Here is a 57,671-nt window from a genome sequence, read left to right on the forward strand (position 1 = left end):
TTTGATTGGTGTCGGCGATGGGGCTGCCAACCTTTAAAGCGAGGGCGTACTTATATTTGTGCCGCTGCCTCTCAGTGCGGCTGCCGGGGGCTTCCCGATCGATATTCGGCACTTAAGCCGTTGAATTCATTTTTTTGCCAGCTCCTGGTTCAGCATCCAGAGTTCCCGGCGTTCTTCGCTGCTTAAGCCGTGTGTGCGCTCGCGAGCTATCAACTCTTCCTGGCGCAGCTCAAGCATCGAATCAAACATATGGTTGAGTGAGTCGGTGAACGTTTTTTCTGCAATGTCCTTATCTGCTATATCGTCCCACATCGACAGTTTTTCAAGGGTAGCAGCCTCTTTTGTGCCGCGATAATGTTCTAAAAGTTGTCCGGTGGTCAGACCTGGCTGAGACAAACAAGTGTTGACCAATTCTGAAAATAAGCCAAGCCCGGGCAATTTTTCGTGGTTCAAACCCGCCAGCGATGGCACTTGCGGAGCAAGTTCGGGGTTTTGAACCAGTAACCCTATCAGTATACGCATGGTTGTGCGTTTTAGCTGAGGCGCGGGACGAACCGCACCGTTTTCAGACTGTTTAGGCATTAAACGTTCAAGCTGACTGTCATCCAGAATGCCGAGCTTGTTGCCTAGCTCCTGACGCAGATAGATGCGCAGCGTTTCGCCGGGCACCTGACTGATTAACGGCAGCGCCAGCGTGCTGAGCTGCGCGCGCCCGTCAGGGGTACTCAAATCGACCTGCGGCATCAGGCTGTTAAACAAAAACGTGGAGAGCGGCTGAGCCTGCTCCATCCGCGCTTCAAACGCCGCTTTGCCCTCTTTACGCACCAGCGTATCCGGGTCTTCACCGTCGGGCAGGAACATAAAGCGTAACTGACGCCCGTCGGTCATATAAGGCAGTGCGGTTTCCAGCGCACGCCAGGCGGCGTCGCGCCCTGCACGGTCACCGTCGTAACAGCAGATGACATTGTTAGTCACCCTGTACAGCAGCTGAATGTGATCGGCTGTGGTCGAGGTGCCCAGAGATGCAACCGCATAGTTGATGTCATACTGCGCCAGCGCGACGACATCCATATAGCCTTCGACGACCAGAAGGCGCGGAGGTTCCGCGTTATCATTCAGCGCCTCATAAAGACCGTAAAGCTGGCGGCCTTTATGAAAAATATCGGTCTCCGGGGAGTTGAGGTACTTCGGCAGGGCATCACCCAGCACGCGACCACCAAAACCAATCACCCGGCCACGCTTGTCGCGGATCGGGAACATCACCCGTTCGCGGAAGCGGTCGTAGCTTCGTCCCTGGTCATTGGTGACCAGCATGCCGGCATCGATAAGAGACTTACGATCTTCGCTATTGCCGCCAAAACGCTTTAACACGTTGTCCCAGCCGGGCGGGGCGTAACCAATAGCGAAACGCGCAATCACATCGTCACTCAGTCCGCGCGCTGTCAGGTACTGACGCGCAGGCTCAGCAGCAGCGTGCTTAAGAGACTGTTGATAAAACGAGTTCAGACCATCCATCAGTTGGTACAGCGTCTGCCGTTGATGGCGCTCGATCTGGCTTGGTCCACTGCCTGCTTCATACGGCACTTCAAGGTTGTGCATCGCCGCCAGTTCTTCGACGGTTTCAACGAACTCGAGCTTGTCGTAGTTCATTAAAAAATCGACAGCATTACCGTGAGCACCACAGCCGAAGCAATGGTAAAACTGCTTTTCACCGTTTACGGTGAAGGAGGGGGTTTTTTCGTTATGGAAAGGACAGCACGCATGATAGTTCTTGCCCTGCTTTTTCAGCTTTACCCGCGCGTCGATGAGATCGACGATGTCGGTTCTGGCTAGCAGGTCATTGATGAATACGCGTGGGATTCGTCCGGCCATATGCCCCAAAAATTTTAGTAACTCATAAACGAAAACAAGCCGCGCATTCCTTCCGGAAGCACGGCCTTACGACTACAACTCTGTCTGTCATTGAGGGCTGAGGCCCTCAATTGATTAGTACAGACGAGTACGGCGTGCGTTTTCGCGAGCCAGTTTCTTCGCGTGACGTTTCACAGCAGAAGCTTTAGCGCGCTTACGTTCGGTCGTTGGTTTTTCATAGAACTCACGACGACGAACTTCAGCCAGAACACCTGCTTTCTCGCATGAACGTTTGAAGCGACGCAGTGCAACGTCGAACGGCTCGTTTTCACGTACTTTAATTACCGGCATGTAACTCTCACCTTTGATAAATTCGGTTTGCCGCTGGCATCAACGCCAGCTTATTTCAAAATGGTGCGGAATTTTACTGCAAATGCTGCTGCTTTGTAAAGCACCGACGCGTTTTTGAAAGGGACTTTAATAAGGGTGAGGAGTATACACGAGGCTTCTTCCTGGGGCGAACAAAGTTTTACATCAATCCGCATTGGCCCTACACTGCGCGGTATTGAAACGAGGTAAAACAAGTCATGCGTGTACTGGGTATTGAAACATCCTGCGATGAGACCGGCATCGCCATTTACGACGACGAAAAAGGGCTTCTTGCCAACCAACTGTATAGTCAGGTGAAATTACACGCTGACTACGGCGGCGTCGTGCCTGAACTGGCTTCTCGTGACCACGTGCGTAAAACGGTTCCCCTGATTCAGGCGGCGCTGAAAGAAGCCGGGTTGAGCTCTACTGATATTGATGCTGTAGCGTATACCGCAGGCCCAGGCCTGGTGGGTGCGCTGCTGGTCGGCGCAACGGTGGGCCGTTCGCTGGCATTCGCGTGGGATGTGCCGGCCATTCCGGTTCACCATATGGAAGGGCATCTTCTGGCGCCGATGCTGGAAGATAATCCGCCTGCGTTTCCTTTTGTGGCGCTGCTGGTTTCAGGTGGCCATACCCAGCTGATTAGCGTAACGGGGATTGGCAAGTATGAGCTGCTCGGCGAGTCCATTGACGACGCAGCCGGTGAGGCCTTCGACAAAACGGCCAAACTGCTGGGTCTGGATTATCCTGGCGGTCCGATGCTCTCGAAAATGGCATCGCAGGGCACGGAAGGGCGTTTCGTCTTCCCGCGTCCGATGACTGACCGTCCAGGGCTGGATTTCAGCTTTTCCGGTCTGAAAACCTTCGCGGCCAATACCATTCGCAATAACGACGATAGCGAGCAGACCCGTGCTGATATCGCCCGTGCGTTCGAAGATGCGGTGGTCGATACCCTGATGATCAAATGCAAACGCGCCCTGGAAAAGACCGGCTTTAAGCGTCTGGTGATGGCCGGGGGCGTCAGCGCCAACCGCACGCTGCGTGCAAAACTCGCGCAGATGATGCAAAAGCGTGGTGGGGAAGTATTTTATGCCCGTCCGGAATTCTGTACCGATAACGGGGCGATGATCGCCTACGCGGGTATGGTACGTCTGAACGCTGGCGCGACCGCCGATCTGAGCGTCTCTGTACGTCCACGCTGGCCGCTGGCGGAGTTGCCGGAGGCGTAATGTCTGACCCTCTCCCGCCAGGGAGAGGGGATTTATACGGTTACACCCGCAACATCCCTTTCTCTTCCAGAAATGTCACGATCGTCGCCAGTCCGTCGCCCGCCTTCAGATTGGTGAAGGTCCACGGGCGCTCGCCGCGCATGCGGTTGGTGTCACGCTCCATCACCTCCAGTGAGGCCCCCACATAGGGTGCCAGGTCGGTTTTGTTGATCACCAGAAAATCGGATTTGGTTATCCCTGGGCCGCCCTTACGCGGGATCTTCTCCCCTTCAGCGACGTCAATCACATAGATCGTCAGGTCAGCCAGCTCCGGGCTGAAGGTGGCGCTCAGGTTGTCACCGCCGCTTTCAACGAAGATCAGGTCCAGATTGCCGAACTTTTCGCTTAACGCTTCCACTGCCGCCAGGTTCATTGAGGCATCTTCGCGGATTGCGGTATGCGGGCAGCCGCCCGTCTCCACGCCCACGATGCGCTCTGGCTCAAGGGCACCCGCTTCGGTGAGAATGCGCTGGTCCTCTTTGGTGTAGATATCGTTGGTCACCACTGCCAGGTGATAGGTGTCGCGCATTGCTTTGCAGAGTGCTTCCAGTAACGCGGTTTTGCCCGACCCCACCGGGCCGCCCACGCCCACGCGCAGGGGATGTTTGTAATCAGCCATGTTGTCTCCTCAGGAACGGAATAATCGTGAATATTGTGTTTCGTGGCGCGCAGAGGCGATGGCCGACAGCGGCGTTGCCGCACCCAGCGCGTCGTCGCCACGCAAAAATGCCGGTTCAAGCCCGGCAGCAAAGTGGTCGCTCAGGTCGATAATCAGCTGCTGCGCCGCCTGTTGCCCGAACGGCACCAGCTTGACGCCCGCCATGACCGCGCTCTCAATCCAGCTGTAGCCCAGGCTCAGGGCCAGCTCATGGGCGCTAATGCCCCAGCGTACTCCGAGCCACGCCATGCCGCTGAGCTGGCTTTGCATAAACAGCGTCCGCCACTCTGCCGGACAGTCTGGCTCCCAGCTTTTGAGCAGGCGCGTAAAGGCCGCCCCGCGGTTGCGTTCCTCTTCACGCAGTTCACGCGTTTCCCGGCAGGCGAGAAGGTAAGCCGTCCAGCGTGTTGCCGTCGCCAAATCGTTTTGCTCGCACGCCTGATAAAGTCGGGAAAACAGCGGCAGATCGACACAGAAAAAGCTCTGCTCCATCTGCAGGATCTGCCAGTTTTTGAACGCCTCAGCATCGGGGACCCAGCCTGCTTCTACGGCCCACTCCAGCCCCTGCGACCAGGTGAATGACCCGACCGGAAGGCTGCTGCTGGAGAGCTGCATCAGGCGCAGCCGCTGGCGGACGTGCTCCATCAGCCCATCAGCGCCAGCAGCGCAGAGACAATCAGCCCGCCACCAAAGGTTTTACGTAACCCGTCGTGACGGCGCAACAGCAACCCGGCGGCGAAGCTGGCGCACAGCACCGTGGCACTGGCAAACATAAAGCCGCTGGTGAAGAGCCAGAAGTTGTGGCCAGACATCTCTACCCCGTGCGCCCAGCCGTGGAACATTGCCAGCGCCGGCACGGCCAACAGCAGGCGATTTTCGGTTTTAAACATCATCGCGCCGCAGACCGCCAGCGAGGCGATAATCAGCATTTCCATGCCGCTAAAGCCGCCAAGCAGGCTGCCTGCAACGGCACCGGCCAGCATCATGCTGAGAGTGGCAAGGGGCAGCAGCAGCTTGCGCCCGCTCAGGGCCGAAAGTACGCCCGCACCGGTTAGCATCAGCAGATGATCAAGACCCGTCAGCGGATGGAAAAAACCGGCCTGAAAGCTGTCTGTGCCGTGTCCGGGATGCGCCAGGGCAGGAAGAGAAAAGGCCAGCAGTAGCAGAGGTAAAAACGTACGCATGATGAATCCTTAATGTGAATGAGCGTGAGAGTGACTATGGCTATGACTATGGCTGTGGGCATCGCTGGTATACGCCCCTGCTTCCGGTTCAAACGGGAGGGTGGCAAATGTCACCTCGAGCCCGAACTGGCGCAGCATGTCATCGAGCACATGATCGTGGTGATAGCGCAGCTCGCCGGGCATGATCTGCAGCGGCACGTGGCGGTTGCCGAGGTGGTAGCAGGCGCGGGCGAGCAGGAACGGATCGTCGCAGCGCACCACGGAGACCGATTCCGGCGCGGCGATCACCTCGATCACCTCGCTGCCGTCGTCAGTGGTCAGCAGATCTCCCCCGCGCAGCAGCAGGCCGCGCGGCAGCATCAGCCCGGCTTCGCGACCGTCATTCAGCGTCACGCGGGCACGGCTTTTTACCCGGACATCAATCGGCAGCGTGACGCTGGCGGTTATCGGATGGGCATGGTCAAGGCGTTGGGTCAGGTAGATCATCGTCACTCCTTAAAACAGGAAATAGCGTTGGGCCATCGGCAGAACGTCTGCCGGCTCGCTGGTAATGAGCTCGCCATCAACGCGAACCTCGTAAGTTTGTGCATCAACGGTGATGTTGGGCTGCAGGCTGTTGTGGATCATGTCGGCCTTTTTCACCGTGCGGCAGCCTTTTACGACGGCTATGCCGCTCTGCAGGCTGAGCTGGTGCGAAATGCCCTTCGCATCGGCAGCCTGGGAGACAAACGTCAGCCGTGTCGCATGGCGTGCGGCACCCAGCGAGCCAAACATCGGACGGTAATGGACCGGTTGCGGCGTTGGGATAGAGGCGTTGATATCCCCCATCGGCGCGCAGGCGATCATCCCGCCTTTCACAATGGTGGCGGGTTTGACGCCAAAGAACGCGGGGGGCCAGACCACTAAATCCGCCAGTTTCCCGGCCTCAATCGAGCCCACTTCATGGGCAATCCCGTGGGTTAGCGCCGGGTTAATGGTGTATTTGGCGATATAGCGTTTCACGCGGTAGTTATCGTTGTTCCCGGTCTCTTCCGGCAGTGCGCCGCGCTGAACCTTCATACGGTGCGCCACCTGCCAGGTACGAATAATCACTTCGCCGACGCGACCCATTGCCTGGGAATCGGACGAGGTCAGCGAGAAGGCTCCGATATCGTGAAGGACATCTTCCGCAGCGATGGTCTCCCGGCGAATGCGTGATTCAGCAAAGGCCACGTCCTCGGCGATATCCGGGTCGAGGTGGTGACACACCATCAGCATGTCGAGATGCTCGTCGATGGTATTCACCGTGTAGGGCAGCGTCGGGTTAGTAGAGGAGGGCAGAATATTCGGGTGCGCGCAGGCGGTAATAATATCCGGTGCATGTCCGCCGCCTGCCCCTTCCGTATGGAAGGTGTGAATGGTCCGTCCGCCGATAGCCGCCAGCGTGTCCTCAACAAACCCGGATTCGTTCAGCGTGTCGCTGTGCAGCGCCACCTGAATATCCATCTCCTCCGCCACCGCCAGTGAGCAGTTGATGGCGGCAGGCGTCGCGCCCCAGTCTTCGTGGATCTTCAGCCCGATGGCACCCGCTGCGATCTGCTCGCGCAGGGCATCAGGGTTGGAACCGTTACCTTTGCCAAGCAGGCCGATATTCACCGGGAGTGTATCGGCCGCCTGCAACATCCGCGCGATATACCAGGGCCCTGGCGTACAGGTCGTGGCGTTGGTGCCTGCCGCTGGGCCCGTGCCCCCACCAATCATGGTGGTGACGCCAGAGACCAGCGCCTCTTCCGCCTGCTGCGGGCAGATCCAGTGGATGTGCGTGTCGATCCCGCCGGCGGTGACAATTTTCCCTTCGGCGGCGATCACTTCTGTCGCTGCGCCAATCGGGATCGTGACCCCGGGCTGTATATCCGGGTTGCCGGCTTTACCCACGGCAAAGATCCGTCCGTTTTTTACGCCAATATCGGCTTTAACGATCCCCCAGTGATCGATAATCAGCGCGTTGGTCAGCACCAGATCCACGCAGCCGTCGGATGTCATCTGCCCCTGGCCCATACCGTCGCGGATCACCTTTCCGCCGCCGAATTTGACCTCTTCGCCGTAGACGGTGAGATCGTTTTCCACTTCTATCCACAGCTCGCTGTCGGCCAGACGCACTTTATCGCCAGTGGTGGGGCCGAACATATCGGCGTAGGCCTGGCGTGAAATTTCAGCCATTTTTCACCTCTCCCATCACCTCGCCGCGAAAGCCGAAAATACGCTGCGCGCCGCTGACCTGAACCAGCGTCACCTCGCGCTTCTGTCCGGGTTCGAAACGCACGGCGGTGCCTGCCGGAATATTCAGCCGATAGCCTTTGGTGGCTTCCCGGTCGAATTTCAGCGCCGGGTTAATCTCATAAAAGTGGTAGTGCGATCCCACCTGGATCGGCCTGTCGCCATGGTTTTCGACGATCACGTTTTGCGTGTCTCGCCCAACGTTGATCGCAATGTTTCCGTATTGGATCTGGTATTCGCCTGGGATCATCACGCGCTCCTTATACGATCGGGTTATGGACGGTGACGAGCTTTGATCCGTCTGGGAACGTCGCTTCCACCTGAATGTCGGGGATCATCTCCGGTACGCCTTCCATCACCTGGTCGCGCGTCAGGACGTGACGGCCCGCTTCCATCAGTGAGGCGACGGTTTCGCCATCGCGGGCGCCTTCCATAATAAACGCGCTGATCAGCGCGACTGATTCCGGGTAATTCAGTTTTACCCCGCGCGCAAGGCGGCGTTCGGCAACCAGCGCAGCGGTAAACAGCAACAGCTTGTCTTTTTCTCTGGGGGTCAGTTCCATAACGTTTCTCTTATGTCTGCCAGATACGCGGCGAACAGGCGGTTTTGGGGGTTAAAAGCGGGCGAAGCGACTGCCAGATATCGCGCATCACCCGCTGGCAAATCAGGTTGTCGTGGGAGAGAAAACGCACCGACAGCAGATCGTCTGTGAGCGTTGCCCCGGCAAAATGGCTCAGCGGCGTCAGCAGTTCGCGCACCGTTTCGAGGTGCGCTTCCCTGGCCGGAAAGAACAGCAGCGTGCCGACCCACGGGAGACCTGCAACGGGCGTGAGATCGCCATTGCTGAGGTGCTGACGTTCAATCAGCCGTGGCTCATCGTCGACCCAGATCTCAAGGCGGCTTTCCAGCGTGCCGTGGCTGAAGGTTTCGCCGATCACCGGGCGACCCAGACAGTACAGCTCCCACGCCAGCAGCGTACTGGAGGCCTTCAGATGAAAAACGGAACGCAGGGCGGCATTCGCACCGGGAAAGATAATGGTGTCCTGCGGCAGCCACTCCAGCGTAGCCTCATCACCGAGCCAGAAGTGCTGATTGAGACAGGCCTGCGGGCCGCTGCTGCGATAGAACTTGCTCGCGCCGGGCATGGTGATCAGCGCATGGCTTTTCGCGTCCAGATGCACCGAAATATCCAGCGTATCGCCGCCGACTATCCCGCCTGGCGGGTGCAGTAAATACAGGTGACAGGTGTCGCCTTCGGGATAAAAAGGTCGCTGTACGGTGAGGGGCCCGATGTGATGAGCAGCGTGCAGGAGGGTTTTCTCAGGGGTGTAACAAAACTGCAGGGCAAGCGATGCCTGCCAGCCTTTGTAAGAATTATCAGTGACCTGAGCTGCTAACATGCTGCATCCATCTGCTCATCATCGGGAGACGTTTCAGTATGCCCTGGCAGAAATGAAGGCTGTCATATGAGTCGCTTATGGATAAAAAAACCGGCTCAAGGAGCCGGTTGAGAAGGTTATCGATAATCCTCTGCATCCACATCATAGCCGGACGGCTCCCAGCGGATCGCCAGCAGCGAAGCCAGCCCGATAAACGGTGCCAGGGCGATCACCCAGAACACGGCGGTATCAAGAGAGGCCACCAGCAGAGGGAACAGAAACAGCGAGAGCGTAGAACTGCTGCGCATCAGCGTCTGGTTAAGGCCCACGCCCACGCCGCGCAGAGAGGTGGGATAGCTCAGGGACGCAAACGTCATGGTATGGGCACCGGGCCCAAATCCCTGACCGAACAGGAACAGCGCCAGCATCGCGACGGCGATAACGCCTTCCGATACGCCTTCCGGACGACCAGTCAGCGCCAGCCCCAGCAGAGCAATAAGCTGACAGGCGTAGCCCGCCAGCGACATCCGCCACGCGCCGAAACGCGGAACATAGCGCACTGCCAGCAATCCGCCGACGAAGGCAAACAGCAGGTTTAGCACCAGCGAGATCAGAATAGTGGTCAGCATCGACTGCACAAAGAAGCTGGAGATAATGACCGGCAGACCAAATGCGACGGCGTTATAGGCGAAAGACGACACCACCGAGAGCAGGGTAGCGAGCGTGGTACGTCGCAGATAGACGCCACGGAACAGGTTCAGATAATTTGCCCACTTCGCCTTGTTGACCACCGGTGCCGGTTGGTTAAGCGCATCCTGCGGCACGTGGGCGTTGATGTTATACGATTGCCGCAAGATAGCGGCCGCCTCTTTCAGGTTGCCCTGATTCGCCGCCCAGACCGGGGACTCGCTCATGTAGCGGCTACGAATGGCGATAATCATCAGCGCAGGCACCGCGCCAAACCCCAGGATTAAGCGCCACAGCCAGTCGCTGTGACTTTCTGGCAGTACGGCGTAGAAGAATAACACCAACAGGTAAGAGATGCTGATTGCGGCATACCAGGTTGGGCACCACATTGCCACGCTGGAGGCCTTGTTTCCGGGGCCTTTGAGCCTGGCGAACTCGCTAAGAAACGCCATCGCCACCGGCAGATCGATCCCCACGCCGAGGCCCATCACAAAGCGTGCGCCCGCCAGCGCATATTCGTTGGGTGCCAGTGCACAGGCGATGGCCGCTACCACGAAGAACAGCATGTCGGCCATAAAGACGCGGTAGCGTCCGATCTTGTCCGTGAGATAGCCACCCAGTAGCGCCCCGACAATCGCACCAAAGGTAATGGCCGAGGCCACCATGCCGGTACCGGCAGGGGTGAGATTAAATTCGCGGGTGATGTCTTTGATGCCGAACGCCAGCGCACCAAGGTCGTACGCATCGAGGAAAATACCGCCCAGCGCGATACCGACTACGATGCGGGCGTTGGCCCGACCCTGAGAAACGTCGTTGACCAGACGTGAAACGTCAGAGGCGTTACGTACCCACTTGATGTCGCCATCAGGCGAATGTCCTGCCGTTGAAAGGGGAGTTGTGTCTGTAATGTCTGCCATTTTCTTTTTGTGTGGTTGTGTTGTGTCATTAACAGTTACCACAGGCAGAGGGTGACCAAAATCACATTTGGTTATAAGGCATAACTAACCCCTTACGGGGCGTCTTTTTTCTTTCTCCTGAGCTTCGACCAGATTTTGGTCTCCTGGCGACGCCACAGGCGCTGAATATTATCGTGATGACGCAGCAGGATGAGGCAGGAGAGCATCGACACCGGGAAGGTAAACTGCGGTTTGAACCACCAGACATAGAATGGCGCGATCAGCGCGCTGACGATGGCGCCCAGTGATGAGTAACCGCTCAGAAGAATGGTCAGTAGCCAGGTGCCGGCCATCACGCCGGTTAAGTCCCAGCCGATTGGGGCAATAGCACCAAAGGCGGTGGCCACGCCTTTACCGCCTTTAAAACCAAAGAATACAGGCCATATATGGCCGACACAGGCGGCGATAGCAATGAGCCCCAGCCAGAACGGCGTTACGCCCAGCGCATACGCTCCCCAGACGGGTAACATTCCTTTCAGAACATCAAAAATCAATACCGCTACGGCTGCTCCCTTGCCGCCAATTCGTAGTACATTGGTCGCCCCCGGATTCCCGGAACCACTTTCGCGCGGGTCAGGTAACCCGGCAATGCGGCAGACCAGAATGGCGCTGGAGATTGAGCCGCAAAGGTAGGCGAGGAGGATCATTCCAGGCGCGATTGCACTCATAACGCTGTTCCGTTTTGAAAATGTATCTGTATTCTCAGCATCTGTGGATAATACGCATAATTCGCCGGAAGTGGTATCCGGTTTAGCCAAAAAGCAGGCAGGTCGTGATGGATATTGTATTTATAGAGCAACTTTCGGTAATCACCACTATTGGTGTTTACGACTGGGAACAGACCATTGAACAGAAACTCGTGTTCGATATCGAAATGGGCTGGGATAACCTCAAGTCAGCAAAAAGCGACGACGTGAATGACTGTCTGAGCTACGCCGATATCAGTGAAACGGTCGTGGGCCACGTCGAAGGGCAACGTTTTGCGCTGGTGGAGCGTGTGGCAGAAGAGGTGGCTGAGCTGCTGCTGAGCAAGTTCAACGCACCGTGGGTACGCATCAAGTTGAGCAAACCGGGCGCCGTGGCGCGTGCCGCTAACGTCGGCGTGATCATTGAGCGTGGCACAAATCTGAAAGGGAAGATTTAACGTCATAATAGCTAAACCATTTTAGGTTATACCGGTCTTAAAGCTGTATCTTTCACGGTTGTCCGCGTGGGACACCGTTTTTTTTATATCTTTTTAGGGGTTTATAGATGAGCGATATGCACTCGCTGCTGGTGGCGGCAATACTGGGTGTGGTCGAAGGATTGACGGAGTTTTTGCCGGTTTCCAGTACGGGCCATATGATTATCGTTGGCCATCTGCTGGGCTTTGAAGGCGATACCGCAAAGACGTTTGAAGTTGTCATTCAGTTGGGGTCTATTCTGGCGGTCGTTGTAATGTTCTGGCGTCGTCTGTTCGGGCTTATCGGTATCCACTTTGGCCGTCTTCCTCAGCGTGAGGGTGAAAGCAAAGGTCGCCTGACGCTTATCCATATTCTGCTTGGCATGGTTCCGGCAGTGGTTCTGGGCCTGGTTTTCCACGACACCATTAAATCGCTGTTTAACCCAATTAACGTCATGTATGCGCTGGTTGTCGGCGGTTTCCTGCTGATCGCGGCAGAACTGCTGAAGCCGAAAACGCCACGCGCGGAAGGTCTGGATGACATGACCTACCGTCAGGCGTTTATCATCGGTTGTTTCCAGTGTCTGGCGCTGTGGCCGGGCTTTTCACGCTCAGGCGCGACCATCTCTGGCGGGATGCTGATGGGCGTTAGCCGTTATGCTGCGTCGGAGTTCTCGTTCCTGCTGGCGGTGCCGATGATGATGGGCGCGACCGCACTCGACGTCTATAAAAGCATTGGCTTCCTCACCACGGGTGACATTCCGATGTTCGCCGTGGGCTTTGTCACTGCCTTTATCGTGGCGCTGATCGCCATCAAAACCTTCCTGCAGTTGATTAAGCGTATCTCGTTTATTCCGTTCGCGATCTATCGCTTTATCGTGGCGGCTGCGGTTTACGTGGTCTTCTTCTGACCGACGGCCCTCAGTCTTTAGGCTGAGGGCAATGCTTTTCCTTCCAGTCCGTCACCGCCTGAATTCGACGTTTCGTCAGCTCTTCCCGGATTTCCGGTCCCTTGAAGCCCGCCTCGACAACCGCTTTAGTCGGTACCGCTTTTGCCACGTCCCACGCTGCGCGTAACAGCCGCCCCTGCGGATAATCGCAGGCTTCAAAACCGGTGCGGCCACGTACGTCGGCTTCGCTGGTCAACGCGATCTGCTCGACGCGCTGGGGTTTGCGCCATGCGTCGATGTTATCAAACAGCTTAACGATGGTGGCCGGTTTGAGGATCGGGAAGGTGTGGATCAGGTCGTGAAATTCCGCCACCAGTCTGGCGAGATCGCGGATCTCGTTGGGTACCCGCAGGCGCTGGCAAAGCCCTTCGACCAGCTTCACCCCGGCAGGACCGTGGCCATGGTGGCGCGGCCACATGGCTTTTGGCGTTAATCCTTTGCCGAGATCGTGGCACAGCGTTGAAAAACGCACATCCACCTCGGGGCTGAGCATGGCAGCCATACTCAGGGTCATCAGGGTATGCACGCCGGTATCGATTTCCGGGTGCCATTTCGCCGGGGCGGGCACGCCGAACAGCGCGTCAATTTCCGGGAACAGCACTTTCAGGGCGCCACAGTCACGCAGCACCTGGAAAAAGACCTGCGGGTTGCGGGTAGTAAGGGCGTTTTCCGTCTCTTTCCAGACGCGCTCTGGCGTGAGGTGGGCCAGTTCGCCCGCCTCGGTCATGGCGGTCATCAGTGCCAGGGTCTCATCGGCAATGCGGAAGCTCAGATGCGCGTAACGCGCCGCAAAGCGCGCCACGCGCAGTACGCGGAGCGGATCTTCAGAAAACGCCGGGGAGACGTGACGCAGCAGTCGATTACGCAGATCGTCCTGACCGCCATACGCGTCAATGATCTGGCCGTCTTCGTCCTGCGCCAGCGCGTTGATGGTGAGATCGCGACGCAGGAGATCTTGCTCCAGCGTGACGTCCGGTGCGGCATAGCAGGAGAAGCCGGTATAACCCGAACCGGATTTCCGTTCGGTACGCGCCAGGGCGTACTCCTCACGGCTTTGCGGATGCAGAAACACGGGAAAATCGCGGCCTACCTGCTGGTAGCCCGCGTTAAGCATCTCTTCAGGTGTGGCTCCCACCACCACCCAGTCTTTATCTTTGACCGGCAGACCTAACAACGCATCACGTACCGCACCACCGACCAGATAACTCTTCACGCCCTGTACTCCCGTTTTCTCTTTTCGCAAGATAATACGTAAGTCTGGCAGAGAAGACGAATTAGTTCATCCAGCGGTCTTTACGCTTACGGCTTGGGATCAGGTGAGGAAGCACCAGACCCAGCACCAGGCCAACGCCCAGCACACCGCCACCGTACATAAACCACTGCATGATGATGGTACGTTGTTTGTCATCAAGTTGCAGATTGGCGGCGTTCACCTTCTTCTGCGCGACAATCAGCTCGTTTTTCAGTTTCTGATTCTCATCTTTCAGACCGTTAATCACGCTGTCGCTCTGGGCCACTTTCTGCTGCATTTCCGCGGTACGCTGGTTCCAGGTACCGTCGATATTGTTCAGCTTGTCGGTCAGCGTTTTCACCTGATTTTCCAGATCCGGCACGCGGGTGCGCAGGCTTGGCACCGCGCTCAGCTCTTTCAGTGGGATCCAGGACGTGCGGCCGGTACTGTCGCGAACCTGACCATAATTGGTCTCCGCGTTGGTCTGTAACAGCGTCACTTCCTCGCCGGCATTGACCGTACCCACGAGGCGATAATTATCTCCAGGGCCACTGCGTACCCAGGTGTTCAGTTCGTCAGAAACGTAACGCTTCTCTTCAGCGTGCACGGCGGTTGCGGCGCTAAAAGCGAGGAAAGTAAGTCCAATCAGGCGTAATTTAAGCATCATTAGTCGTTATTTTCATAAATAGTGGAACGATAGTAGTGGCAACAGTGTCTCTACGCAAAGCATTCGTCAGCAATCAGAATCATCTGTGTCACGACCCTAAACATTTACGCCCGTCAAATTGCTCATTGCGTGGCAATTTGGCGCAAAATACTATGTACTGACAAACAAATGGCGAGGAAGTTCGCCCTCATTGACGCGTCTGTGACGCCTGCAAAAGTACAAGGCTATGGCTCAAGAAATCGAATTAAAATTTATCGTCGAAAAAGACAGCGTTGACGCACTCCGTCAGCATCTGCAGACCCTTTCCGGCGAACACCATGAACCGGTACAACTGCTTAATATCTATTACGAAACGCCAGACAACTGGCTGCGCCGCCATGATATGGGGTTGCGCATCCGTGGCGCGAACGGGCGCTACGAGATGACGATGAAAATCGCTGGCCGCGTGGTCGGCGGTTTGCATCAGCGCCCGGAATACAATATCGACATCAATCAGCCAGAACTTGAGCTGGATCGTTTCCCGGCAGAAGTCTGGCCGGACGGCGTGCTGCCAGAAACCTTATCCGCCGAGGTGAAACCGCTGTTTAGTACCGATTTCTGGCGTGAAAAATGGCTGGTAACGGAAGGGAAAAGCCGCATTGAAATCGCCCTCGATCAGGGTGAGGTAAAAGCGGGTGAGCTTCAGGAGCCGATTTGCGAGCTGGAGCTTGAACTGCTGGAAGGTGAAGTCCAGGACGTACTGAAGCTGGCGCGTAAGCTGGTAAGCCAGCCGGGCCTGCGTCAGGGCAGCCTGAGCAAAGCGGCGCGGGGGTATCATCTGGCCGCCGGGAATGCGCCGCGCCTGCTGAAAGAGACGACTATTTTGCACGTGCCACCGAAAGCCAGCGTTGAGCAGGGCATGGAGGCGGCACTGGAGCTGGCGCTCTCACAGTGGCTTTATCATGAAGAGCTGTGGGTGCGTAATGTGAAAAACGCAAAAGCGCACGTGTTAGCGGCGATGAGCCTTGTGCGTCATACCCTGGCGCTGTTCGGCGGCATCGTACCTCGCAAAGCGAGCGCTCACTTACGTGACCTGCTGACCCAGACCGAAGCGCTGCTGCTCTCTGACGTATCCGCGCAAACGGCACTCTACAGCCCGCAAAACGCCGCCGCCAGGCTGGCGCTGACCGAGTTTCTGGTGACGCGCAGCTGGCGTGCCTTCCTGGATGCAAAAGCGCAGGCCAAAATTGAAGATAACTTCAAACGTTTCGCGGATATCCATCTTTCACGCCACGCGGCGGAGCTTAAAACCACCTTTGCGTATCCGCTGGGAGACCAGTATGGCGATCAGCTGATCCGCCTGTCGCGCAATATCGACAGCATGCTGCTGCTGTCGGGTGCCTATGACGGCCCTAAAGCGCAGGCCTGGCTGGAGAACTGGCAGGGGCTGAAACATGCTATCGAAACCCGTCAGCACATTGAGATTGAGCATTTCCGTAATGAAGCCATTTCGCAGGAGCCGTTCTGGCTGCACAGCGGAAAACGTTAACTCTGGCAAGGAACCCTATAATGCCGCTTTCTTCGCAGTTACAGCAGCAGTGGCAGACCGTTTGCGAACGTCTGCCTGAGTCATTACCGGCGTCATCGTTAAGCGAGCAGGCCAGGAGCGTGCTCACCTTCAGTGATTTTGTGCAGGAAAGTATCACCGCTTACCCGGACTGGCTGGAGGCGCTTGAGAGCACCCCGCCGCAGGCAGACGAGTGGCGGCATTATGCGGGCTGGTTGCAAACCGCACTTGAAGAGGTCGCGGATGAGGCGACACTGATGCGCGTCCTGCGCCAGTTCCGCCGCCGGGTGATGGTGCGTATTGCCTGGGCTCAGGCGCTGGAAATGGTCAGCGAAGAAAGTACCCTGCAGCAGCTGAGCGAGCTGGCACAGACGCTGATTGTTGCCGCACGGGACTGGCTCTATGCCGCCTGTTGTAAAGAGTGGGGCACGCCGTGCAATGAGGATGGGGTTCCTCAGCCACTCTTGATTCTGGGCATGGGCAAGCTCGGGGGCTGCGAACTGAATTTCTCCTCGGATATCGACCTGATTTTTGCCTGGCCGGAGAACGGCTCCACACGCGGGGGCCGCCGTGAACTGGACAATGCGCAGTTCTTTACCCGTCTCGGGCAACGTCTGATTAAAGCGCTGGATCAACCTACCCAGGATGGTTTTGTCTATCGCGTGGATATGCGCCTGCGCCCGTTTGGCGACAGCGGTCCGCTGGTGCTGAGCTTTGCGGCACTGGAAGATTATTACCAAGAGCAGGGGCGCGACTGGGAGCGTTACGCGATGGTCAAAGCGCGGATCATGGGAGACAGCGACGATGCCTACGCCAACGAGCTGCGCGCCATGCTGCGCCCGTTCGTGTTCCGTCGCTATATCGACTTCAGCGTTATTCAGTCGCTGCGCAACATGAAAGGAATGATCGCCCGTGAAGTGCGTCGCCGGGGTCTGAAGGACAACATCAAGCTCGGCGCGGGCGGCATTCGCGAAATCGAATTTATCGTTCAGGTCTTCCAGCTGATCCGCGGCGGACGTGAGCCTTCACTGCAATCCCGTTCGCTGCTGCCGACGCTGTCAGCCATAGAGCAACTGCATCTGCTGCCGGAAGGCGACGCGCAGATCCTGCGTGAGGCCTATCTGTTCCTGCGCCGCCTGGAAAACCTGCTGCAAAGCATCAATGACGAGCAGACCCAGACTTTACCAGGCGATGACCTGAACCGGGCGCGGCTGGCCTGGGGGATGCACGTCGACGACTGGTCAACGTTGACCGGGCAACTGGATGCGCATATGGCCGGCGTGCGCCGTGTCTTTAACGCGCTGATTGGTGACGATGAAAGTGAATCGCAGGACGATACGCTCTCTGAACACTGGCGCGAATTGTGGCAGGACGCGCTGCAGGAAGATGACACCACGCCGGTGCTGGCGCACCTGAGCGACGACGATCGCCATCGTGTGGTGGCGTTAATTGCTGATTTCCGTCTCGAACTGAATAAACGGGCCATTGGTCCGCGCGGTCGTCAGGTGCTGGATCATCTGATGCCGCACCTGCTGAGCAACGTCTGCTCGCGTGCGGATGCGCCGGTCCCGCTGTCGCGCATGATGCCGCTGCTGAGCGGGATCATCACCCGTACGACCTATCTTGAGTTGCTGAGCGAGTTCCCGGGCGCGCTCAAGCATCTGATTACGCTTTGCGCCGCTTCGCCGATGGTGGCCAACAAGCTGGCGCGGTATCCGCTGCTGCTGGATGAGCTGCTCGATCCCAATACGCTCTACCAGCCGACGGCAACGGACGCCTACCGTGACGAGCTGCGTCAGTATCTGCTGCGCGTACCGGAAGAGGACGAAGAGCAACAGCTGGAGGCGCTGCGTCAGTTTAAGCAGGCGCAAATGCTGCGCGTGGCGGCGGCAGATATCGCCGGAACGCTGCCAGTGATGAAAGTGAGCGATCACTTAACCTGGCTTGCAGAAGCGATCATTGATGCGGTGGTGCATCAGGCATGGATTCAGATGGTGGCGCGCTACGGCCAGCCGAAACACCTTGCTGACCGCGAAGGCCGCGGTTTTGCCGTTGTGGGTTACGGTAAGCTCGGCGGATGGGAACTGGGGTACAGCTCGGATCTCGATTTAATCTTCCTGCATGACTGCCCGGCAGACGTCATGACCGACGGCGAGCGTGAAATCGACGGGCGTCAGTTCTACCTGCGTCTGGCCCAGCGCATTATGCATCTGTTCAGCACCCGCACGTCATCCGGCATTTTATATGAAGTGGATGCGCGTCTGCGTCCTTCCGGCGCGGCCGGCATGCTGGTGACCTCAACGGAGTCCTTCGCTGAGTACCAGAAGAATGAAGCCTGGACGTGGGAACATCAGGCGCTGGTGCGTGCCCGCGTGGTGTACGGCGATCCGTCGCTGAAAACGCAGTTTGATGCCATTCGTCGGGAGATTATGACAACCCCGCGTGACGGCAGCACGCTGCAGACCGAGGTGCGTGAGATGCGCGAGAAAATGCGCGCGCACCTGGGCAATAAGCATCGCGATCGCTTTGATATTAAAGCGGATGAGGGCGGCATTACCGATATTGAATTTATTACGCAATATCTGGTGCTACGCCATGCGCACGCTAAACCGAAGCTGACCCGCTGGTCTGATAATGTGCGTATTCTGGAACTGCTGGCGCAAAACGACATTATGGATGAGCAGGAGGCGCAGGCCTTAACGCGCGCCTATACCACGCTGCGCGACGAGCTGCACCACCTGGCCTTACAGGAGCAGCCTGGCCACGTTGCGCTGGACTGTTTCGCCACTGAACGCGCGCAGGTCACCGCCAGCTGGCAGAAGTGGCTGGTGGAACCGTGCGTAACAAAACAAGTGTGATATTATCGCGCGCAAATTGTGAATCTTTCTGGAGTCAGGAATGAAAGTAACACTGCCAGAGTTTGAACGTGCTGGAGTTATGGTTGTCGGGGATGTCATGCTGGATCGCTACTGGTACGGGCCGACCAGCCGCATCTCTCCGGAAGCACCGGTACCGGTAGTTAAGGTCGACACCATTGAAGAGCGTCCTGGCGGCGCGGCAAACGTGGCGATGAACATTGCCTCTCTGGGCGCGCAGTCGCGTCTGGTTGGCTTAACCGGCATTGACGATGCGGCGCGTGCGCTGAGCAAGTCGCTGGCGGACGTGAATGTGAAGTGCGACTTCGTTTCGGTTCCGACACACCCGACGATCACCAAACTGCGCGTTCTGTCGCGTAACCAGCAGCTGATCCGCCTCGACTTCGAGGAAGGCTTTGAGGGCGTTGATCCTGAGCCGCTGCACGAGCGCATTAACCAGGCGCTGAGCACTATCGGCGCGCTGGTGCTGTCCGACTACGCCAAAGGTGCGCTGGCAAGCGTACAGCAGATGATTCAGCTCGCGCGTAAAGCCAATGTGCCCGTGCTGATCGACCCGAAAGGTACTGACTTTGAGCGCTATCGCGGCGCAACGCTGCTGACGCCAAACCTCTCTGAGTTTGAAGCGGTGGCGGGCAAATGTAAGACGGAAGAAGAGCTCGTTGAGCGCGGCATGAAGATCATTGCTGACTTCGAACTCTCCGCGCTGCTGGTGACCCGCTCCGAGCAGGGGATGACGCTGCTGCAGCCTGGCAAAGCGCCGCTGCATATGCCGACCCAGGCGCAGGAAGTGTATGACGTGACCGGTGCCGGCGACACGGTCATTGGCGTTCTGGCGGCGACGCTGGCGGCAGGGAACTCTCTGGAAGAAGCGTGCTACTTCGCTAATGCGGCAGCAGGCGTGGTCGTCGGCAAGCTGGGGACTTCCACCGTTTCGCCGATCGAACTGGAAAACGCGGTGCGCGGTCGTGCCGATACCGGTTTTGGCGTGATGAGCGAAGATGAGCTGAAAGTGGCCGTTGCCGCCGCCCGTAAACGCGGTGAAAAAGTGGTGATGACCAACGGCGTGTTCGACATCCTGCATGCCGGTCATGTCTCTTATCTGGCCAATGCGCGTAAGCTGGGCGACCGTCTGATTGTGGCGGTGAACAGCGATGCGTCGACGAAACGTCTTAAAGGAGAAACGCGTCCGGTGAACCCGCTGGAGCAGCGCATGATCGTGCTGGGTGCGCTGGAAGCGGTGGACTGGGTGGTGTCGTTTGAAGAAGATACCCCGCAGCGCCTGATTGCCGGTATTTTGCCGGATCTGCTGGTGAAAGGCGGCGATTACAAACCGGATCAAATCGCAGGCAGCGAAGAGGTCTGGGCCAATGGCGGTGAAGTGATGGTGCTCAACTTTGAGGATGGGTGCTCAACCACCAACATCATCAAGAAGATCCAGAAAGACAGCAAATAAAGTCAGCCAATAAAAAGCGGGCCATCTGGCCCGTTTTTTTTCACCCTCTCTTTGCAGGAGAGGGTATCTTCGCAAACAGCCCGTTATACGCGGCTATTATTCTGCTTCATCAACCGGTGGAATGGCCGGTGCCGGTTTTACTTCCGCTGGCGTATTGCGGTTTTCCAGCTCGTTCAGACGCTGCTCCAGCAGGGCCAGCTTCTCGCGGGTACGCAGCAGAACCTGCGTCTGCACGTCAAACTCTTCGCGGCTGACTAAATCAAGGCGAACCAACTGCGCCTGCAGCGTCTGGCGGATTTTCTTCTCTACGTCATCCCCAAACTCACGAATGCCTTTTGGCATAGACTCATGAACCTGACGCGCAATTTGCTCAATTTTCTTCGGGTCAATCATTGTGGCTTCCCTTGATAAGACGGTGTTAATGAACATTGTAGCGCGTCATGCCCCAGGATAAAGGAGATTTTATGTCTGCGCATTGCCCGGGGTAATCAATCGCGTTATAGTTATCTCGCTTATTCTCAGGGCGGGGCGAAATTCCCCACCGGCGGTAAATCAGCGTAACGCTGAAAGCCCGCGAGCGCTTTGGGTCACCACTCAAAGGACAGCAGATCCGGTGTAATTCCGGGGCCGACGGTTAGAGTCCGGATGGGAGAGAGTAACGATCAAGTCGGGCCTGGCCCGCTCACGTTATCTTTTTGCCGCTTATACGGCGCTCCTAAGACTGCCCTGATTCTGGTAACCATAATGTTAATGAGGTTTTTTTACCATGAATCAGACGCTACTTTCCTCTTTTGGCACTTCTATTGAACGTGTTGAACATGCACTGGATGCACTGCGCGAAGGCCGCGGCGTGATGGTGCTTGACGATGAAAACCGTGAAAATGAAGGCGACATGATTTTCGCCGCCGAAAACATGACCGTTGAGCAGATGGCGCTGACCATCCGTCACGGTAGCGGCATCGTGTGCCTGTGTATCAACGAAGACCGTCGTAAGCAGCTCGACCTGCCCATGATGGTTGAAAACAACACCAGCGCCTTTGGAACCGGTTTTACCGTGACCATCGAAGCGGCACATGGCGTGACCACCGGCGTGTCGGCGGCTGACCGTCTGACCACCGTACGTGCCGCGATTGCCGATGATGCGAAGCCATCAGACCTGCATCGTCCAGGCCACGTCTTCCCGTTGCGTGCGCAGGCTGGCGGTGTATTGACCCGTGGCGGTCACACCGAAGCGACCATTGACCTCGTGACCCTGGCAGGCTTTAAACCTGCGGGCGTACTGTGTGAACTCACCAACGACGATGGCACCATGGCACGTGCGCCGGAGTGCATCACCTTTGCCCGTCTGCATAATATGCCCGTGGTGACGATTGAAGATCTGGTGGAGTATCGCCAGGCGCACGCGCGCAAAGCCAGCTGAAAGGGCTGATGTGAAAAAGCCGGGGAAACCCGGCTTTTTTGTTGTGAGACGTTAATGCGCGATTGTCTTAGCCGATCCCAGCTGTTTGCAGCAGCACCAGGCTCAAGCCCATCACCGACATGCCGCACAGCACGCCATAGCTCGGGTTATTATTCGGATCGATCTCTTTCGCCAGCGGCATCAGCTCATCCACGGAGAGCGCCACCATTATCCCGGCCACGGCGGCCATGATAGCGGCCATCACCACAGGCGAGACCAGACTGCCCAGAATCAACCACGCCAGCACGCCGCCGAGAATTTCGGCCATCCCCGAGATCCCCGCCCAGAAGACCGCGGTCCGTTTCGAGCCCGTGGCGGCATAAACCGGCCCGGCCACTGCCAGTCCTTCAGGAATATTGTGCAAAGCTACCGCCAGGGCGATACCAAAGCCCATCTCCAGATTGCTGCTGGCGGTGACATAGGTTGCCACGCCTTCCGGGAAGTTGTGCAGGCTTATGCCGAGCGTTAACAGAATGGCCGTGCGCTTAATATTGCGCGGCATCGGGGTCACGCTTTTTTGCATTAAATCCTGCGGATGCGCGTGCGGCAGCATGCGGTCGAGGGCAAAGTAGCCAAGCAGGCCGAATACAAACATGCCATACCCCAGCACCGGAGACATGCCTTCGGTGCCCAGTGCGGCAGGGAGCATCTCCATCAGAGAGATGAGCAGCATGATCCCGGCAGCAAAGCCCAATGAGAAGGCCAGCACGCGGTTAGACGGCTTTTGACCAAGCACACCGAGAATGGCACCGATGAACGTTGCGGCGCCCGCCAGTATAGTCAGGATCAAGGGGACTGACATGCATTGCTCCTTATGATAATGATTATCATTAATATTAATGGTTCATTTCGGTCAAAGCGAGAGGCGAAACCCTGCTTTACACATTCCTTACATTCAAATTTCCTGATGATGATCTTCACGCTTATCAGCGTTCATCCGGGCGAGATTGCGCGTAATGTAGAACCATTAAATTGACACCTTCTGTAAGGATATCACCATGACTTCTTCCCGTATGCCAGCACTGTTTTTAGGCCACGGTAGCCCAATGAACGTTCTGGAAGACAACGTCTATACCCGAGTATGGCGTCATCTGGGCGAGACGCTACCGCGTCCGAAAGCGATTGTGGTGGTGTCTGCGCACTGGTTTACCCGGGGCACGGGCGTGACCGCAATGGAAACGCCAAAAACCATTCATGATTTCGGCGGCTTCCCGCAGGCGTTGTACGACACGCACTATCCGGCACCCGGCTCGCCAGCGCTGGCCCGACAGCTGGTGGACTTACTCGCGCCTGTGCCTGTGGCGCTGGATAACGAAGCCTGGGGCTTTGACCATGGCTCGTGGGGCGTACTGATAAAGATGTATCCCGAGGCGGACATCCCAATGGTGCAGTTGAGTATCGACAGCACTAAACCGGCGGCCTGGCACCTGGAGATGGGGCGAAAACTGGCGACCTTACGCGACGAGGGTATCATGCTGATCGCAAGCGGCAACGTGGTACACAACCTGCGTACAGCGCGCTGGCACGGTGAGAACACGCCATACCCGTGGGCGACATCTTTTAACGATTACGTGAAAGCGAATCTGACCTGGCAAGGGCCGGTTGAGGAGCATCCGCTGGTGAACTATCTGGATCACGAAGGCGGTTCACTCTCTAACCCGACGCCGGAACACTTTCTGCCGTTGCTGTATGTACTGGGCGCGTGGGATGGTCAGGAGCCGATCAGCATACCGGTCGATGGCATTGAGATGGGAAGCTTAAGTATGTTGTCGGTGCAGATTGGATAACGTATGCATGCCTTTCCCAAAGAGAAAGGGCCGGGGTGAGGGCTTCCGCTCGCACCCCGGCACACCCGATCACTCGACGAAAATGTGCGGATAGAACCGTGACAGATCCTGCGTGATCAGCGCGCGATCTTCGCGGATGCCAATCCCGGCTGGCTGATCGTTGATGAGCCAGCTGCCAATCAGGGTATAGCTGTCACCAAACTTCGGCAGTTGATAAAACGCCTGGACGATCATTCCTTCCTCGCCGTAAGGCCCTTCAACGGCTTCCAGCGTTTTGCCATTTTCAATAATCGACACGTTCGCCCCTTCGCGGGAGAAGATCGGTTTAACGACGTATTTCTCCATCGGCGGGTGATCGTCTTCCGCAAAGTAAGCCGGCAGCAGGTTCGGATGGTTCGGGAACATCTCCCAGAGCATCGGCAGCAGGGCTTTGTTGGAGATAATGCTCTTCCACGCCGGCTCCAGCCAGCGCACGCCGGCGTCTTCCAGCTTGGTGGAGAACATTTCACGCAGCATGTATTCCCACGGGTAGAGCTTGAACAGGTTGCTTATCACCTGATCCTGCAGGTCAGTAAACTGACCTTTCTCACCCAGGCCGATATCTTCGATATAGAGAAACTCGGTCGCCACTTCAGCTTCAGCCGCGCAGTCCTGCAGATATTGCACCGTGCCACGGTCTTCTTCCGTGTCACGGCAGCAGGCAAGGTGCAGCAGATTAAAACCATGCTGTTCGCGCAGTTCGGCGAAACGCTCAATCAGCTTTTCCTGCAGGCTGTTGAACTGGTCGCTGCCTTGCGGCAGGTTGCCGGCATTGGCCTGGTCTTCCAGCCAGATCCACTGGAAGAACGCCGCTTCGTACAGCGAGGTTGGCGTATCAGCATTGTTTTCCAGAAGCTTAGGATCGCCCACGCCGTCCCACGCCAGATCCAGACGTGAGTAAAGCGAAGGCTGGTGGGTTTTCCACGACTGGCGGACGAAACTCCAGGTGTGCTTCGGAATGCGGAACTTCGCCATCAGCGCGTCGCTGTCGATGACTTTATCCACCACCTTCAGGCACATCTGGTGCAGCTCGGCGGTCACCTCTTCCAGTTTCTCCACCTGGGCAAGCGTGAGCTTGTAGTAAGCGTCTTCACACCAGTATGGCTCGCCGTACATGGTGTGGAAGTTAAAACCGTATTCGGTCGCTTTTTCGCGCCAGTCCGGGCGCTCGGTGATACTGACTCGTTCCATGATCAGCCGCCCATTGAGCGAGTGGACGTGCCTGACGCGCTACGCTGCATGCTGGTCTGTTTCGCCACAGACTCACCGAACCCGCCACGGGTAATGGTGCTGGTGGTCGCGGGCTTCGGAGCCATCGCCGTTTTCGGTACGGTTACGGAGCGGCCAGGGGTGGCTGCGCCATAGCCTTTGCCGCTGGCATCGGTATATTGACCATAAGCCGGGCTGGCCGGGTTTTTCGAGCTAAACAGCGGCTGCTGCTGGTAACCCGCACCACCACTCATCAGGCGGCCCATCATGTAACCTGCCATCAGCGGCATCCAGAAACTGCCGCTGGACTGGGCCTGTGCCTGGTTTTCAGGGGCGGTGCCTGCCTGAGCCGGCGCCTGCTGGCACTGACCTTCACCGAACTCTGCCACGCAGTCTTCACGTGAAGCATATTTCGGCGCAGTACGTTCCGCCTCTTTCAGGGCGTTGGTATATGCCGTTTTACACTCTGCGGCATTGCCGGTTGCAGCAGAACAGTCGTCCGCGTTTTGATAAAGCGAAACTGTTTCATCGCTTTTCTCACAGCCTGCCAGCATAAAGACAGCCGTGACGGCCAGCGCAACAGGGGTGAGATGACGCGCGTTCCAGCTTTTGCGGAACGAAGCGTGATTGATAGATTTTGTCCGTTTCATCGTTGTCTTCCTGGACCCAGTGGTAATAACGCTCAGGATAGAGGATGAGTGGTTGAAAATGAAGCGATGATGGCCGGAATGAGGGGGATCTTTACGTTGGCTTACGTTCAGGTGTGATTTGCGTACGCCCTCTCCCGAAAGGAGAGGGGTATGGCGAGGGCATCAGGCCGCAGTGGGCCCGATGACATGCTTAATTGCGGAACGGATTGTTACCGCTGCTGGCGGGGGCAGTCGTACGTGCGGCAGCTGGCTGCGCGGCAGGTGCGGCACCGTTACCGTTGAAGTTATCAACGGCGGCAACCTGCTCAGGGTTCTCTGGTGCAACATTTTCCGGAGAAGTAGAGACAGGTTTACCCAGGGTGCTGTTCAGCATCTGCAGATCCTGCTCGTTCAACGTACCCAGCGCCTGTTTGATGTTCAGCTGGTTAATCAGGTACTGATAACGTGCGCTGGAGAGCTGCTGTTTCGCGTTGTACAGCGTGGTCGTTGCGTCCAGGACGTCAACGATGGTACGCGTACCCACGGAGTAACCCGCTTCCATGGCATCAAGAGAGCTCTGCGCAGACACAACGGCCTGTTTATAGGCGTTGATGCTGCTGATAGAGGCATTCACGTTGTTGAAGGACGAACGAACGGTCTGTACCACGTTGCGGTGGGCACTTTCCAGCTGTTCGCTCGCGCCAACAAAGTTGTACTGCGCCTGTTTCACCTGAGAGGTCACCTGGCCGCCCTGGTACAGTGGCAGCGAGAAGTTCAGACCCACTTTGTTCTGACCCATATTGCTGTCGTCGTACTGGGAGGTATTCGTTTTAGAACCACTGTAAGTGGTATCAGACACGCCGGTAGACGCGCTCAGGCTCAGGGTCGGCAGGTGGCCGTCCTGTGCCTGACGGATTTGCTCGCGGGCCAAATCCTGGCTCAGACGCGCCTGCAGTAACGTCAGGTTGCGGTTTTCCGCTTCTTTCAGCAGGGCGTTAACGGCCTGCGGTTTATCCGTTTTGAAGCTGTCGACGTTCAGAGACGCCAGCTCAGGGTAGTAATTCCCGGTAACCTGACGCAGGGATTCCAGCGCGTTATCGAGGTTGTTACGTGCGGTCACTTCGTTGGCCAGGACGCTATCGTATTGTGAACGGGCGTTCTGAACGTCAGTGATTGCCACCAGACCCACGTTGAAACGCTGGGTGGTTTGATCTAACTGGCGGTAAATCGCTTGTTTCTGCGCTTCGGTGTAGGAGAGCGAGTCAATTGCGCTCAGCACGTTGAAGTATGCGGTGGCGGTGTTCAGGATCAGCGTCTGCTGATCGGTCTGATACGTCACATCCTGGATGCCCGCGCTCTTTTCCTGCAGGGTCAGGGCGCGCCATTTGGACATATCAAACAGCGTCTGTGTTAATTGCAGTGAGGCGCTGGTAGCATTGGAGTTAACGCCATTGGCGTCGCGGAAGCCGTTGCTGTAGGTATAATCTGCACCTAAACCTAACTGTGGCAGCAATGGGCTACGCGCTTCGTTAATCTTTTCAAACGCAGCATCACGATCGGCCGCTGATTTACGTAAATCAGGGTTGCCCAGACGTGCCTGCTGGTAGACCTGTAACAGGTTTTCCGCCTGGCTCATTGCACTGAAGCCCGTCAGGCTCAGGCCGATAAGGATGGGGAGCAATTTCTTCATTTGCATTCCTTGTTGTGAAGCAGTATTAGCGCTGATCTAATTAAAAAATAATTGCCGATTCTAACAGAATCTTCCATACCAAAAGGTTGGCGTTACGTGCCATCTGGCGGTAATTTGCACCAATCTACCATATAGCCTTACAAACGGCAGCCAAACAGCCTTGAAATTCATAATTTCATCACCATTGCTACCAGGACTCGACTCATGCAAAAACCAGAAAACTTGCCCGTGACATTCGCGAAAAACGATGTAGAAATTATTGCACGAGAAACGCTTTATAGCGGTTTTTTTTCAATGGAACTTTACCGTTTCAGGCATCGCCTGTTTAACGGCGAAATGAGCGGTGAAATCAGACGCGAAATTTTTGAGCGCGGGCATGCGGCAGTCTTGCTACCCTTTGACCCAGTGCGTGATGAAGTCGTGCTGGTGGAGCAGATCCGCATTGCCGCGTATGACGTCAGCGCCAGCCCCTGGCTGCTGGAGATGGTGGCCGGCATGATTGAAGAGGGCGAATCGGTCGAAGACGTTGCCCGCCGCGAGGCGCTGGAAGAGGCGGGGCTGGTGGTTGGCCGGACAAAACCGGTGCTGAGTTATCTGGCAAGCCCAGGCGGCACCAGCGAGCGCTTGTCCATTATGGTGGGCGAAGTGGACGCCACGACGGCGGAAGGGATCCACGGTCTGGCAGATGAAAACGAAGATATTCGGGTTCATGTGGTGAGTCGGGAGCAGGCTTATCAGTGGGTAGAAGAGGGGAAAATCGACAACGCAGCGTCTGTCATCGCTCTGCAATGGCTGCAACTGCATTATCAGACTTTACGAAACGAGTGGAAAAAATGAAGCGTTATACACCTGACTTCCCAGAAATGATGCGCCTGTGCGAAACCAATTTCGCACAATTGCGCCGCCTGCTGCCGAAAAACGACGCACCCGGCGAAACGGTGAGCTATCAGGTGAGCAACGCGCAGTATCGATTAACGATAACAGAATCAACGCGCTACACTACGCTTGTCGAAATTGAACAAACGGCGCCCAGCATTAGCTACTGGAGCCTGCCGTCGATGACGGTGCGCCTTTACCATGACGCGATGGTCGCTGAAGTGTGTTCAAGCCAGCAGATCTTTCGCTTCAAAGCGCGGTATGATTATCCGAATAAAAAGTTGCATCAACGCGACGAAAAGCATCAAATTAACCAGTTTTTAGCCGACTGGCTAAGATATTGTTTAGCACATGGAGCAATGGCGATTCCGGTTTGTTAGCGTCATAAACCTACCTAAGGACACCATTTGGAAAGCCTGTTGAACCTGACTGTTGCTGGTGGGGCACCAGTCAGGATATTACAAATCACCGATACCCACCTTTTTGCCGAAAAGCATGAAACTCTGCTTGGGGTGAATACCTGGGAGAGCTATCAGGCGGTACTTAGCGCCATTCACGCTGAAAATCGCCCATGCGATCTGATTGTCGCGACGGGCGACCTGGCGCAGGACCAATCCTCCGCGGCCTACCAGCATTTCGCTGAAGGCATCGCGAGTTTTAGCGTGCCTTGCGTCTGGCTACCGGGAAATCACGATTTCCAGCCTGCCATGTACAGCTCGCTGCAGGATGCGGGGATCTCTCCGGCAAAATGTGTTTTTGTGGGTGACCACTGGCAGATCCTGCTGCTGGACAGCCAGGTCTTTGGCGTCCCACACGGTGAGTTAAGCGACTTTCAACTCGACTGGCTTGAGACCAAATTGTCTGCCGAACCTGAACGTCATACGCTGCTGTTGCTGCATCATCATCCTTTGCCGGCGGGCTGTAGCTGGCTTGATCAACACAGCCTGCGCAACTCTGCCGCGCTGGACAGAGTGCTGGCGAAATTCCCGCGGGTGCAGAATCTCCTGTGCGGACACATTCATCAGGAACAGGATCTCGACTGGAATGGCCGCCGACTGCTGGCCACGCCCTCGACCTGCGTTCAGTTCAAGCCGCATTGCGCAAACTTTACCCTGGACACCATCGCACCGGGCTGGCGCTGGCTCGAACTGCATCCCGATGGCCTGCTCACCACGGAAGTCTGCCGTTTAACCGGCGCAAAATTCCGCCCGGACACCGCTTCAGAAGGCTATTGATGTCTACGCTCCTCTATCTGCACGGATTCAACAGTTCGCCGCGCTCTGCGAAAGCGACGCAGTTTCGCCAGTGGCTGAACGAACATCACCCGCACGTTGAGATGATCGTCCCTCAACTGCCGCCCTACCCGGCGGAAGCCGCAGAAATGCTGGAATCGGTAGTGATGGAACACGGCGGCGAATCGTTCGGCGTGGTCGGTTCTTCGCTGGGCGGATATTACGCCACCTGGCTCTCGCAATGTTTTATGCTGCCTGCGGTGGTGGTTAACCCGGCGGTTCGGCCATTTGAGCTGCTGCGGGACTTTCTCGGGCAAAACGAGAACCCCTACACCGGCCAACAATATGTGCTAGAGTCACGCCATATTTACGATCTCAAAGTTATGCAGGTAGACCCGCTTGAAGCGCCCGATCTTATCTGGTTGCTGCAACAGACGGGTGATGAAGTGCTGGATTACCGCCAGGCAGTGGCGTATTACGCATCCTGCCGCCAGACTATAGAAGAAGGCGGAAACCATGCTTTCACGGGCTTTGAGAATCATTTCACCCAGATTGTCGATTTTCTTGGACTGCACAGCCACTGACAATCAATGCGAACTGCTAGTTTAAATCATGACGCAAACCTATAACGCTGATGCCATTGAGGTACTCACCGGGCTTGAGCCGGTTCGCCGCCGCCCTGGGATGTACACCGATACGACACGCCCAAACCATCTGGGCCAGGAAGTTATTGATAACAGTGTGGATGAAGCGTTGGCTGGCCATGCCAAACGCGTTGACGTCATCCTCCATGCCGATCAGTCGCTGGAAGTCATCGACGACGGACGCGGCATGCCGGTGGATATCCACCCGGAAGAGGGGGTGCCAGCCGTTGAGCTGATCCTCTGTCGTCTTCATGCGGGCGGTAAGTTCTCCAACAAAAACTACCAGTTCTCGGGTGGTTTGCACGGCGTGGGGATCTCCGTGGTTAACGCCCTGTCCAGACGCGTGGAAGTCAATGTCCGCCGCGACGGTCAGGTGTATAACATCGCCTTTGAAAACGGCGAGAAGGTGCAGGATCTGCAGGTCGTCGGCACGTGCGGCAAGCGCAATACCGGGACCAGCGTCCACTTCTGGCCTGACGAAAGCTTCTTTGACAGTCCTCGTTTCTCTGTTTCACGCCTGACGCACCTGCTGAAAGCCAAAGCGGTACTGTGCCCTGGCGTGGAAATTACCTTTAAAGATAACGTCAACAACACCGAACAGACCTGGCGCTATGAAGACGGTCTAAACGACTATCTGTGCGAAGCCGTTAACGGCCTGCCAACCCTGCCGGAAAAACCGTTTGTCGGTAATTTCACCGGTGATACGGAAGCGGTGGACTGGGCGCTGTTGTGGCTGCCGGAAGGCGGCGAGCTGCTGACCGAAAGCTACGTCAACCTGATCCCGACCATGCTTGGCGGTACGCACGTCAACGGTCTGCGTCAGGGGCTGCTGGATGCAATGCGCGAGTTCTGCGAATACCGCAACATTCTGCCCCGCGGCGTGAAGCTGTCGGCGGAAGATATCTGGGATCGCTGCGCCTACGTCCTGTCGGTGAAGATGCAGGATCCGCAGTTCGCCGGTCAGACCAAAGAACGTTTGTCCTCACGTCAGTGTGCGGCGTTCGTCTCCGGCGTGGTCAAAGATGCTTTCACCCTGTGGCTGAACCAGAACGTGCAGGCCGCCGAGATGCTGGCAGAAATGGCCATTTCCAGCGCCCAGCGACGCCTGCGTGCTGCCAAGAAGGTGGTACGTAAAAAACTGACCAGTGGCCCGGCGCTTCCGGGCAAGCTGGCGGACTGTACTGCGCAGGATCTGAACCGCACCGAACTGTTCCTCGTGGAAGGGGACTCGGCAGGAGGCTCTGCCAAGCAGGCGCGCGATCGTGAATATCAGGCGATCATGCCGCTCAAGGGTAAGATCCTGAACACCTGGGAAGTGTCGTCGGATGAAGTGCTGGCCTCGCAGGAAGTGCATGATATCTCCGTTGCGATCGGCATCGATCCGGACAGCGACGATCTGAGCCAGCTGCGCTACGGTAAGATCTGTATCCTCGCGGATGCGGACTCCGATGGTCTGCACATCGCTACGCTGCTGTGCGCGCTGTTTGTGAAGCACTTCAGGACGCTGGTGAAAAACGGTCACGTCCACGTGGCGCTGCCGCCGCTCTACCGTATCGACCTCGGCAAAGAAGTTTACTACGCGCTGACGGAAGAGGAAAAAGCGGGCGTACTGGAACAGCTCAAACGTAAGAAGGGTAAACCGAACGTGCAGCGCTTTAAAGGGCTGGGCGAGATGAACCCGATGCAGTTGCGCGAAACCACGCTGGATCCAAACACCCGCCGCCTGGTGCAATTGACCATCAGCGACGAAGACGAACAGCAAACCAACGCCATGATGGATATGCTGCTTGCCAAGAAGCGTTCGGAAGACCGACGCAACTGGCTGCAGGAAAAAGGCGATATGGCGGATATTGAGGCCTGATGCCCTCTCTTTACTCCTCTCCCACCGGGAGAGGGGTTGGAACGAAGGCCCGGTAGGCGCTAGCGCCACCGGGCTTTTTTACATCAAAATTCCATCTTCACCGTAAACTGCACTTCACGCGGATCGCCTGGCTGGTTGCCGAGGTTATTGGTCGCAATCGACGAGGTGTAGTAGGTCTTATCAAACAGGTTCTTCACGTTGACCTGAAGCGTCACCGGATACTGTAGCTTCATTTTATAGGCCGCAAAGGCATCAGCAACAACGTACCCTGGCAAATAATAATCCGCACCGTTGGTCGCGGAGCGACGGCTCACGCCGTGTCCACCGCCGCCAATTGTCAGGGTATTCCCGCCGATGACATTGTGAATATCGTACGTCAGGAACAGCGAACCGGTATGGCGCGGCACGTTTGGCAGCGGTTTGCCGGCGTAATCCGGGTCTTCCAGCACTTTCGCATCGGTGTAGCCATAGCTGGCAATAATATTGGTGTTCTCGGTCAGAGAGCCTGCCAGATCCACTTCCACGCCCTGTGAGCGCACGCGGCCAGCGGTTTTAGCAATGTTTTCACCCGCCACGCTTTCGGTGTACAGCACGTTGCGCTTGTGGATATCAAACAGCGCGATGTTGGCGGTAATACCGTTGAACAGGTCAAATTTAGCGCCGACTTCGTAGGCATTGGACGTTTCTGGTGGCAGGTCGCCAATGTAGCTCGCGATGGACGATTGCGGCATAAACGTCTGGGCGTAGTTAGCAAACAGCGAGACGGATGGCGTGAGCTTATAGACCAGCCCCAGCTTCGGCGTCCACTGCTCGTCGCGGCTGTCGGTATTGACGTTGAATGGTCTGCCCTTGCCCGCGTACTGGGTGTAATACTGATAACGCAGCCCGGCGACGGCAATCCATTTATCCGTCAGGTACAGGGCGTCCTGAGCGTAAGCGGAGTAACTCTCCTGTTTGAGCGTCTGATCGCTGTCCGCGGTGGAAACGGTCGTACACTTGCTCAGATTGCCGTAAGACGGATGGTAAATATTGAACTCTTTAACATTCTTACAGCGAATCATATCCGTGCGCAGCAGGTCGTAATTCTCATACGACACGCCGGTCAGGATCTCATTGTAAAAGCCCGCGATATCCACGTTCCCCTGCAGGTCTGCACGGGTGGAATGCATGTGCTGCGTTGAGCCTTGCGTCGCATCCACACGACGGGTCAGGTTGCCGGTTTTCGCGTCATAGGCCATCACCCGCGCCTGGTTATCGCTGTATTTATCCTGGCTGTAGCTGTAATCGAACTTCGCCGTCCACTGGCTGTTAAGGCGGTATTCCGCGTTGAGCTGCGCCAGATCGGACTGGCCATCGGTAATGTTGAACGGCTCGTCAAAGCGGGTTTTACGGTCAACATTCACCGGCTGTTTGGTCGTGAGATCGAAGATCGTGCCGCGATCGAACGGCGTCTTATAATCACGATGTGAATAGAGCACGGTCACGGTGGCGTCATCACCAAACCAGGTCAGCGAGGGCGCGATAAAGGTGCTGCGCGCCTTGCCGAAACTTCGCCAGTAATCTTCGTCCTGGTACTCGCCCGTCAGGCGGTAAGCCAGCCGCGTTCCTTCAATGGGACCTGTGACATCGAGCTGGCCGGTACCGCCGCCAAAACTTGAGGAGGTGCCCGAGATCGAACCGCCAAACTGTTTTTCCGGACGTCGGGTGACCACATTGATAAGCCCTCCCGGATCGAGGATGCCGTACAGCGTTGAGGCCGGTCCCTTGAGGACTTCCACACGCTCGGTGGCCGCGTTAAAGCTGCGCGGCAGCACGGTGCGCAGGCCGTTGGTCATGATTGAGCCGTCGCGGTTCGCGCCAAATCCACGGCGTACAAATGCATCCTGCGTGCCGCCCAGCGTGTTGGTCTGCACCACGTTACTGACGTTATAGAGGGCTTCATCCAGCGTGGTAGCGTGCTGATCTTCCAGCACTTTATCACTGACAGTATTTACCACCTGCGGGATATCCAGCATCGGCATGTTGGTCAGCGTGGCGGTGGAGGTGTTCAGCGGCTGATAGCCGTTGGTGGCATCGGCCACGGCATTAGGATCGGCGGTGACGGTAAGCGTTTCGCCGTCCTGAGCCGCGGTGTTGTCTGCTGCCTGCACCAGCGGCGCCATAAACAGCAGTGAAAAGAGCGCGCGCCCTTTTACCCCAGAGAGTGAAGGAGTGAACGTAGCCATTACATCTGTTTTCCCGAAATATCCCGCGAATGAAGCGTCACGGAAGAATGTGTGAGTCATTGCCCTTTACGGTCTGCTCGTTAGCCATCGCTGGCATCGAACATGTAATTGAGAATCATTCAATCATGCGCTGATGTAGTAGTAAATGGAAAAAAGCAAAAATCGACTACAGCGGTACTTCCCCTCTGATGCTTAGCGAGGTAAGTAATTAACCTGTTGAAAATAAATTACTTAATGCGTTTAGCGGTTTTCCCGTTCCTGCACGATAACCCTGGGGTTTTAAGGGTGTTTCTTCTCTTGACTACTACATGGCGCAGCGGCAAACTCTCAAAAGAGAATGAGTTTTATTTTTATTTGTTAGTTTTTTATTAAGTTGGCGTTCACGTGGCTCACAACACGAATAAGTCAGGGCTGGTTCTTGAAAACCTCTCTGCTGGCTATCAGAAAAAAATCATCGTCGATGAGATCTCGCTTGCGATCCCCCCACAGAAAATAACCGTTCTGGTGGGCGCGAACGGCTGTGGAAAATCCACGCTACTGAGCACGATCGCACGTTTGCTGCAACCGCTCGGGGGAGCTGCACTGCTGGATGGCAAAGCCATTCATCAACAGCCAACCAAAGCGGTCGCCCGTCAGCTGGGCATTCTGCCGCAGTCACCGCTGTTGCCGGAAGGGTTAACCGTGTTTGAACTTGTTTCGCGCGGGCGTTTCCCCTGGCAAAATTTTATGCGCCAGTGGAGTGACGAAGACGAGCAGGCCGTGGAAGAGGCACTGCGCCTGACCGGTACGGCGGAGTTTGCCCATTTGTCGGTGGAAAGCCTTTCCGGCGGCCAGCGTCAGCGCTGCTGGATTGCGATGGCGCTGGCGCAGCAAACGCCCTATATCCTGCTCGACGAGCCGACAACGTTTCTTGACCTCCGCTATCAGGTGGAAATCCTTGAACTGCTGCATACGCTGACCCGCCAGCACGGGCGCACCGTCGTGGTGGTGCTGCACGATCTTAACTTTGCGGTGAACTACGGTGATTCCCTGGTCTTTTTACGCCAGGGGAAAGTCGAGGGCGTGCTTCACGAGGGCGATACCTGTACGCCGGAACTGATCAAAGCGGTGTTTGAGGTTGACGTACATATGTCAGTTAATCCGCTCACCGGCAAACCGTTCTTCATGCCGTTTCGCCAGGTCGCAGAAAAATCATGATGCGAACGTCACTGGCTTTTCTGCTCTTTGCGCTACTGCTGGTGATGGGCGCAATTGCACACCTGGGCACGGGCGCGCGTGTTATTTCCCCCCTGACGGTCGTGCAGGCTTTTGTCGATTTCGACCCGCGCAATTTCGACCATAACATCATTATCAGGCTGCGCCTGTTACGCCTTCTTGCGGCCATGCTGACCGGCGCTGCACTTGGCGTGGCAGGCGTCTTGCTGCAGTCCGTTATTCGTAACCCGCTGGGCGAGCCGCATATTCTGGGGCTGAATGCCGGCGCCGCGCTGGCTGTCGTGCTGACAAGTGCACTCGGGTTCACCCTGCCGTTTGGCCGCCCGCTGATTGCCGCCGCCGGCGCCGCCGCACTGTTTCTGCTGGTACTGATGCTCTCCTCTTCGGGACGCACCGGGTTGACGCCGATGAAAGTCACCTTGTGCGGGGTGGCGATGTCGGCGTTCGCCTCCTCAATTACCGCCACGGTCCTGATCCTTGATGAGCAGACGCTTCTCGCCTTACGCACCTGGCTGGCGGGGGATTTGGCCGGGATAACAGAAGGGACGCTTCGCAGCGCTTCGTGGGCCGCTGGCGCGGGTTTCGCTCTTGCGCTCTGGCTGTCGCCGTCACTCAATATGCTGGCACTGGGAGACCGGATGGCCCAGGGGCTTGGCGTATCGCTTCTCAGGACGCGCCTGTTCGCGCTGCTTTCAATTGCGCTGCTGTGTGGCGCGGCAGTCTCCGTTGCCGGGCCGATTGGTTTTATTGGCCTCGTGGTGCCGCAGCTGATACGGCGTCTGGTGACGGTGGATCTGCGCGTGATGGTGCCGCTTTCAGCCCTGTGTGGAGGGTTGGTTTTGCTGCTGGCGGATCTCGCCGCCCGCACGCTGTTTACCCCTTATGAACTGGCGACCGGCATTATGACCGCGCTGGTCGGTGCTCCCGTCTTTATCTTTATGGCCTCGAGGGCGTTCAAATGAGCCGGGCCGGACTGCGCGCGTTGCGTATTGGCACCTTTTCAACGCTGGTACGCCCGAGGGCGCTGGCCTGCCTTGCGCTGATTTCACTCACGGCCTTTATCCTGCTCGGGTTTGGCCTGACGCACGGCTCGCTGCCGATCCCGACGTCGGCCATCGGACGGGCGCTGCTGTATCCGCAAAGTCTGGAGGCGGATACGCGCTACATCGTGATGGATATCCGTCTGCCGCGTCTGCTGATGGCGGTGTTATGCGGTGCCATGCTCGGCATGGCGGGGGCAGCGATGCAGTCTGTCACCCGTAATGGCCTTGCCGACCCGGGGCTTATCGGCGTGAAAGAGGGATGTAGCGCGGCGGTGCTGGTGCTGATTTTTCAGTTCCCGGCGCTCAGCCTGGCCTGGCGACCGCTGGCGGGAATGGCGGGGGGCATACTCACCGCGCTGCTGGTGGTGGCGATGGCGCGCGATATTTCGCGGCCGCGATTTATCCTGACGGGGATCGGCGTTTCCTGGGCGTTTGCCGCGGCAATGGGGGTCTTCATGACCACCGCCGACGTGCGTGACGTGCAGACGGCGATGCTGTGGCTGGCGGGAAGCCTGCATGCAGCAAACTGGACGCTGGTAGGCATTGCGGCAGCCTGGACGCTGCCGGCATTTGCGCTATTGCTGTTGACCGCGCGCGCCGCAGACGTGGCCCTGATGGGCAACCCCACCGCAACGGGCCTTGGCGTACACACCTCACGGCTGGCGCTGCTGCGCGTGCTTGCCCCGGTGGTGTTGACCGCGGCCTGCGTCTCGTGCGTGGGCAGTATCGGTTTTGTGGGACTGATTGCGCCACATATGGCACGCCTGCTGCTGCGCGGCGGACAAACCGCGCTGCTGGCGGGAAGTGCCGTGCTGGGTGCGTTGCTGGTTCTGCTGGCAGATAACGTCGGACGTCTGGCTTTCCTGCCGCTGCAGCTGCCGGCAGGCGTAGTCATTTCATTGATTGGCGGACCGTTTTTCCTGCTGCTGCTCTGGCAGCGACGGGACAGATTTTAGGGGATGGTGATGCGTATACTTTTTTCGATGTTGTTGCTGGTGGGATTTACCGTGAGTGCGGCGGAGCCGACGCAGACGTTTACCGACGATCTGAACCGCAAGGTGACTGTGCCCCTTCATCCGAAGCGGATTGTCTCGCTGCACGATCTGGATATCACCATTCCGCTGATTGAGCTCGGCGTGCCGCCAGTGGCAAGCCACGGGCGCACGCGGCCGGACGGTAGCCATTTTCTGCGCGCCAGCGGCATGCTGACGGGCGTTGATTTTGATAACGCCGACATCAAATTTATCGGCTCCGCGGATATCGACATCGAGGCCATCGCCGCTGCAAAGCCGGATCTGATCATCACCGAACCGACCCGTAACACGCCGGTTGAACAGCTGGAGAAAATTGCCCCGACGGTGAGTATCGATCATCTCGATGGCGGCGCGCCGGAGATCTACCGCAAGCTGGCACAGCTCACGGGCACCGAAGCCCGGTTGAAGATCCTTGAACGTCGCTATCAGGAACAGATTAACGCCCTGAAAGCGACCATCGACACCCGCAACATCACCGTGTCGGTGATACAGGCCAACCAGGGCAAAATCAACGCCATGCACAGCTACCACTCGCTGGGGCGCGTGCTGCGCGACGCAGGATTCACATTCCCGCCGCTGATTGAGTCCATCCCTGACGGCGGTCGAATTGACGTCAGCGCCGAGCGTCTGCCCGAGCTGGATGCAGATTTTGTCTTTGCCACCTGGCGCGGGGATACCGGCGGCAAACCGCAGGATGAGCTGGCAGCGATGGATGCCGTGATGCCTGGCTGGTGTCAGTTCCTCAATGCCTGTCGCACCGGTCACTACATACTGATCTCCCGTGAAGAGGCCATCTCGAACTCCTTTGCCTCCTTAGGCCTGATGGCCGCCCAGGTGCAGTCGCAGATTGCCGGCCGACCGCTGCCGGAGGCGTCACAGTGATCAGAAAAGACAAAGCCCGGGTTGATGTCTATGGCGACCGCTTTCGCTCGCGGGGGCACCAGCTCACGCCGCGCCTGCTGCAGGTTGCGCGTTACATCAATGAAAACCGCGAAGCGGTGATGGAGCAGACGGCGATGGAGATTGCCGCGTTGCTGAAAACCTCGGACGCTACGGTGGTACGCGCCATTCAGGCTCTTGGCTTTGCCGGGCTGCGTGACCTGAAGCAGACTCTGGAGCAGTGGTTTGGGCCAGTGGTCTCCTCCAGCGAAAAAATGTCCACCACGGTGAATACGCTCACCAGCGACGTGAACGCGAGCATCGATTTTGTGCTGGAAGGGCATCAGCATACCTGTGACGTACTATCCGAGCCGCACAACCGCTACGCAATGGCGCAGGCGGTATCGTTGCTGGCGCAGGCACGTCAGGCCGCGATCTTTGGGATTGGGGCTTCCGGCATTCTGGCCGAGTACACTTCCCGGCTGTTCAGCCGTATCGGCCTGCCCGCTATTGCGCTCAACCGCACCGGCATTGGTCTGGCAGAGCAACTGATAGCCTTACAGCGCGGCGACGTGCTGGTGATGATGGCGCAAAAATCGGCCCACCGGGAAGGACAAACCACGCTGCGTGAAGCGAAACGGCTGGGTATTCCCACGATATTGCTGACCAATGCTACGGACTCGCGCTTCAGCAAAGAGGCCAGCGTGGTGATCCACGTTCCGCGCGGCGGTGAAAAGGGCAAAATTCCGCTCCACGGCACGGTGCTGCTGTGTCTGGAGATGATCGTTTTATCTGTAGCGTCAACGGAGCCCCAGCGCACCATCAGGTCGATGAAGCGCATTAACGAATTTCATCGCGGGTTAAAACCGGGCAAGAAGAGCGGGTGAGGGGATCACGCCGCGCCATGATTTTTCCGGTACTGCAGCGGCGTCTCACCAATCCCTTTTTTAAAGGCGCTGATAAACCACGTCACGTCGGAAAATCCCACCTGCGCGGCAATCTCACGCACGCTGGCATCACTGTGCAGCAAGTACTCGCAGGCTTTTCGCAGCCGTAGCGTATTCAGATAGTCGTGGATCTTCTCGCCTGTTTCCGCATGGAATTTTCGCGATACATAGCTGCGTGATTTTCCCAGCTCAGCCGCCAGCGCATCCAGGCGAAATTTCTCCCGATAGTGCTCATCCAGCCAGAACATCACCTGACTTGCCACCCCCTGACTGCTCCCCGGGGCACCGTCGTTATCATCCGGCAGCATGGCAAACAGGCTAATCAACAGCCCGGCAATGTTTTCGCTGTTCAGCGGCGGCTGATAACAGCCAAGAAGATAATCGATATGCTTCTGGCAATGCGCCAGGTCAGCGACCCAGGCCTCGCCGCCACGACGAGACAGCTTCTGCAGACGCTGCTGAGCCTGCGGAAAATCACGCAGGGTTTTCAGTACGGCATGCTGGTCGAGATGAATAATGGTACGCCTGTAAAGGGCCTCTGCCTTCTCGTCCACCATCACCTTATGCAGGGTAAATGGCGGGAAGAAAAACAGCCGCCCGGGGCGCATGGTGTAATGACGGTTATCGACAATCGCCACGCCAAAGCCTTCTTCCACATAGAGAATTTCCAGACACTGATGCCAGTGGTGATAGCGCACCGTGTTGGCGAACAGGCGGCTAAACGACACCACGGTGTCATTTAAGGTAATCAGCTCCAGATGATCGGATGTTGGCGTGTCGCGCATAGTGCAATAAAACTCAACTTTTTCCCGTCAGAATCTCTTTATAAACCACCTTTTTAAATTTTCTTAACTGCGGGTTTATTCATCGCTCTTAGCTGTGACATGGCTAACATTTCTGCCCCGTGTGGATTCACTATGCTTTGCCGCAGTTGATTACGAGGGTGAGCGTATGTGGGCGGCAAATAAAGAAAAATCAAATCCGTTGTCTTCACGCCAGGATATCGTGGCGTCACTGAATACTCTGTTGAGTGCGCTGGATAAGGCGTTTGCGCCGGGCAGTTCACGATTTTCGCTGGGCGAAACCTGTGCGCATTACAGCACGGATATCGCGCAGATGGAGGGACTCTCACGTGCGCTATGGGGGCTGTTTCCGCTGCTGGCATCCGGTGATGCCAGCCCCTTTTGCGAAAAATACCTTACCGCTATCAAACTCGGCACCGATCCGCACAGTGACGGTTACTGGGGCGAAACCGGCCCCTACGATCAGCGTCTGGTCGAGATGGCGGCCTACGGTCTGGGGCTTGCCCTGCTGGGGGATAAACTCACCACGCACTTCACCGGGCGCGAGGTCATAAACCTGCACGCATGGCTCAACCAGATCGCCCATGCGCAAATGCCGGACAGCAACTGGAACTACTTTGCCATTATGGTGCAGCTCGGTTTTAAGCGCGCCGGGCTGCCGTATGACCAGACGGCGATTGACCGACGGTTTGCGATGATGGAGGCCTATTACCTGGGCGATGGCTGGTATTCCGACGGGCCGGGGCGGCCGAAAGACTATTACATCTCGATGGCATTCCATTTCTACGGCCTGATTTACGCCACCCTGAGCGGTGACGAGGAGAGGTCGCAGGTGCTGCGAGCGCGTTCGCGCCTGTTCGCCGAAGACTTTATCTACTGGTCAGCCGCCGACGGTGCCTCGGTACCGTTTGGTCGCAGCCTGACCTATCGCTTTGCAATGGTCGCCTTCTGGAGTGCGGTCGCCTTTTCCGGTCTGGAGGTGTTCACGCCGGGGATTGTGAAGGGCATCGTGCTGCGCCATCTGCGCTGGTGGCAGCAACAGCCCATCACCGATCGGGACGGCATTCTGACCCTCGGTTTTGCTTACCCGAACCTGGCGATGTGTGAGGACTATAACGCCCCCGGCTCGCCATACTGGGCGCTGAAAACCTACCTGATTCTGGCGATGCCGGAGGACCATCCGTTCTGGCAGGCTGAAGAGCAGCCGCTGCCCGCGCTTGCGGAAAAACGCGTCATCCCGCATGCACAGCAGATCCTGATGCATGCCGGTCAGTCGCAGCACGTCACCCTGCTTACCGCCGGGCAGCTTGAGCTGAATAACTACGTTAATACGGAAGCCAAATACACCAAATTTGCCTACTCCAGCCGCTTTGGTTTCACGATTGAGCGCGGACGGTTTGGCCTGAAACATGCCGCCTGCGACTCCATGCTGCTGCTGGCAGACGGGGATAACTATTTCCGCGGTCGCCGCGAGTGTGAAGCGGTGCGGGTCACTGACGATTATCTCTACTCACGCTGGTCTCCGTGGCATGACGTCCATATCGAAACCTGGCAAGTGCCGTTTGGTGAGTGGCACCTGCGCCTGCACCGTATCAACAGCGCCCGTCGACTGAATACGGCGGAGGGCGGTTTTGCGGTGATGAACACCGAACCGCAGATCCGTGAGAACGGATGCTGGCTTGTCGCCGGTAACGGCACCAGCGTGCTGGTCGATCTCTCTCCGGTGGTTAACCGTGAACCGGACAGCATCGTCACACCGCCGAACAGCAGCATTATGTTCCCGGAATGCGCTGCCATTCCGCTGTTGAAAACCACGCTTGCGCAGGGGGAGAGCTGGCTCTGTTGTGCCGCCGTCGCCGGCGAAAGCCAGCCGGTTATGGCAGTCCCACAACTGAATATCAGCGAGAACCGGGTTGTTATCCGCGAGCCCGGAAGTGAGCGACAGCTGTCGTTCTCATTATAAAAACTCTGACCCTACACGTCGGCGAGGATGATATGAAAAAGACCGCTACAACAAACAGAACTGAATATTACAAAATCAGCAGTTTTATATTTCTCTATTTCTTTACCTGGTCTGCCAGTATTGGCCTGCTGGCTATCTGGTTAGGCCAGAAAGCGAACCTCAGTGGTTCGGTGATTGGTACCGTATTTGCGGTGAACGGGATTTTCTCCGTCATTCTGAAGCCCATCTATGGCTATATTCTCGATAAGATCGGCATGAGCAAATACCTGCTCTATTTTGTGGTGGCAATGTCTGCCCTGATGGCGCCGTTCTTTATTTATGTCTATCAGCCGCTGTTAATGTCCAACACGCTGCTGGGGATTATTATTGGCGCACTCTATTTAAGCTTTGCCTGGTATGCGGGCGTGGCGGCGTGCGAATCCTATTCTGACCGTTTTAGCCGTTTAAACGGCATGGAGTTTGGTCAGATCCGGATGTGGGGCTCCCTTGGCTGGGCAGTGGCGTCCTCCTTCTCCGGCCTGCTGTTTAATCTCTCGCCAGCGTATAACTTTATTATGGGCAGCGTGGCATCGGTGGTGATGCTGATTGTCCTGTTGAGCCTGAAAGTGAACACTAACTCCGCACATGTCGGCGAAGTGCTGACGAAAGAGAAAATTGCCCCGTCAGACGTTTACGCGCTGCTGCGTAACCGTAAATTCTGGGCCTTCTGTCTGTACGTGGCCGGTGTGGCGTGGATGATGTTTATCGCCGAGCAGCAGTTTTCGCGCTATTTCGTGACCTTCTTTGATGATATTCACCAGGGCAATGCGGTGTTTGGTTATCTGGGGACCGTGCAGTCGGGAATGGAGTTTGTCATGTATATGGTGATCCCGCTGCTGGTGAACGCTATTGGCGCCAAACGTGGGCTGTTAATTGTCGGGCTGGTGGTCGGTGCGCGTCTGATTATTTCCGGTCTGTGTGATTCACATCTGTTAATTTCCATTCTTAAGCCGCTGTACGGTCTGGAAATTTGTCTGCTGCTGGTCTCCGTCTTTAAATATATTGCCGAACATTTCGATAAGCGCGTTAACGCCACCATGTATTTGCTGGGATATCAGGCGATGCTGTACGTCGGCAATGTCGTGGTCTCGTCGCCTGCCGGCTACATGTATGACCGCATCGGTTTCGAGAACACCTATATCATCATGGGCGCCACGGCGCTGATCTTCACGTTTATTTCTGCCTTTACGTTATCTGCCTGCCAGAGTAAATGGCGCGGCCCCCGCGCGCTGAACGTAGCAGAACCCTCATCACGATAATTAAGCCGTCAAAGAAGGAACCGAAATATGTTAAGTCGTATCGCAGAGGAACGCCTGCCCGCTATCCCCGTGCCCGTTGATTCGCGCGTATTCCGCGATGAACTGAGTTCAGCGCGCGACCATGTCCTTGCGCTGATTAGCCGCCATTTAACGGCGTTTGGTGAGCAGTTCCCGGCGGAAACCTGCCAGCAGGGTTTTTATCCGCTGACCGACAACGTGGAGTGGACCACCAGCTTCTGGACCGGGCAGCTGTGGCTGGCGTGGGAGATGAGCGGCGAAGCGAAATTCCGCGCGATGGCGGAAAAACATGTGCGCTCGTTTGGCCTGCGTATCGCCGGGCGCCACGACACTAACACCCACGATCTGGGATTTTTGTATACGCTCTCCTGCGTGGCGGCCTGGCGACTGACCGGTAACCGTGAGGCGCGTGGCTTCTCGCTGCTGGCGGCAGAGGCGCTGCTGGAGCGCTTCCACGAGAAGGCAAAAATTATTCAGGCGTGGGGCGTTCTGGCTGACCCGGAACAGGCCGGGCGGATGATTATCGACTGCAATATGAACCTGCCGCTGCTCTACTGGGCGAGCGAACAGACGGGCGATCCGCGCTTTGCCGATGCCGCCAAAGCACATGTGATGCAGGCAGCGAGGTACCTTATCCGTGAAGATGCCTCAACGTTCCACACCTACTATATGGATGTGCACACCGGCGCGCCGCGCTACGGCAATACTCAGCAAGGCTATGCCGATGACTCCTGCTGGTCACGCGGGCAGGCGTGGGGAATTTACGGCTTCCTGTTGAGCTACATCTATACCGGTGATGCGACGATGATTGCCCTGTCGAAACGGCTGGCGAACTACTTCCTCAACCGTCTGCCGGAAGATTACGTCTGCCACTGGGATCTGGCTCTGGTCGGCACGGATGCGCTACGCGACGCGTCCTCGGCGGCGATTGCGGTATGTGGCCTGCTGGAGCTGGTGAAGCATCTGCCGGTGACCGACCCGGATCGCGAGCAGTATTCTGAATGGGCAAAAGGAATGATGTCGTCACTGACGAAACACTACCTGATGGGCAAAGATGAGAAGGGAACTGGGCTGCTGAAGCACTCCGTTTATCATCTGGCAAGCAATAAAGGCGTGGACGAGTGCGCGAGCTGGGGGGACTACTTCTACGTGGAGGCGCTGGTCAGGTTTACCCAAAGCTGGAAGTTGTACTGGTAATATGCCTCCCTGACCCTCTCCCGGAAGGGGGAGGGCAGGAATCAGGAACTGGGTAAACTTACACCCCTTGCTCCAGAATGCGGATATGCGTTTCCAGCACATCGCCCTTCACCGCGTCGCTCCACGCTTTCATGTGCGCGGTCTGCAGGTGGGCTTCAAGATGGGCCACGGTTTCCCACTGCTCAATCATAATGATCGAGTCTGGGGCCGTAGCCTGGAAGCTGGCGGTAGTGGTGGCGTCGACCATCGGCGCGTAGCCGTGGCAGCCTTCTTCCTTCAGTACAGTGGGGATAATTTTCACGAACTCATCCAGCACCGCCTGGCGGTGATGTTGGCCTGGACGAGTACGGATTTCAGCAATAACAGTAAGCATGGTTAACTCCTTCTAATTCCAGGTTACCAGTTAAGCAAAAATTTCCGCGAGATGCTTGCGATATTCTGCGATATAGCGCGGGACGTCAGGCATTTTGATGACGTCGTTAACGATAAAGGTTGGCAGCGGCGTCATTCCGAGGAACTGGTTAGCTTTGTGGAACGGCAGATATGCGCCGTCAACGCCCACCCCTTCGAAGAACTGATCTTTCTCGGTGAACGCTTCCAGCGGTGCGTTCCAGGTCAGGGACAGCATATATTTTTTGCCCTGAATCAGGCCGCCAGAACCGTATTTTTTGGATGCGTCGGAGCGGGTGCGACCGTCGCTGGCGTACAGTGCGCCATGGCCTTCGGTGAAGACATCATCCATGTATTTTTTCACGGTCCAGGGGGCGCCCATCCACCAGCCAGGCATTTGCCAGATAATCACGTCAGCCCACAGGAAGTTCTGCACTTCCGCGTTGACATCGTAATCGCTGTCCGCGCGCACGACCTTAACATCATGCCCGGCGTCGCGCAGAAAACCGTCCGCGACCTCGGTCAGGGTGTCATTCAGCTGGCCTTTAGAGTGCGCAAATTCTTTTGCACCGTTGATAATCAGAATGTTGCTCATGAGGTGTCCTCGAAGATGAAAGTATGGCGAGGATTCTACGCGCGCGAGCGATGCGGTTAAATGAGCAAAATGTGCAAAGTCTTTTGCATTAAACGCAATAATCCCTTACCAGCTGACCTTCACTTCGAAGCCGCCTTCTGCCGCATTGCCCAGCGCGACGCGCATACCATGCAGGGCGGCAATGCGCCTGACGATAGATAACCCCAGGCCGCTACCCGTTGCATCCTGTCCCGGTGGCCGATAAAAACGCTCGCCAATACGCGCCAGCGCATCGGTGGAAACGCCGGGGCCGGTATCACGCACGGTAAAACGCCGGCTATCCAGCGTGACGTCCACCACGCTGCCATGCGGGCTATAACGCACGGCGTTGTCCAGCAGGTTACGCACCAGCAGGCTCAGCAGCAGCGGCTGGCCCTGACGTGTGACCTGTGGGGCATGAATGTTCAGACGAATATCAATCCCGGCCTTCTGTGCCGGATGCCAGATATCCAGCACCGCCGACTGCAGGAGATCGGCCATCACGATCGGTTCGATATCGTCGAGGTTATCCAGCGAGTCCAGACGCGACAGCGTAAGGAGCTGATCCACCAGCCGGGATGCGCGATCGATACCCGCATGCAGCTGCGCCAGCGCTTTTTGCTGCGCCTGCGGATCGTCCTGATACAGTTGCGCCACGTCGGTTTGCACCTTCAGGGCTGCGAGAGGGCTGCGTAGCTCGTGCGCGGCATCTGAGGTAAAACGACGCTCGCGGGTCATCATCTCCTGGGTTCGCGTGAACAGATGGTTCAGCGAGTCGAGCAGCGGGCGCACTTCAGTGGGAACCCCCTGAGTCGGGAGCGCGTCGGTGGCATCCGGTGAGCGGGAGCGCAGGGTCTGCGCCAGTTTTTTTAACGGTTTCAGTTCCCGGCTCAGCAGAACGATCAGCAACAGCAGCATCAGGGGCAGCGCCACCAGCCACGGGGTCAACTGGGAGCTGACCACATCTACCGCCATCTCCTGGCGATACTCCCACTCCTGGCCGACCACCACGCGGTACTTCCCGTCGGGTGAGGTGAGCCATAAAAAACGCCACTCGTCGTTGTCGCCCTGTAGCCGGCCATTATCAAACCCGTCGCGGCGATAGTGGTACGGAATGTCCCGCCCGTTTTCGCCGTCATTTAACATCATCTTGCCGTCGGTGGCGTAGATGGCGAAGGCCAGCGCGTCGTCATCCAGACGACCGTGCTTCGCTTTTTTGGGGATCTCACGCATCCGTTCGGGGGCCCGGATCTCATCCAGTTCCATGGTCAACAGACGTTTGGCAAACAGCATCTGCTGCGTATCGAACAGCTTATCCAGCGTGTGGGTGGTCTGCTGCCAGGCGACCAGGCTTGCGGCAAACCACGCCGTCAGCGACAGCACTAAAAAGAGGAGCGTCAGGCGCAGCTTCAGGCTCAGGCGTTGAGTCAGTTTCATGCGTCACCCAGGGTATAGCCGATACCGTGCACGGTGCGGATAAATTCGCTGCCCAGTTTACGACGAAGATGGTGGACGTGGACTTCAACGGCGTTGCTGGAGACGTCGTCGTCCCAGGTGTAGAGCTTTTCCTCGATCAGCTTGCGCGGCAGCACGCGGCCCGCGTTACGCATCAGCAGCTCCAGCAGGGCGAACTCTTTCGGCTTGAGCGTCAGCGTTTCGCCGTCCAGCGTGGCCACGAGACTGGTGGGATCGAGCGTGACCTTTCCGTGGTGCAACTCGCTGCGGGTCTGGCCGTGGCTTCGGCGCACCAGCGCCTCAAGGCGGGCAGCCACTTCGATCAGTGCAAAGGGCTTGCACAGGTAATCATCCGCCCCCAGACGCAGCCCTTCGACACGCTGGTTCAACGCATCCCGCGCCGTCAGAATCAATACCGGCTCGCGGCGTCCGCTTTCGCGCCAGGCGCGCAGAATATCCAGTCCGTCGATTTCCGGCAGCGTCAGATCCAGCACTACGGCATCATACGGTGCAGAATGAAGCGCGGTCTGGCCGGTTTTTCCGTCGGTGAACCAGTCCACGCTAAAGCCCATTTTGCTTAAACCCGCCTTGATGCCATCGCCGATCAACTTGTCGTCTTCAACCAGTAAAATGCGCATGTTCCCTCCTTGATAACGTCAGTAAACCCTCTGCATCAGCCTGCTGTACAGTAATAATAAATAAATTTTTCCCTTAAGAAGTTGTTAAGGTTTACCCTGTTAAATGGACTGCGAAACCACATTAAAGGGAGAGTTAATATGAAAAAATTCGCTGCGATTGCCGCCATCATGATGATGACCACTGCCCCTGTTTTTGCTGCACAGGGCGGATTTAACGGCCCCTCTGCCGCACAAACCCAGGCCCAGACGCAGGCGGGCGGTTTTGTCGATAATGACGCGAACCTCACCACGGCGGGGAAAGTGAAGGACATGAAGGACGACAGCTGGGTGAAGCTGCGCGGGAACATCACTCAGCGCCTGTCTGATGACCGCTACACCTTCCGCGATGAGACCGGTACAGTTAACGTGGAGATTGACCACAAGCGCTGGAACGGCGTGACCGTAACCCCGCAGGATAAGGTGGAAATTCAGGGTAAAGTCGATAAAGAGTGGAACGATTTTGAAATCGACGTGAAGCAGGTTATCAAACTGAACAAATAACCCCGAAAGGGCCGCGGATGCGGCCCTTTTTCTTTGTGACTCAACACGCCAGATAAGGTAGTATCTGCGGCAATATTGCCTGAAACCTTTCGGTTTCTGAGTTGAGGAATCACACATAATGAGCGATATGGCAGAGCGCCTCGCGCTACATGAATTCACGGAAAACGCCTACCTGAACTACTCCATGTACGTCATCATGGACAGGGCGTTGCCGTTTATCGGGGATGGCCTGAAGCCCGTTCAGCGCCGCATCGTCTATGCGATGTCCGAGCTGGGGCTGAATGCGACCGCCAAGTTCAAAAAATCCGCCCGTACCGTCGGTGACGTACTGGGTAAATACCATCCGCACGGCGACAGCGCCTGTTATGAAGCGATGGTGCTGATGGCACAGCCGTTCTCTTACCGTTATCCGCTGGTGGATGGTCAGGGGAACTGGGGGGCGCCGGACGATCCGAAATCCTTCGCAGCGATGCGTTATACCGAATCCCGTCTCTCCCGCTATGCTGAAGTGCTGCTGGGCGAGCTGGGTCAGGGAACCGTGGACTGGGTGCCAAACTTCGACGGTACGATGCAGGAGCCGAAAATGCTGCCTGCGCGTCTGCCGAACATCCTGCTGAACGGCACTACCGGTATCGCGGTGGGTATGGCGACGGACATTCCGCCGCACAACCTGCGTGAAGTGGCGAAAGCCGCCATCACCCTGATTGAACAGCCGAAAACCACGCTGGACGATCTGCTGGATATCGTGCAGGGGCCGGACTACCCGACCGAGGCCGAAATCATCACCTCGCGCGCGGAAATCCGCAAAATCTACCAGAACGGCCGCGGCTCCGTGCGCATGCGTGCGGTGTGGACCAAAGAGGACGGCGCAGTGGTCATCACCGCGCTGCCGCACCAGGTCTCCGGCGCGAAAGTGCTGGAACAGATTGCCTCCCAGATGCGCAATAAAAAGCTGCCGATGGTGGATGACCTGCGCGACGAATCCGACCACGAGAACCCGACGCGTCTGGTGATCGTGCCGCGTTCCAACCGCGTGGACATGGAGCAGGTGATGAACCACCTGTTTGCCACCACCGATCTGGAAAAAAGCTACCGCATCAACCTGAACATGATCGGCCTCGACGGTCGTCCGGCAGTGAAAAACCTGCTGGAGATCCTGAGCGAATGGCTGACGTTCCGCCGCGATACCGTTCGCCGACGTCTGAACTATCGACTGGAAAAAGTGCTTAAACGCCTGCACATCCTTGAAGGTTTGCTGGTGGCGTTCCTCAATATCGACGAAGTTATTGAGATTATCCGTACCGAGGACGAGCCGAAGCCGGCGCTGATGTCGCGCTTTGGCATCAGTGAAACCCAGGCCGAAGCGATCCTTGAGCTGAAACTGCGTCATCTCGCCAAACTCGAAGAGATGAAGATCCGCGGTGAGCAGAACGAACTGGAAAAAGAGCGCGATCAGCTGCAGGCGATCCTCGCGTCCGAACGCAAGATGAACAACCTGCTCAAGAAAGAGCTGCAGGCTGACGCCGATGCATTCGGTGACGACCGTCGTTCTCCGCTGCATGAGCGCGAAGAAGCGAAGGCGATGAATGAGCACGACATGCAGCCATCTGAGCCGGTCACCATTGTGCTGTCTCAGAGCGGCTGGGTGCGCAGTGCTAAAGGTCACGATATCGACGCGCCAGGGTTGAGCTACAAGGCGGGCGATAGCTTTAAAGCGGCCGTGAAAGGTAAGAGCAACCAGCCGGTCGCCTTTATCGACTCGACGGGGCGCAGCTACGCCATCGACCCGATCACGCTGCCTTCTGCCCGCGGACAGGGCGAACCGCTTACCGGTAAGCTGACGCTGCCGCCGGGTGCGACGGTTGACCATATGCTGATGGAAGCCGATGACCAGAAACTGCTGCTGGCGTCTGACGCGGGGTACGGCTTTATCTGTACCTTTAACGATCTTGTTTCCCGCAACCGTGCCGGTAAGGCGCTGATCAGCCTGCCTGACAACGCGCATGTGATGCCGCCGCTGGTGGTGGAAAACGACAGCGATATGCTGCTGGCGATCACTGCCGCCGGACGTATGCTGATGTTCCCGGTCAGCGACCTGCCGGAATTGTCAAAAGGCAAGGGCAACAAGATCATCAGCATCCCGTCAGCGGAAGCGGCGAAAGGGGTAGATGGTCTGGCGCACCTCTTTATTCTGCCGCCGCAGAGCACGCTGACCATTCATGTCGGCAAACGTAAAATCAAGCTTCGACCGGAAGAGTTGCAGAAAGTGGTGGGCGAGCGCGGTCGACGCGGCTCGCTGATGCGCGGCCTGCAGCGTATTGACCGCGTGGAGATTGACTCTCCTGCGCGCAGTACCGCGGGCGACAGCGAAGAGTAACGCCGTTATCTCCCCCTCTGTTCCGGAGGGGGAATTTCAATAAAATTTCCCGTAAAATCGTTGTTAATTCGTGCGTTGCGATTAACAATACGCGCTCGTAATAAAGTCCTTACCTGGCCACAGGTGAAGTATAATTGTCAGCTGTCAGGGCTTCAGAGGTCGCTATGCTATTCATTGTTCGTTTAATTCTTACCATTATTTACTGCATTCTGGTCTGTATTTTCGGCTCTATTTATTGCCTGTTCAGTCCGCGCAATCCGAAACATGTCGCCACCTTCGGCCATATGTTCGGCCGCCTTGCGCCACTGTTTGGCCTGAAGGTAGAAAAACGCCTGCCGGAAGGGGCTGAGAACTTCGGTAACGCCATCTTTATCGCTAACCATCAGAACAACTACGATATGGTGACGGCCTCCAACATTGTTCTGCCACCGACCGTGACCGTGGGCAAAAAGAGCCTGCTGTGGATCCCTTTTTTCGGCCAGCTGTACTGGCTGACCGGTAACCTGCTGATTGACCGTAACAACCGCGCGAAAGCGCACAGCACTATTGCTGAAGTGGTTAATCACTTCAAAAAGCGCAGGATCTCAATCTGGATGTTCCCGGAAGGGACGCGCAGCCGTGGCCGTGGCCTGCTGCCGTTCAAAACCGGTGCGTTTCATGCTGCAATTGCGGCAGGTGTTCCAATTATTCCTGTGTGTGTTTCCAATACTTCTAATAAGATTAATCTTAACCGCCTGAATAACGGGCTGGTGATTGTCGAAATGCTGCCGCCGGTGGATACCAGCAAATACGGTAAAGATCAGGTTCGCGAGCTGGCAGCACACTGCCGTGAACTGATGGCTCAGCATATTGCGCTGCTCGACAAAGAAGTCGCAGAGAGAGAAGCCGCCGGTAAGAAGTAAGCCGGCGTTAAAAGGGAAAACGAATTCCCGCGTTGTTAGTCGTTTCAGATGGAGCTTATATGTCATTCAGTCGGCGTCAGTTTATTCAGGCTTCCGGGATCGCCCTTTGTGCGGGTGCGCTGCCGCTGACAGCCAACGCCGCCGGGCAGCAACAGCCGCTGCCCATTCCGCCGTTAATAGAATCCCGTCGCGGGCAGCCGCTTTTCCTGACGCTACAGCGCAGCCACTGGTCCTTTACCCAGGGCACGCGTGCGCCGGTGTGGGGCATTAACGGGCGTTACCTTGGGCCGACCATACGCGTGTGGAATGGCGATGACGTTAAGCTGATCTACAGTAACCGTACGACAGAAAATGTCGCCATGACCATCAGTGGTTTACAGGTGCCTGGCCCGCTGCTTGGCGGCGCGGCGCGCATGATGTCGCCTAACGCTGACTGGGCGCCCGTTCTGCCGATTCGTCAGAGCGCGGCGACGCTCTGGTATCATGCCAATACCCCTAACCGCACGGCCCAGCAGGTGTATAACGGCCTGGCCGGCATGTGGCTGGTGGAAGATGAAATCAGTAAATCCCTGCCAATCCCGAACCACTATGGCGTGGATGATTTTCCGGTCATTATTCAGGACAAACGGCTGGATAATTTCGGCACGCCGGAATACAGCGAGCCGGGCAGCGGTGGCTTCGTTGGCGATACGCTGCTGGTTAACGGCGCGCAAAGTCCGTATGTCGAAGTGTCGCGCGGATGGGTACGTCTGCGTCTGCTGAACGCCTCTAACTCGCGCCGCTACCAGCTGCAAATGAGCGATGGTCGCGCGCTACACGTCATCTCCGGCGACCAGGGCTTTTTACCGGCCCCGGTTTCCGTGAAGCAGCTGGCGCTGTCGCCAGGCGAACGCCGCGAAATCCTTATTGATATGACCAATGGTGATGAGGTGTCGATCACCTGTGGCGAAGCGGCCAGCATTGTGGACCGCATTCGCGGTTTCTTTGAGCCGTCGAGTATTCTGGTCTCCACCCTGGTGCTGACCCTGCGTCCTACCGGCCTGCTGCCGTTGGTGACCGATAGCCTGCCGATGCGCCTGCTTCCGCAGGAGATCATGAGCGGTTCGCCGGTGCGCAGCCGCGATATCAGCCTGGGCGACGACCCGGGGATCAACGGCACGCTGTGGGACGTTAACCGTATCGATATTACCGCGCAGCAGGGTACCTGGGAGCGCTGGACGGTTCGCTCGGACATGCCGCAGTCGTTCCATATCGAAGGGGTGAGTTTCCTGATCCGCAACGTCAATGGCGCGATGCCGTTCCCTGAAGACAGGGGCTGGAAGGATACCGTCTGGGTGGATGGGCAGGTCGAACTGCTGGTCTACTACGGACAGCCTTCGTGGCCGCACTTCCCGTTCCTGTTCCACAGCCAGACGCTGGAGATGATGGACAGGGGATCCGTCGGCCAGATGCTGGTCAACCCGGCACCCTAAACCACGATACGATTCCCGGTTCGCCGGGAATGTTTATGCCCGCCAGAAAAAGCGTGAGCACAGGATCAGCACCGGATAAATTTCCAGACGTCCCATAATCATCGCCGCACACATCAACAGCTTGGCCTCGTCTTTTAACGTCCCGAAGGTCGATGCCGTTTCGCCGAACCCCAGCCCCATATTGTTAATGCAGGCCGCAACGGTGGCAAATGACGTGAACAGATCGTATCCCAGCAGGTTCAGCGCCCAGACGAAAAAGCCCGTTATCATCACGTAGAGAAAAAAGAAGCTCCACACCGAGCGCAGAACGCGTTCATTCACGACGCTTTTGCCGACCTTAATACTCAGCAGCGCGCGCGGATGCGCGAGTTGATTCATCTCCTGAATACACTGCTTAAACATGATGAGAAAACGCAGCGCTTTGATCCCGCCGCAGGTAGAGCCGACGCAGCCGCCAAAAAAGCTGGCGCTCAACAGCAGGAAAATGGTGTGGGGAGGCCAGTGAGCGTAATCGGCCGTCGAAAGACCATTGTCGGTCATCATGGAGCTGGCCAGAAAGAAGGCATGTACCAGGCTGTCGGTGCCGTTGTACATCCCCGCGTGCCACACCTGCCAGGCGGTGATGGCGATAATGACGGTGGCGGCACCGAGAAAGAATTTCACCTCCGGGCTGCGCCGAATCGGTTTCAGCGTGCGGCGCGCGATGACGACATACCAGAGGGTAAAGTTAAACGCGGAAAGCAGTGAAAAAGCCCCGGCGACAAGCTCAATCGCGTGGCTGTCGTAAAACCCGATGCTCTCACTTCGGGTTGAAAACCCACCCAATGAGACGGTGGAAAGCCCGTGACAGACGGCGTCAAAAAAGGGCATGCCCGCCAGCCAGTACGCCAGCGTGCAGACCAGTCCCAGCGCCAGATAGGTTACCCACAGCGTACGCGCGGTATCGGCGAGTCGGGGCGTCAGGCGCTCCTCCTTGAACGGCCCAGGCATTTCCGACTGATACAGCTTCATGCCACCGATACCGAGCAGCGGCAGGACCGCGACGGCCAGTACGATGACCCCTAATCCGCCAATGAAATTGAGCTGAGCGCGGTAATAAAGGTACGATTTCGGCAGGGCACTGACGTCCCCTATCACCGTCGCCCCGGTGGTGGTGATCCCTGAGACCCCTTCAAAGAGCGCATCGGAAAAGGAGAGGTGCAGACCGTCATCCATCCATAACGGCATGGCGCTAATCAATGAAAACAGCAGCCAGAACAGAACGATAATCACGAAACCGTCACGGGTGCGCAGCTGTATACCGGAATGACGTGTTGCCCGCCAGGTGAGTCCGCCAAGGGTAAAAAAGGTCAAAAAGGTGGTTAAAAAAGCAAAGTAGGTTCGCTCTTTATTCAGCAGGGCGATAACCATTGGCGGCAGCATGGACAGGCTGTACAGAAGAACCAGAAAACCGCAGAGGTGAAGCACAACCCGCAGCTGGGACACATGTAACGAATCGTTGAACTTCACAAAGAAACTCCGTGCCAGAATGCATCCCGGTAACTGATTACCGCAAGATATAGTGGATATTATGATCCAAAATTAACAGTGCGCTGTATTTTAACGGCTTCCAGGATTTTCTGTTTACTTCTTGCATCCTTTTCTTCAAATCCGGCGGACTAACAGCGTATAATCCCGCTCCTTTTGTCTATTTTTTCTTCGGAAGCACTATGAGCGCAATTTCCCTGATCCAGCCGGATCGTGACCTCTTCTCCTGGCCCCAGTACTGGGCGGCCTGCTTTGGACCGGCGCCGTTCCTGCCGATGTCCCGGGAAGAGATGGACCAACTGGGCTGGGACAGCTGCGATATCATTCTGGTGACGGGCGATGCCTATGTCGACCACCCGAGCTTTGGCATGGCTATCTGTGGCCGTATGCTTGAAGCGCAGGGCTTCCGGGTGGGGATCATCGCCCAGCCTGACTGGAACAGCAAAGACGACTTTATGCGTCTGGGGAAACCCAACCTGTTCTTCGGCGTGACCGCAGGCAACATGGACTCGATGATCAACCGCTATACCGCCGACCGTAAGCTGCGTCATGACGATGCCTACACGCCGGATAACGTCGCGGGTAAACGTCCTGACCGCGCGACGCTGGTCTACACCCAACGCTGCAAAGAAGCCTGGAAAGACGTGCCGGTTATCCTGGGCGGCATCGAGGCGAGTCTGCGCCGTACCGCGCACTACGACTACTGGTCAGACACCGTGCGCCGTTCGGTGCTGGTGGATTCCAAAGCCGATATGCTGATTTACGGTAACGGTGAACGTCCGCTGGTGGAAGTGGCGCACCGTCTCTCACAGGGTGAGCCGGTGAGCAGCATCCGCGACGTGCGCAACACGGCGATCATGGTGAAAGAGGCGCTGCCGGGCTGGAGCGGGGTGGATTCCCGTATCATTGATATGCCGGGTAAAATCGACCCGATCCCGCACCCGTACGGCGACGATCTGCCGTGTGCGGATAACAAACCGGTAGAGCCAAAGAAAGCCGAAACGAAAGCTATCGTTGTTCAGCCGCCGCGCCCGAAACCGTGGGAAAAAACCTACGTGCTGCTGCCTTCCTTTGAGAAGGTCAAAGCCGATAAAGTGCTCTACGCGCATGCGTCCCGTATTTTGCACCACGAAACCAACCCGGGCTGCGCGCGTGCGCTGATGCAAAAGCACGGCGAGCGCTTTATCTGGATCAACCCGCCGGCAATCCCGCTTTCCACCGAAGAGATGGACAGCGTCTTCGCGCTGCCGTACAAACGCGTGCCGCATCCGGCATACGGCGAGAGCCGAATCCCGGCGTATGAGATGATCCGTTTCTCAATAAACATCATGCGCGGCTGCTTCGGCGGCTGCTCCTTCTGCTCCATTACCGAGCACGAAGGGCGCATTATTCAGAGTCGCTCCGAAGATTCGATCATCAATGAGATCGAAGCCATTCGCGATACCGTGCCTGGCTTCACCGGGGTGATCTCCGATCTGGGCGGCCCGACTGCGAATATGTACATGCTGCGCTGTAAGTCACCGCGCGCGGAACAGACCTGCCGTCGTCTGTCATGCGTGTATCCGGATATCTGTCAGCACATGGATACCAACCATGAACCGACGATCAACCTTTATCGTCGTGCGCGTGACCTGAAAGGGATCAAGAAGATCCTGATCGCTTCCGGGGTGCGTTACGATATCGCCGTGGAAGATCCGCGCTACATCAAAGAGCTGGCGACGCATCACGTGGGTGGCTACCTGAAGATTGCCCCTGAGCATACCGAAGAAGGCCCGCTGTCCAAGATGATGAAGCCGGGTATGGGCAGCTACGATCGCTTTAAAGAGCTGTTTGACACCTACTCGAAACAGGCGGGTAAAGAGCAGTATCTGATCCCGTACTTCATCTCCGCGCACCCTGGCACGCGCGATGAGGACATGGTGAACCTGGCGCTGTGGCTGAAACAGCGTCGCTTCCGTCTGGATCAGGTGCAGAACTTCTATCCGTCACCGCTCGCAAACTCAACGACCATGTATTACACCGGCAAGAACCCGCTGGGTAAAATTGGCTATAAGAGTGAAGATGTGGTGGTGCCGAAAGGGGATAAACAGCGCCGTCTGCATAAAGCACTGCTGCGCTACCACGATCCGGCTAACTGGCCGCTGATCCGTCAGGCGCTGGAAGATATGGGTAAAAAGCATCTGATCGGCTCGCGCCGCGACTGCCTGGTGCCTGCGCCTACGCTTGACGAGATGCGTGAAGCGCGCCGCCAGAACCGCCATACGCGTCCGGCATTGACCAAGCACACGCCGATTGTGCATCAGCGTTCAAACGGTAACGCCAGTGCGAAGAAACCCGTGAAACGTAAAGCGTAAAAAATAAAAACCCCGGCGAGCCGGGGTTTTTTTATTCACCCGCCAAACTGATCGGGATCCGGGCCTAAACGCTTGCCCTTGTCCAGCTTCGCAATTTCACTCAGTTCATCTTTATCCAGGCGGAAATCCCAGACGTCGAAGTTCTCAGCGATACGCGATGGCGTGACCGATTTCGGGATCACCACCAGGCCGTTATCCAGATGCCAGCGAATAACGATTTGCGCCGGCGTCTTGCCGTATTTATCCGCGAGATCGCGAATAATTTTCTGGTCGAACACCCCTTCACCGCCCTGTGCCAGCGGGCTCCAGGACTCGGTCTGGATCTTGTGCGTGGCGTTCCAGGCGTGAAGCTGACGCTGCTGCATCAGCGGGTGCAGCTCAATCTGGTTGATAACCGGCGCGACACCCGTCTCGTCAATCAGGCGCTGCAGGTGGTGAACCTGGAAATTACACACGCCGATGCTTTTCACCAGCCCTGCCTGCTGCAGCTCAATCATCCCTTTCCAGGCGTCAACATAGTGATCGATAGCCGGGACTGGCCAGTGCATCAGATAGAGATCGACGAAATCGAGCTGGAGTTTGTCCAGACTCTCCTGCAGGGCTTCGCGGGGGCGTTTTTGATCGTCGTTCCACAGTTTGGTGGTGATGAAAAGGTCGTCGCGGGGCATGCCAGCGCTGGCCAGTGCCTTACCCACGCCGTCCTCATTTTTGTACGCGGCGGCGGTATCTATCGACCGATAGCCGACTTCCAGTGCTTTATGAATGGCGGAGACGACCTCGTCGTTACCGGCTTTCCATACACCTAGCCCCAGTTGGGGCATCACGTTGCCATCCTGCAGCTTGATTACGGTTTGGTTT

53 protein-coding genes and 1 riboswitch (1 of these 54 cut by a window edge) are annotated in these 57,671 nt (G+C 57.0%); of the genes, 26 read left to right on the forward strand and 27 right to left on the reverse strand.

From position 1 onward, the window contains the following. Positions 1-126: 126 nt before the first annotated feature. Together dnaG and rpsU are read right to left on the reverse strand one after the other, a co-directional pair. A complete protein-coding gene (dnaG, locus tag BJP35_RS17330) occupies positions 127-1,872 on the reverse strand; it encodes a DNA primase (protein WP_047743686.1) in 1,746 nt (581 codons plus the stop codon). A 114-nt stretch (positions 1,873-1,986) separates the two neighbouring features. Continuing rightward, positions 1,987-2,202, reverse strand: coding sequence for a 30S ribosomal protein S21 (gene rpsU, locus BJP35_RS17335; RefSeq protein ID WP_001144069.1), 216 nt, complete (start codon positions 2,200-2,202; stop codon positions 1,987-1,989). Positions 2,203-2,438: 236 nt separating this feature from the next. Here rpsU and tsaD point away from each other — a divergent pair, with 236 nt between their 5' ends. Continuing rightward, the gene (tsaD, locus tag BJP35_RS17345; RefSeq protein ID WP_020883618.1) at positions 2,439-3,452 is read left to right on the forward strand and encodes a tRNA (adenosine(37)-N6)-threonylcarbamoyltransferase complex transferase subunit TsaD; all 1,014 of its coding nucleotides are present in this window, start codon (positions 2,439-2,441) and stop codon (positions 3,450-3,452) included. A 40-nt stretch (positions 3,453-3,492) separates the two neighbouring features. Here tsaD and ureG read toward each other — a convergent pair whose 3' ends face one another. From ureG to plsY, 10 genes are all read right to left on the reverse strand, one after another. Continuing rightward, complete coding sequence (ureG, locus tag BJP35_RS17350; protein ID WP_014171666.1) at positions 3,493-4,110, reverse strand: urease accessory protein UreG; 618 nt, start codon at positions 4,108-4,110, stop codon at positions 3,493-3,495. 9 nt (positions 4,111-4,119) lie between these two features. After that, positions 4,120-4,794 (reverse strand): urease accessory protein UreF, encoded by a 675-nt coding sequence (locus BJP35_RS17355; RefSeq protein ID WP_049023872.1) that lies wholly within the window; start codon positions 4,792-4,794, stop codon positions 4,120-4,122. After that, entirely contained in the window at positions 4,794-5,333 is a 540-nt protein-coding gene (locus tag BJP35_RS17360; protein ID WP_014171664.1) for a HupE/UreJ family protein, read from the reverse strand. Before BJP35_RS17360 ends, BJP35_RS17355 begins: the two co-directional genes overlap by 1 nt. A 9-nt stretch (positions 5,334-5,342) precedes the next feature. Next, positions 5,343-5,819: an urease accessory protein UreE gene (ureE, locus tag BJP35_RS17365; RefSeq protein ID WP_047956114.1), complete on the reverse strand. Its 477-nt coding sequence runs from the start codon at positions 5,817-5,819 to the stop codon at positions 5,343-5,345. Positions 5,820-5,828: 9 nt separating this feature from the next. After that, complete coding sequence (ureC, locus tag BJP35_RS17370; RefSeq protein ID WP_032680266.1) at positions 5,829-7,532, reverse strand: urease subunit alpha; 1,704 nt, start codon at positions 7,530-7,532, stop codon at positions 5,829-5,831. Further along, positions 7,525-7,839 (reverse strand): urease subunit beta, encoded by a 315-nt coding sequence (locus tag BJP35_RS17375; RefSeq protein ID WP_086463444.1) that lies wholly within the window; start codon positions 7,837-7,839, stop codon positions 7,525-7,527. The genes ureC and BJP35_RS17375 overlap by 8 nt, the downstream gene beginning before the upstream one ends. A gap of 10 nt (positions 7,840-7,849) precedes the next feature. Further along, on the reverse strand, positions 7,850-8,152 hold the full coding sequence (locus BJP35_RS17380) for an urease subunit gamma (RefSeq protein WP_003862556.1): 303 nt from the start codon (positions 8,150-8,152) through the stop codon (positions 7,850-7,852). A gap of 10 nt (positions 8,153-8,162) precedes the next feature. After that, complete coding sequence (locus tag BJP35_RS17385) at positions 8,163-8,990, reverse strand: urease accessory protein UreD (protein ID WP_025203001.1); 828 nt, start codon at positions 8,988-8,990, stop codon at positions 8,163-8,165. A gap of 116 nt (positions 8,991-9,106) precedes the next feature. Then, a complete protein-coding gene (locus tag BJP35_RS17390) occupies positions 9,107-10,573 on the reverse strand; it encodes an MFS transporter (protein WP_086463445.1) in 1,467 nt (488 codons plus the stop codon). A 92-nt stretch (positions 10,574-10,665) separates the two neighbouring features. Next, positions 10,666-11,280: a glycerol-3-phosphate 1-O-acyltransferase PlsY gene (plsY, locus tag BJP35_RS17395; protein ID WP_049023326.1), complete on the reverse strand. Its 615-nt coding sequence runs from the start codon at positions 11,278-11,280 to the stop codon at positions 10,666-10,668. 107 nt (positions 11,281-11,387) lie between these two features. On the opposite strand from plsY, the gene folB reads away from it, so the two are divergent. Together folB and bacA are read left to right on the forward strand one after the other, a co-directional pair. Continuing rightward, on the forward strand, positions 11,388-11,756 hold the full coding sequence (gene folB, locus BJP35_RS17400) for a bifunctional dihydroneopterin aldolase/7,8-dihydroneopterin epimerase (protein ID WP_047743677.1): 369 nt from the start codon (positions 11,388-11,390) through the stop codon (positions 11,754-11,756). 107 nt (positions 11,757-11,863) lie between these two features. After that, a complete protein-coding gene (bacA, locus tag BJP35_RS17405; RefSeq protein WP_014171656.1) occupies positions 11,864-12,685 on the forward strand; it encodes an undecaprenyl-diphosphate phosphatase in 822 nt (273 codons plus the stop codon). A 10-nt stretch (positions 12,686-12,695) separates the two neighbouring features. On the opposite strand, the gene BJP35_RS17410 is transcribed toward bacA, so the two are convergent. Both BJP35_RS17410 and BJP35_RS17415 read right to left on the reverse strand, forming a co-directional pair. Further along, a complete protein-coding gene (locus BJP35_RS17410; RefSeq protein WP_047743675.1) occupies positions 12,696-13,937 on the reverse strand; it encodes a multifunctional CCA addition/repair protein in 1,242 nt (413 codons plus the stop codon). Positions 13,938-13,998: 61 nt separating this feature from the next. Beyond that, the gene (locus BJP35_RS17415; RefSeq protein WP_025203004.1) at positions 13,999-14,619 is read right to left on the reverse strand and encodes a TIGR04211 family SH3 domain-containing protein; all 621 of its coding nucleotides are present in this window, start codon (positions 14,617-14,619) and stop codon (positions 13,999-14,001) included. Between the two features lie 229 nt (positions 14,620-14,848). Between BJP35_RS17415 and BJP35_RS17425 the strand changes: the two genes are divergently transcribed. Genes BJP35_RS17425 through hldE form a run of 3 tightly spaced genes read left to right on the forward strand, consistent with a single transcriptional unit; the run spans position 14,849 to position 20,497 of the window. Then, complete coding sequence (locus BJP35_RS17425) at positions 14,849-16,150, forward strand: inorganic triphosphatase (protein WP_032678982.1); 1,302 nt, start codon at positions 14,849-14,851, stop codon at positions 16,148-16,150. Between the two features lie 17 nt (positions 16,151-16,167). Continuing rightward, positions 16,168-19,026, forward strand: coding sequence for a bifunctional [glutamate--ammonia ligase]-adenylyl-L-tyrosine phosphorylase/[glutamate--ammonia-ligase] adenylyltransferase (glnE, locus tag BJP35_RS17430; protein ID WP_086463446.1), 2,859 nt, complete (start codon positions 16,168-16,170; stop codon positions 19,024-19,026). 40 nt (positions 19,027-19,066) lie between these two features. Then, positions 19,067-20,497: a bifunctional D-glycero-beta-D-manno-heptose-7-phosphate kinase/D-glycero-beta-D-manno-heptose 1-phosphate adenylyltransferase HldE gene (hldE, locus tag BJP35_RS17435; RefSeq protein WP_020883633.1), complete on the forward strand. Its 1,431-nt coding sequence runs from the start codon at positions 19,067-19,069 to the stop codon at positions 20,495-20,497. Between the two features lie 96 nt (positions 20,498-20,593). Here hldE and ubiK read toward each other — a convergent pair whose 3' ends face one another. Next, on the reverse strand, positions 20,594-20,890 hold the full coding sequence (gene ubiK / locus BJP35_RS17440; RefSeq protein ID WP_020883634.1) for a ubiquinone biosynthesis accessory factor UbiK: 297 nt from the start codon (positions 20,888-20,890) through the stop codon (positions 20,594-20,596). Between the two features lie 117 nt (positions 20,891-21,007). After that, positions 21,008-21,158: riboswitch (FMN riboswitch) on the forward strand. A 105-nt stretch (positions 21,159-21,263) separates the two neighbouring features. On the opposite strand from ubiK, the gene ribB reads away from it, so the two are divergent. Then, positions 21,264-21,917, forward strand: coding sequence for a 3,4-dihydroxy-2-butanone-4-phosphate synthase (gene ribB / locus BJP35_RS17445; protein ID WP_014171649.1), 654 nt, complete (start codon positions 21,264-21,266; stop codon positions 21,915-21,917). A gap of 67 nt (positions 21,918-21,984) precedes the next feature. Here the strand turns inward: ribB and zupT are convergent, their stop codons facing one another. Next, on the reverse strand, positions 21,985-22,758 hold the full coding sequence (gene zupT / locus BJP35_RS17450) for a zinc transporter ZupT (protein WP_014171648.1): 774 nt from the start codon (positions 22,756-22,758) through the stop codon (positions 21,985-21,987). Positions 22,759-22,954: 196 nt separating this feature from the next. Here zupT and ygiD point away from each other — a divergent pair, with 196 nt between their 5' ends. Further along, a complete protein-coding gene (ygiD, locus tag BJP35_RS17455; RefSeq protein WP_047743672.1) occupies positions 22,955-23,743 on the forward strand; it encodes a 4,5-DOPA dioxygenase extradiol in 789 nt (262 codons plus the stop codon). 69 nt (positions 23,744-23,812) lie between these two features. Here the strand turns inward: ygiD and BJP35_RS17460 are convergent, their stop codons facing one another. The 3 genes from BJP35_RS17460 to tolC all read right to left on the reverse strand — a co-directional run bounded on the left by BJP35_RS17460 (position 23,813) and on the right by tolC (position 27,310). Then, complete coding sequence (locus BJP35_RS17460; RefSeq protein WP_014171646.1) at positions 23,813-24,973, reverse strand: glutathionylspermidine synthase family protein; 1,161 nt, start codon at positions 24,971-24,973, stop codon at positions 23,813-23,815. A 2-nt stretch (positions 24,974-24,975) separates the two neighbouring features. Then, positions 24,976-25,641 (reverse strand): DUF1190 family protein, encoded by a 666-nt coding sequence (locus tag BJP35_RS17465; protein WP_014171645.1) that lies wholly within the window; start codon positions 25,639-25,641, stop codon positions 24,976-24,978. A gap of 190 nt (positions 25,642-25,831) precedes the next feature. After that, a complete protein-coding gene (tolC, locus tag BJP35_RS17475; RefSeq protein ID WP_020883637.1) occupies positions 25,832-27,310 on the reverse strand; it encodes an outer membrane channel protein TolC in 1,479 nt (492 codons plus the stop codon). Positions 27,311-27,514: 204 nt separating this feature from the next. On the opposite strand from tolC, the gene nudF reads away from it, so the two are divergent. The 5 genes from nudF to parE are packed head-to-tail and all read left to right on the forward strand — an operon-like array spanning position 27,515 to position 31,923. After that, entirely contained in the window at positions 27,515-28,147 is a 633-nt protein-coding gene (gene nudF, locus BJP35_RS17480) for an ADP-ribose diphosphatase (RefSeq protein WP_014171643.1), read from the forward strand. Continuing rightward, on the forward strand, positions 28,144-28,566 hold the full coding sequence (locus BJP35_RS17485; protein WP_014833293.1) for a DUF1249 family protein: 423 nt from the start codon (positions 28,144-28,146) through the stop codon (positions 28,564-28,566). Before nudF ends, BJP35_RS17485 begins: the two co-directional genes overlap by 4 nt. A 27-nt stretch (positions 28,567-28,593) precedes the next feature. Beyond that, complete coding sequence (cpdA, locus tag BJP35_RS17490; protein WP_014171641.1) at positions 28,594-29,421, forward strand: 3',5'-cyclic-AMP phosphodiesterase; 828 nt, start codon at positions 28,594-28,596, stop codon at positions 29,419-29,421. Beyond that, positions 29,421-30,002, forward strand: a complete 582-nt coding sequence (yqiA, locus tag BJP35_RS17495; RefSeq protein ID WP_047743671.1) for an esterase YqiA — start codon at positions 29,421-29,423, stop codon at positions 30,000-30,002. The genes cpdA and yqiA overlap by 1 nt, the downstream gene beginning before the upstream one ends. A 28-nt stretch (positions 30,003-30,030) precedes the next feature. Further along, the gene (gene parE / locus BJP35_RS17500) at positions 30,031-31,923 is read left to right on the forward strand and encodes a DNA topoisomerase IV subunit B (protein ID WP_020883640.1); all 1,893 of its coding nucleotides are present in this window, start codon (positions 30,031-30,033) and stop codon (positions 31,921-31,923) included. A gap of 83 nt (positions 31,924-32,006) precedes the next feature. On the opposite strand, the gene BJP35_RS17505 is transcribed toward parE, so the two are convergent. After that, positions 32,007-34,148, reverse strand: coding sequence for a TonB-dependent siderophore receptor (locus BJP35_RS17505; protein ID WP_047743669.1), 2,142 nt, complete (start codon positions 34,146-34,148; stop codon positions 32,007-32,009). 384 nt (positions 34,149-34,532) lie between these two features. Between BJP35_RS17505 and BJP35_RS17510 the strand changes: the two genes are divergently transcribed. The 5 genes from BJP35_RS17510 to BJP35_RS17530 are packed head-to-tail and all read left to right on the forward strand — an operon-like array spanning position 34,533 to position 39,206. After that, complete coding sequence (locus BJP35_RS17510) at positions 34,533-35,345, forward strand: ABC transporter ATP-binding protein (protein WP_047743667.1); 813 nt, start codon at positions 34,533-34,535, stop codon at positions 35,343-35,345. Then, the gene (locus tag BJP35_RS17515; protein ID WP_047743662.1) at positions 35,342-36,325 is read left to right on the forward strand and encodes an iron ABC transporter permease; all 984 of its coding nucleotides are present in this window, start codon (positions 35,342-35,344) and stop codon (positions 36,323-36,325) included. Before BJP35_RS17510 ends, BJP35_RS17515 begins: the two co-directional genes overlap by 4 nt. Continuing rightward, the gene (locus BJP35_RS17520) at positions 36,322-37,362 is read left to right on the forward strand and encodes an iron ABC transporter permease (protein WP_047743661.1); all 1,041 of its coding nucleotides are present in this window, start codon (positions 36,322-36,324) and stop codon (positions 37,360-37,362) included. Before BJP35_RS17515 ends, BJP35_RS17520 begins: the two co-directional genes overlap by 4 nt. Positions 37,363-37,371: 9 nt before the next feature. Further along, the gene (locus BJP35_RS17525) at positions 37,372-38,322 is read left to right on the forward strand and encodes an iron-siderophore ABC transporter substrate-binding protein (protein ID WP_020883645.1); all 951 of its coding nucleotides are present in this window, start codon (positions 37,372-37,374) and stop codon (positions 38,320-38,322) included. After that, positions 38,319-39,206: a MurR/RpiR family transcriptional regulator gene (locus tag BJP35_RS17530; protein WP_047743660.1), complete on the forward strand. Its 888-nt coding sequence runs from the start codon at positions 38,319-38,321 to the stop codon at positions 39,204-39,206. Before BJP35_RS17525 ends, BJP35_RS17530 begins: the two co-directional genes overlap by 4 nt. Positions 39,207-39,211: 5 nt before the next feature. Here the strand turns inward: BJP35_RS17530 and BJP35_RS17535 are convergent, their stop codons facing one another. Then, on the reverse strand, positions 39,212-40,051 hold the full coding sequence (locus BJP35_RS17535; RefSeq protein ID WP_032680286.1) for an AraC family transcriptional regulator: 840 nt from the start codon (positions 40,049-40,051) through the stop codon (positions 39,212-39,214). A gap of 166 nt (positions 40,052-40,217) precedes the next feature. On the opposite strand from BJP35_RS17535, the gene BJP35_RS17540 reads away from it, so the two are divergent. The 3 genes from BJP35_RS17540 to BJP35_RS17550 are packed head-to-tail and all read left to right on the forward strand — an operon-like array spanning position 40,218 to position 44,545. Beyond that, a complete protein-coding gene (locus BJP35_RS17540; RefSeq protein WP_047743659.1) occupies positions 40,218-42,032 on the forward strand; it encodes a DUF2264 domain-containing protein in 1,815 nt (604 codons plus the stop codon). 32 nt (positions 42,033-42,064) lie between these two features. Beyond that, a complete protein-coding gene (locus tag BJP35_RS17545; RefSeq protein ID WP_047743658.1) occupies positions 42,065-43,330 on the forward strand; it encodes an oligosaccharide MFS transporter in 1,266 nt (421 codons plus the stop codon). A 27-nt stretch (positions 43,331-43,357) separates the two neighbouring features. Further along, positions 43,358-44,545 (forward strand): glycoside hydrolase family 88 protein, encoded by a 1,188-nt coding sequence (locus BJP35_RS17550; protein ID WP_047743657.1) that lies wholly within the window; start codon positions 43,358-43,360, stop codon positions 44,543-44,545. A gap of 58 nt (positions 44,546-44,603) precedes the next feature. Here the strand turns inward: BJP35_RS17550 and BJP35_RS17555 are convergent, their stop codons facing one another. The 4 genes from BJP35_RS17555 to qseB all read right to left on the reverse strand — a co-directional run bounded on the left by BJP35_RS17555 (position 44,604) and on the right by qseB (position 47,641). Beyond that, positions 44,604-44,918, reverse strand: a complete 315-nt coding sequence (locus tag BJP35_RS17555) for a putative quinol monooxygenase (RefSeq protein ID WP_014171627.1) — start codon at positions 44,916-44,918, stop codon at positions 44,604-44,606. A 30-nt stretch (positions 44,919-44,948) separates the two neighbouring features. Continuing rightward, the gene (locus tag BJP35_RS17560; protein ID WP_014171626.1) at positions 44,949-45,530 is read right to left on the reverse strand and encodes an NAD(P)H-dependent oxidoreductase; all 582 of its coding nucleotides are present in this window, start codon (positions 45,528-45,530) and stop codon (positions 44,949-44,951) included. A gap of 105 nt (positions 45,531-45,635) precedes the next feature. Further along, a complete protein-coding gene (gene qseC, locus BJP35_RS17565) occupies positions 45,636-46,985 on the reverse strand; it encodes a quorum sensing histidine kinase QseC (RefSeq protein WP_047743656.1) in 1,350 nt (449 codons plus the stop codon). After that, positions 46,982-47,641, reverse strand: a complete 660-nt coding sequence (gene qseB / locus BJP35_RS17570; protein WP_025203157.1) for a quorum sensing response regulator transcription factor QseB — start codon at positions 47,639-47,641, stop codon at positions 46,982-46,984. Before qseB ends, qseC begins: the two co-directional genes overlap by 4 nt. Before the next feature lie 138 nt (positions 47,642-47,779). On the opposite strand from qseB, the gene BJP35_RS17575 reads away from it, so the two are divergent. The 4 genes from BJP35_RS17575 to ftsP all read left to right on the forward strand — a co-directional run bounded on the left by BJP35_RS17575 (position 47,780) and on the right by ftsP (position 52,932). Then, positions 47,780-48,181 carry a YgiW/YdeI family stress tolerance OB fold protein gene (locus BJP35_RS17575; protein ID WP_086463447.1) on the forward strand — a complete coding sequence of 134 codons (402 nt, stop codon included), beginning with the start codon at positions 47,780-47,782 and terminating at the stop codon, positions 48,179-48,181. Positions 48,182-48,299: 118 nt separating this feature from the next. Beyond that, a complete protein-coding gene (gene parC, locus BJP35_RS17580; RefSeq protein ID WP_032678970.1) occupies positions 48,300-50,558 on the forward strand; it encodes a DNA topoisomerase IV subunit A in 2,259 nt (752 codons plus the stop codon). A 164-nt stretch (positions 50,559-50,722) separates the two neighbouring features. Continuing rightward, positions 50,723-51,460: a 1-acylglycerol-3-phosphate O-acyltransferase gene (gene plsC, locus BJP35_RS17585; protein ID WP_020883654.1), complete on the forward strand. Its 738-nt coding sequence runs from the start codon at positions 50,723-50,725 to the stop codon at positions 51,458-51,460. A 59-nt stretch (positions 51,461-51,519) separates the two neighbouring features. Next, entirely contained in the window at positions 51,520-52,932 is a 1,413-nt protein-coding gene (gene ftsP / locus BJP35_RS17590) for a cell division protein FtsP (RefSeq protein ID WP_020883655.1), read from the forward strand. 33 nt (positions 52,933-52,965) lie between these two features. On the opposite strand, the gene BJP35_RS17595 is transcribed toward ftsP, so the two are convergent. Then, complete coding sequence (locus BJP35_RS17595) at positions 52,966-54,441, reverse strand: TrkH family potassium uptake protein (RefSeq protein WP_047743654.1); 1,476 nt, start codon at positions 54,439-54,441, stop codon at positions 52,966-52,968. Positions 54,442-54,641: 200 nt separating this feature from the next. On the opposite strand from BJP35_RS17595, the gene BJP35_RS17600 reads away from it, so the two are divergent. Beyond that, entirely contained in the window at positions 54,642-56,813 is a 2,172-nt protein-coding gene (locus BJP35_RS17600) for a YgiQ family radical SAM protein (protein WP_020883656.1), read from the forward strand. 35 nt (positions 56,814-56,848) lie between these two features. Here BJP35_RS17600 and dkgA read toward each other — a convergent pair whose 3' ends face one another. Then, positions 56,849-57,671: the 3' portion of a 2,5-didehydrogluconate reductase DkgA gene (gene dkgA, locus BJP35_RS17605; protein WP_020883657.1), read on the reverse strand. Its footprint extends 5 nt past the window's final position; the window shows 823 of its 828 coding nt (coding positions 6-828); the start codon falls outside the window, past its right edge; its stop codon occupies positions 56,849-56,851.

It is taken from the genome of Enterobacter sp. J49 (assembly GCF_002148625.1).
GTDB classification, from domain to species: Bacteria; Pseudomonadota; Gammaproteobacteria; order Enterobacterales; family Enterobacteriaceae; genus Enterobacter; species Enterobacter ludwigii.

Coding starts and splice junctions, on each gene's coding strand:
- dnaG (WP_047743686.1), bottom strand. CDS start 1,872: ATGGCCGGACGAATCCCACGCGTATTCATCAATGACCTGCTAGCCAGA.
- rpsU (WP_001144069.1), bottom strand. CDS start 2,202: ATGCCGGTAATTAAAGTACGTGAAAACGAGCCGTTCGACGTTGCACTG.
- tsaD (WP_020883618.1), top strand. CDS start 2,439: ATGCGTGTACTGGGTATTGAAACATCCTGCGATGAGACCGGCATCGCC.
- ureG (WP_014171666.1), bottom strand. CDS start 4,110: ATGGCTGATTACAAACATCCCCTGCGCGTGGGCGTGGGCGGCCCGGTG.
- BJP35_RS17355 (WP_049023872.1), bottom strand. CDS start 4,794: ATGGAGCACGTCCGCCAGCGGCTGCGCCTGATGCAGCTCTCCAGCAGC.
- BJP35_RS17360 (WP_014171664.1), bottom strand. CDS start 5,333: ATGCGTACGTTTTTACCTCTGCTACTGCTGGCCTTTTCTCTTCCTGCC.
- ureE (WP_047956114.1), bottom strand. CDS start 5,819: ATGATCTACCTGACCCAACGCCTTGACCATGCCCATCCGATAACCGCC.
- ureC (WP_032680266.1), bottom strand. CDS start 7,532: ATGGCTGAAATTTCACGCCAGGCCTACGCCGATATGTTCGGCCCCACC.
- BJP35_RS17375 (WP_086463444.1), bottom strand. CDS start 7,839: ATGATCCCAGGCGAATACCAGATCCAATACGGAAACATTGCGATCAAC.
- BJP35_RS17380 (WP_003862556.1), bottom strand. CDS start 8,152: ATGGAACTGACCCCCAGAGAAAAAGACAAGCTGTTGCTGTTTACCGCT.
- BJP35_RS17385 (WP_025203001.1), bottom strand. CDS start 8,990: ATGTTAGCAGCTCAGGTCACTGATAATTCTTACAAAGGCTGGCAGGCA.
- BJP35_RS17390 (WP_086463445.1), bottom strand. CDS start 10,573: ATGGCAGACATTACAGACACAACTCCCCTTTCAACGGCAGGACATTCG.
- plsY (WP_049023326.1), bottom strand. CDS start 11,280: ATGAGTGCAATCGCGCCTGGAATGATCCTCCTCGCCTACCTTTGCGGC.
- folB (WP_047743677.1), top strand. CDS start 11,388: ATGGATATTGTATTTATAGAGCAACTTTCGGTAATCACCACTATTGGT.
- bacA (WP_014171656.1), top strand. CDS start 11,864: ATGAGCGATATGCACTCGCTGCTGGTGGCGGCAATACTGGGTGTGGTC.
- BJP35_RS17415 (WP_025203004.1), bottom strand. CDS start 14,619: ATGCTTAAATTACGCCTGATTGGACTTACTTTCCTCGCTTTTAGCGCC.
- BJP35_RS17425 (WP_032678982.1), top strand. CDS start 14,849: ATGGCTCAAGAAATCGAATTAAAATTTATCGTCGAAAAAGACAGCGTT.
- hldE (WP_020883633.1), top strand. CDS start 19,067: ATGAAAGTAACACTGCCAGAGTTTGAACGTGCTGGAGTTATGGTTGTC.
- ubiK (WP_020883634.1), bottom strand. CDS start 20,890: ATGATTGACCCGAAGAAAATTGAGCAAATTGCGCGTCAGGTTCATGAG.
- ribB (WP_014171649.1), top strand. CDS start 21,264: ATGAATCAGACGCTACTTTCCTCTTTTGGCACTTCTATTGAACGTGTT.
- zupT (WP_014171648.1), bottom strand. CDS start 22,758: ATGTCAGTCCCCTTGATCCTGACTATACTGGCGGGCGCCGCAACGTTC.
- ygiD (WP_047743672.1), top strand. CDS start 22,955: ATGACTTCTTCCCGTATGCCAGCACTGTTTTTAGGCCACGGTAGCCCA.
- BJP35_RS17460 (WP_014171646.1), bottom strand. CDS start 24,973: ATGGAACGAGTCAGTATCACCGAGCGCCCGGACTGGCGCGAAAAAGCG.
- BJP35_RS17465 (WP_014171645.1), bottom strand. CDS start 25,641: ATGAAACGGACAAAATCTATCAATCACGCTTCGTTCCGCAAAAGCTGG.
- tolC (WP_020883637.1), bottom strand. CDS start 27,310: ATGAAGAAATTGCTCCCCATCCTTATCGGCCTGAGCCTGACGGGCTTC.
- nudF (WP_014171643.1), top strand. CDS start 27,515: ATGCAAAAACCAGAAAACTTGCCCGTGACATTCGCGAAAAACGATGTA.
- BJP35_RS17485 (WP_014833293.1), top strand. CDS start 28,144: ATGAAGCGTTATACACCTGACTTCCCAGAAATGATGCGCCTGTGCGAA.
- yqiA (WP_047743671.1), top strand. CDS start 29,421: ATGTCTACGCTCCTCTATCTGCACGGATTCAACAGTTCGCCGCGCTCT.
- parE (WP_020883640.1), top strand. CDS start 30,031: ATGACGCAAACCTATAACGCTGATGCCATTGAGGTACTCACCGGGCTT.
- BJP35_RS17505 (WP_047743669.1), bottom strand. CDS start 34,148: ATGGCTACGTTCACTCCTTCACTCTCTGGGGTAAAAGGGCGCGCGCTC.
- BJP35_RS17515 (WP_047743662.1), top strand. CDS start 35,342: ATGATGCGAACGTCACTGGCTTTTCTGCTCTTTGCGCTACTGCTGGTG.
- BJP35_RS17520 (WP_047743661.1), top strand. CDS start 36,322: ATGAGCCGGGCCGGACTGCGCGCGTTGCGTATTGGCACCTTTTCAACG.
- BJP35_RS17525 (WP_020883645.1), top strand. CDS start 37,372: ATGCGTATACTTTTTTCGATGTTGTTGCTGGTGGGATTTACCGTGAGT.
- BJP35_RS17535 (WP_032680286.1), bottom strand. CDS start 40,051: ATGCGCGACACGCCAACATCCGATCATCTGGAGCTGATTACCTTAAAT.
- BJP35_RS17540 (WP_047743659.1), top strand. CDS start 40,218: ATGTGGGCGGCAAATAAAGAAAAATCAAATCCGTTGTCTTCACGCCAG.
- BJP35_RS17545 (WP_047743658.1), top strand. CDS start 42,065: ATGAAAAAGACCGCTACAACAAACAGAACTGAATATTACAAAATCAGC.
- BJP35_RS17550 (WP_047743657.1), top strand. CDS start 43,358: ATGTTAAGTCGTATCGCAGAGGAACGCCTGCCCGCTATCCCCGTGCCC.
- BJP35_RS17555 (WP_014171627.1), bottom strand. CDS start 44,918: ATGCTTACTGTTATTGCTGAAATCCGTACTCGTCCAGGCCAACATCAC.
- BJP35_RS17560 (WP_014171626.1), bottom strand. CDS start 45,530: ATGAGCAACATTCTGATTATCAACGGTGCAAAAGAATTTGCGCACTCT.
- qseC (WP_047743656.1), bottom strand. CDS start 46,985: ATGAAACTGACTCAACGCCTGAGCCTGAAGCTGCGCCTGACGCTCCTC.
- qseB (WP_025203157.1), bottom strand. CDS start 47,641: ATGCGCATTTTACTGGTTGAAGACGACAAGTTGATCGGCGATGGCATC.
- BJP35_RS17575 (WP_086463447.1), top strand. CDS start 47,780: ATGAAAAAATTCGCTGCGATTGCCGCCATCATGATGATGACCACTGCC.
- parC (WP_032678970.1), top strand. CDS start 48,300: ATGAGCGATATGGCAGAGCGCCTCGCGCTACATGAATTCACGGAAAAC.
- plsC (WP_020883654.1), top strand. CDS start 50,723: ATGCTATTCATTGTTCGTTTAATTCTTACCATTATTTACTGCATTCTG.
- ftsP (WP_020883655.1), top strand. CDS start 51,520: ATGTCATTCAGTCGGCGTCAGTTTATTCAGGCTTCCGGGATCGCCCTT.
- BJP35_RS17600 (WP_020883656.1), top strand. CDS start 54,642: ATGAGCGCAATTTCCCTGATCCAGCCGGATCGTGACCTCTTCTCCTGG.